The sequence below is a fragment of the uncultured Nostoc sp. genome (assembly GCF_964247315.1).
Taxonomy (GTDB): Bacteria; Cyanobacteriota; Cyanobacteriia; order Cyanobacteriales; family Nostocaceae; genus Nostoc.
On sequence record NZ_CAXTTT010000004.1, the window covers coordinates 47140 to 104810 of the forward strand.

A 57671-nucleotide genomic window follows, 5' to 3' on the forward strand; every position below is an offset into this window, starting at 1 on the left:
TCCGCTTGTGGGATATTCAGGGCAACTTGATCGCTCAACCTTGGCGCGGGCATGAGTATTGGGTAAATTCCGCAGCTTTTAGCCCTGATGGTAAACTGATTGCCAGTGGTAGTCTTGATGGAACAGTGCGCTTGTGGAACTGTGGGTGGCAAGAATGGTTGCAAGTTTGCTGCAACAGGTTACATTATCATCCCGTCTTTCAAAATCTTGAAAATGGCAGTGATGTAGAAATTGCCCACCAAACTTGTCAAAAATATGTATGGAATCCACAATGCCCTAAACAGTTGAACAATCAAGGTGCAGCAAAGCTAAAAGAGAAACCTTTTTCAGCAGCTTTGGAGGACTTTAACCAAGCAGTTCAACTTAATTTCACATCACACTGGAAACATCCCCTTGCTTGGCAATCAGTACCCACAGAGAACCCACGGTAAACGCATCCGTGACAGAGGTAATAAACTGCGATCGCTCTGTTGATTTCTATACGCAAGCACTTGCTTTTGAACTCGTTTCTAACATCATTGTTGAAGGACAGGATTACAGCGACCTAGAAGGTGTAACTGGGGCAAAAATTCGCATTGTCACCTTGCGATTAAGAGATGAACTCATCGAGTTAATGGAGTATCTCAATGTTGAGAGAAAACCCATCCCCAGCGATTCGCAAAGCAATGACCTGTGGTTTCAACATCTGGCAATTGTGGTGAGCGACATGGATCGCGCTTATGCACAAGTGCGTTCATTTCCCATTGAACCCATTTCAGTTGCGCCGCAGACAATACCACCTGATAATGAAGCATCTGGTGGTGTCCGTGCCTTCAAGTTTAAAGACCCTGATGGACATGATTTAGAGTTAATCTCGCTTTTGTCACTCTCCGACAACAAAAATCAAAAACAATGTTTAAAACTCTGACCGAAGAACACTCATGATACAAGCCCACGCCACTTGCTCTACTTGGGGAAACCCTAAGACCGCAGTGGCTCCTAAATTTATTTATGAGGATTAAAAATGTTTGAATGCGTGAATGCGTGAATTTTAAATTCCCCCTTCGCGTAGCGTCTCGCAGAGAAGGGGTTGACTACCGATATGGTTGGATTTGTTTAGCGTTTATAGCGATCGCTAATTAATAAAATCATCACTATCCAATGACAACACTAAATAACCAAAAAACCAATTCCCAAAACAGATTATCACTGGTTTCTTCAGTTTACGAAAAAAGCCAAGTTACTCAGATTCGTCTGCGGATACATATTCCCAAATGCTATCTGCAAGCACCCGTGATTTCGCAGTTAGTTTCTACTTATGGCTTAGTAGTTAATATTACCAACGCTATGCTACAACCAAATGCAGATGCAGAAGGATGCTTTGACATTGACCTGCGGGGAACAGTGCCACAAATTTCTAGCGGTTTAGCTTACCTAGAATCCTTGAATATTAGAATTGTGGGCAAGCCGAATGCTGACGGCGATAGTTGGTTTTACTGAAATAATTTAAATTTCATAATACCAAATTTCTTCTTCTCGCAACACAATTCGATGTAGAGAAAGACGATCAATCAAGCCCTCTTGCTCAAACTGCCCAAGAATACGAGTGATAGTCACACGAGTTGAACCGAGCATCTCCGCCAGGTCTTCATGAGTCAGACGCATATCTATTAAACGTCCCTTCTCAACTTCCAAACCAAACTTTTTGGATAACCATGCCAATAGCTTGATAAGCATAGTATCGACTTTTTTATGGCTACGAATGATCGTCAATTCTTGAGCCTGTTGGATATGGGCAAGTAGAGTTTCTGTTAGTTCAGTCCACTCCTTTAGAGGTAAAACTGTTGCCTCCACTTTAGTTAGGCATTCCATCTGATAAGGTTCTAATTTTGACAAACTCTTACCAACGACATCTCCAGGGCCCCACAATCCTAAAGCAACAGTTGTACCATCTTCCAGATAGCTAAAAGTTCTCACAAAACCCGTTTCAATCTTCCAAAGGTCGTTATAATGCTCTGGTAGAAATGACCTACGGGCAAAAAGTTGCTTAGTATTGTTACTGTTTGAACTAGAGAAGCTTGTGTACAAAGACACCATATTATATAAAACTATTCTCCGATAAATGAACCGTAGTATTATATTTATATCAGGTTCTAAGAACCTATGGCTATTTTAAAGAGCGGAGCAGGGGAGACAAGGGAGACAAGGGGGACAAGGGTGAATTATTGAACAAGTCTCTCCCTTATCTCCTCCTTTTCCTTGTCTACCTTGTCTCTTCTCAATGCCCAATGCCCCATTCGCTAAATTAAATTCCCGCACCATCAAGAAAATCTTCAATTATCCCATCAGAGTTTTTGCTCTTAGGGTTGTCGGTTAATTCGTCGCCAAGCTCAGTTGGAGACGAACTTGATTGATCTGACAACTGCTCGAACTGTTTCTCTAGAGACTTGACGCGTTCAAATAAAGCGCGGATTACTTCAGCTTCTACGTCACGGAATTTATCATGATCCAGAACATTGGTAGGTAAGTTGTTCTGACGAGTCACACGCCCTGGAATCCCAACTACAGTAGTGTTACTGGGCACATCTCTTAGCACCACAGAACCGGCTCCAATACGGACGCGATCGCCAATTTGAATATTTCCCAAAACCTTCGCACCCGTTCCCACAACTACATGAGAGCCTAAAGTTGGATGGCGTTTGCCACTTTCTTTCCCTGTCCCGCCAAGGGTGACGCCTTGATAAATTAGGGCATAGTCGCCCACGATCGCAGTCTCACCAATTACAACTCCCATTCCGTGGTCAATAAACACTCCCTGGCCAATTAATGCCCCAGGATGGATTTCAATTCCGGTTAAAAACCTACTAAGATGAGAAATAAATCTTGGTATGAAAGGAATTCCAATTTTATACAGCCAGTGTGCCAATCGATGAAACACTAGGGCATGAAGTCCAGGGTAACAAAATAATACTTCTAGCCAGTTACGGGCTGCTGGGTCACGCTCAAAAATGGTTTGCAAATCAGTTAGTAGCATACTCTGTTGAGATTTTTGTTGGTAAGTGAGGCTCTGAAAACAGAAACTCAGGATAATTCCCAGAAAAAGATCGAGTCCTTTATAGGAATTGTGTCATTTTACAATCTACGGTAAGTCGATAGATTATAGTGGTTTTGTGGATAATAAGTGGGATGCTATCACATTCCACAGTTGAAAAAAATTAATTTCGCATAAACTGCGATAAGTCCGTCAATTCACCGTAGTATATTGAGTACAGTCTTGAATAGCCAAAACTACGCTCTCTTGGATCTGTCTTCCAAAGTGGAATACGCGCTGCTAGCACTCTTAGAACTGGCAAGCCACCACGGGAAAAAACTTCCTTTAACCATGAGCGAGATCGTTGCCAAGCAACCCATACCTGAACGCTATCTGGAACAAATTTTGACCAACCTCCGGCGTGCTGGTGTGGTGCAGAGTCAACGCGGCTCTAAAGGAGGTTTCGTTTTAGCTCGTGAACCTTGGCAGATTACAATACTTGAAATTGTCACTTTGGTCGAAGGCGAACGGAAAGAGAAAGATACCTCTAACTCTCCGACTCTAGAAAAGACTCTGGTTTATGAAGTTTGGGAGCAAGCTAACGCTGCCTCAATTGAAGTTTTGGGTCGTTATACACTCCAAGACTTGTGCGAGGAAAGAGAAACTCGCGCTCAACAGAGTCCAATGTATTATATTTAGACACGACGGAGTACCCACATGCGGATAGCAAAAGATATCACAGAGTTAATCGGCCGAACTCCTTTAGTTCAATTAAACAAGATTCCCCAAGCTTCAGGAGCGGTTGCTCGGATTGTGGTGAAGCTAGAAAGCATGAATCCAGCATCTTCTGTGAAAGACCGGATTGGCGCGAGTATGGTGGAAGCGGCAGAAGAAGCAGGCTTGATTCACCCTGGAAAAACTGTTTTAGTAGAGCCAACTTCTGGAAATACAGGAATTGCGCTAGCGATGGTGGCAGCTGCCAAGGGCTACCATCTCATTCTAACGATGCCTGACACAATGAGCCACGAAAGACGATCCATGCTCAAAGCTTATGGCGCTCAACTAGAGTTAACGCCAGGGGTAGAAGGGATGCGAGGAGCGATCGCTCATGCAGAGCAGCTTGTAACTCAAACCCCCAATGCTTATATGTTGCAGCAGTTTCGCAACCCTGCTAACCCGAAAGTTCACGCCGAAACCACAGCCGAAGAAATTTGGAATGATACCGATGGAGAGGTAGATATTCTTGTGGCGGGAGTGGGTACTGGTGGGACGATTACGGGAGTTGCAGAAGTTATTAAAAAACGGAAGCCGAGTTTTCAAGCGATCGCAGTTGAACCAAGCAACAGTCCGGTATTAACAGGTGGTAAATCAGGGCCTCATAAAATTCAGGGTATCGGCGCGGGATTTGTTCCAGCAATTTACCGTTCAGAACTGGTAGATGAAGTGATTCAGGTAGCGGATGAACAAGCGATCGCTTACAGCCGTCGCCTCGCAAAAGAAGAAGGATTGCTATCAGGGATTTCTACTGGTGCTGCTTTATACGTTGCTATTCAAGTTGCACAACGTCCAGAAAATGCAGGTCGCCTCATCGTTATGATACAGCCTAGCTTCGGCGAACGCTACCTCAGCACCTCACTATTCAAAGACCCAGAAGAAAATGAGTGGTTAAGTAAAGTTTGATTCTTCATGGTAAGAATTCTCAGGATAAGACTCTTAATGAGGCAATTTAGAATCGTGAATTAAATAAGTTCCAGGATTAGATAGGGGCGGGTTTCCTCGATATAGTCGCGCAACTGTTAATTAGATAGTCAAATCCGCCCTTCTTTACAGTTTGGGGAGTTATTTAATCCTGATTCCTTAATACAAGAAGGCAACTATACTGGACTGGAGGCACAAAGAAGTTCGAGCCGTTCAAAACCAATAACAGTATGATAATACAGAATACACCAGAACTGGGTAGGTTAAATGGATACATGGAAGCTATGAGTTGTTGCCTACAAGGTGGCAACTATGTTATCTGGTTCAGTGCGAAGGGAATAAAGCTTGAGGATGGTGATTTAGAACCTCAAACATTGGACAAACTAGCCATTCAAAAAACTTCTCAAGAAGCAACGCCAGATTTAGAAATGCAAAGATTAATCCAATTGGCTTATCCAGGAGCAAAGCCAGAACTGGCTACCATGTGTGAGTGTTATCATGCTTCCACAGTAGTGACTACCAGAATTAATACTTTTATTGCACGCATCAACCCATCTGACGGATTCAAAAACGTTGAAAAATCCAAAAAGCGCAATCTGATTACAAGTTTTTGGCGGAATGTCAATGAGTGTATTGATTACCAGAATGCGAGAGTTTTTCAATATAATCCAGCCTTTGATATCGATGACGAACTGTGGGATTTTATTATCTGGGGATTTACATTTTTGATAGTTAATCAAGAACAAAGACAATGTTTATTAATACACGCTGGAGCATCTGATTAACAATAGCGATCGCCTAATCTTCTATTCTTTTGGAATATTGCGATTGCTTCGGCACACTCTCCTGCTATTCTACTGTGTACGCACAGCCGTTAGCTGATACAGAAACAGAAGTTTTTTCAAACATCAATACTTTCGGAAATTTCCGCCACGTCCGTCGTACTAGTTACATTCATTTACTAGAGTTTTCGCCAATTTCATCGCCACTTTCATTGTTTTTCACCAAAATAATTAAACAGACACCACTAGCAGCTAGCTTGATTGGACTTAAAGCTTCACTTTTTAATACAATAAAAGCGCCTAATCCGATAAGAACAAAAGGCACAAGATTATTAACGTAGTGAGTAAATACTTCAGCTATGACTCTGTTGCTAATTAATTTATATGCAACGTAGCACCAAACTCCTAATAATAGAAAAAATAATCCGATAATTACCAAAAAAGTCTCTAAGTTGCAGCTAGCAAATAAAGGTATATAAACACTAATATTATCACTCCCATTGGCAATGGTAACAGCAGCTACACTATAAGTTTGGGTAGAAAAAAAGCTAGGAATTGTTGATACTTCAGCTTCTTCTGTTCCAGCTATAATTTCTTTTGATGAATCTTCTTCCCGATTCACTAAGCTACTGATACCTATGGACATTGGGAGTAAACCAAGTAATCCAATCCAGCTTTTTGATAAAACTAATCCCCCAAACAAACCAGGAAGACTAAGAATTAACAGAACTGTAAAACCGAGAAACTGACCAGCAACTATATGCCGAGGGCGAAAGTTAGTATTTATTTGAGAAAAAAATAATAATAAAATGACAATATCATCAATGTTAGTGGCAATGAATGCAATTGCCCCTGTAGTAATTGCAGTAACTAACTCGTTCATATTTGACAGCAGTTTTCAGGTATTTAGACTACGACTGAGATGGGAAATGCGGAGTGGGGAGTGATGTAGTTCAATTACTTGAAAGGTTAATTTGGTATGGTTGTAAATCGTAAGTTCTAAAAATCCAGCATGAGTAAGCTAGGGACAGCCTTCAGTGAAGGGATAATTGCCTTCATCGCCACTAACATAGATGACATCATTATCTTGTTAATCTTTTTTTCACAGGTAGATGTTAACTTTCGGCGGCGGCATATCTTACTTGGTCAATATCTGGGTTTTACAGCCATTATCATCGCTAGCTTACCAGGATTTTTTGGGGGATTGGTTGTACAGCGAGAATGGATAGGATTGCTAGGATTGTTACCAATTGCTATTGGTATTCAGCAATTAGTATCTAGAAAAGAAGAAACTATAACAGTTCAGACAGTCAGTAGTGATTTTAGACAGTCTACACCTACTAACCCAGTATTGTCTTTTATTTTGAGTGTTTTGCATCCCCAAACCTATAAAGTGGCAGCAGTAACGATCGCTAATGGTGGTGACAATATTAGTATATATATCCCTTTGTTCGCAGGTCACAATCTTGCCAGTTTGGGGGTAATTCTAGGTATATTTTTTATCATGGTAGGGGTTTGGTGTGCGATCGCTTATTTTTTAAGCCGTCAACCTACTATTGCTGATATTTTAAGTCGCTACGGTAACGCTGTTGTACCTTTTGTGTTAATTGGCTTGGGTCTGTTGATTATGTACGAACGAGGTACATTTACTCTACTACCTTGGGTAAGAAGTTAATCAATATTGGATGTTGGATGTTGAATGCTGGATTTGCAATTGTAAATCTCAAATTGGTTACACCTGATGAACTAATTTCCAACTTACCATCATCAAAATGGTATAAATAATAAACCGTAGTGGACGCTGGGGAGCTACCTGGCAGATTTTAGCACCTAGTAACACCCCAGGCACAGAGCCTAGCCATATAGGGAGTACCAAACTCCAATCAACTGTTCCCAAGCTCAGATGACCAAGGGCTGTAAATAGCAATAAAATCGCTGCATGTGAAATATCTGTACCCACTAACTTCCGAGCATCAAGGCGGAAAAAACCAATCAGCACTAGGGCAAACATTGAACCTGATGACACGCTAGTTAGACCAACCAAACAGCCTAAAATTGCTCCCAAAGTAATTGTCATAAATCGACCAGAGTTAGTTTCTAAGTCTAACTTTGGCAGCTCGGGTAAATTAAATTTGGGGAAAAAAGTCAATAACAACAATTGCGCTAGTGCTAACACTGTGACTAGCAAAATCATCCCGCCAAGCAAACGGAGCAAGATATTATCCAGGCTATACTCACCTGTATGTTTAATGAAGTGCAAAATCCCCACTCCGAATAATGAGCCTGGAATACTCCCAAATGCCAGCCATTTGACAACTTCTGTGTCAAGGGTTTTCTGTTCCCAATGTTTGACGCTACCAACAATTTTCATCAAGGTGGCGGCCACAACATCAGAACTCACAGCGATAGAAGGCGGAACCTGAAAAATAAAAATCAACATTGGGGTGATGAGAGAGGCTCCACCAATTCCCGTCAAACCAACGATGATACCAACAAAAAAGCTTAAGAACGGTAGTAATAAATAGTGCATACTTTTCGGGGGTTTCAACAATTAGTTATCAGTTATCAGAGTCCTGTTGAGTCTCTCACTTCTATAAGTGAGCGGCGTCAGTGGGGGTTGATTAAATCCCAAACGAAGCCTTGATAACTTTTCACTGACTTAACTACGAGCAGCTAGAGAGCAGCAACTCAGCCAAACTATAGCCCAGTGCTAGACAGGGCTAGTTATGACAAGTTATTGTCTTTTTTAAGGATTCCTGGACAACTTAAAACCTGTGTGGAAGTTTTTGTAAGCATGACAACTGGCATTTAGCTCAACACAGACTTTGATAACTGCTTATTGGTCAGTTGCTCTGCTAAACTCAACTTCTAACTAGGTTTTTCTGCGGTTTTACATATAAAATCTCGTAAGACGATGCACTTACCGTATTTTACTCGTAAACACGATCAAACGTCCAGCGTATTCGCGTTGTATATCGCTCAATTATCTGGATAATACACCGCAGTCCGTCAAACTCACTACAGACTGGTTGCTCAAAAATTTACCTACAAGTTAATAAGCATAAGGATAATTCCAAATTTTGTTTTTGCAATCCAGTCAAAATCCTGTTTGACAAAGGTCAAATCGCCAACATTGCTGTTGAAATTCCTAATTACTTATAGTAGGGGTAGCATCAAACGGCGTTTATGACCAGGTGAAGTCTGCATTGGCTGGACGGAATTGACACCACTGCATGGTTTGGATCGTGCTCAAACTATGGCTATTGTGCTATCTAGCACCCTGACAATTAGGCGCGATCGCAAATGGCAAAGAGTTTAAGGAATAGCCAATGCCTAGTTTTTTACTCAGTATTGAAAAAAGCTTGACTTGCAAGAACTATCATGATAAATTCATCAAACCATTCGGTCGGTAATATTTTATTTACAACAATTTTCAATTCAATAAACTTCCTACTATCAAAATCGCTGTAATGTCCAAAGGCGAAGAAACAAAAACCAGAATTCTTCAGCAAGCAGCCGAACTGTTTAATCAACAGGGGTATGCAGGTTCATCGATGTCAGACATTATGCGTGTAACTGGATTGCAGAAAGGAGGAATTTACAATCACTTCCAAAGCAAAGACGATCTCGCACTACAGGCTTTTGATTTTGCGATCGCTCGCATTAAGCAGCATACTAGATTTGCATTACGAAGCAAACACCATGCAGTAGAACGTTTGCAAACAATCATTGGGGTGTTTAGTAGCTTCGTAGAAAATCCACCGATTAAGGGAGGGTGTCCACTGCTCAATACTGCTGTGGAAAGTGATGATGCTCATCCGGCGTTGCGAGAACGTGCTCAACAAGCAATGAACTCTTGGCTGCATCTAATTTGTCGAATTATTGAAAAAGGAATTGAAAAGGGTGAAATTCGCCCGGAAGTGAGTGCTGATGAAATCGCTACTATCATCATCGCAACACTGGAAGGAGGCATAATGATCAGCAAGCTTTATGGAGATTCAATTCATATACATAGGGTAATTAATCACCTGATTCAATACTTGGAAACTTCTCTTTAATTGAACAGACCGAGCAGTATTAAAAAATATTAAGAGAAATAATGCTAGTAAATAACAACTTACACAGACCATTAGAAGTAGTATTAGCAATTCCTGTAAAAACATACGACATTGATTTTATGGGAATTGTGAGTAATATCGTGTATATCAGATGGCTAGAGGATTTACGTCTAAAGTTTTTAGATGAACATTGGCAACTCAATCAACAAATTGAGCTAGGATATACACCGATTCTAGCTGGAACTGAAATTGAATATAAACGTCCGATAAAGATTATCGATCGGGTAATTGGACGTTTATGGCTGAGTAGTTTAGGACGCTTAAAGTTGACTGTGCAAGCTGAAATTTTATCTAACAATGAGTTAGCAGCAGTGGCTAGCCAGAAGGGTGGTTTTGTCAGTCTGCAAAATAATCGTCTTATTCCCATTCCAGAGGAATTACAGAAAAAATATTTACAGTATCAACAAGGGATTCGGAAAATTTAATAATTAGGAATACTTCAATGTTTTTTTGAGTTTTTACAGGCTGTTCGGTTTGTTTGTCAATATAATCTGGACTATAATACCGATTCTTCATGAATACGCGAAAGAACTCCACTACCTGCGGCACCTCCCCTTGGTAAAAGCAGATTGGGAGAGGTTTCTAAAAACTTACTAATTTCTTGATGGTTCTCCTTAAATCCCCTCTCTGTAAGCGGGGCTAGCATGTACACAAGTCGAAAAAAGCTCGATTTACTATTCCTCTCATTCCCATGTAGAGTATGGAAACGAGCAAAACCTCATCAAGTTTAGGTTTATCTCAGGCAACGTTGGGACAGCATCAGCAGGATTGTATGGAAACGAGCAAAACCTCATCAAGTTTAGGTTTTTAAGACTTGTGTGTGTAGCCTAGACAAGCAAGGAGGGGAGACGAAGTGTAGCTTAAGCTCTTTGGGGTTATTCGGGTTTAATAAGCAATCAAGCGGACATGATATAAGAGGTCAAATATTCACAAATATAGTGTTGAGTGGGCAAACAGCCAACTTTTTTATTGTCAATCTCGTAAATATACGGGAACTTCTTGTTTTGAGTTTTGGTCACTTTATCTCACTTTAAATAGCAAGGCGGTTCTGACTCCAATCAATTAGGTATAGTCCAACTCAGGCATTGCAGCCTTATATGTCGTCCAATTTAACTGAACCCTAACTCTTCGGTAAACCACTGTACCCATCCAAAGGTATGTACAACTGCTATTATCCATTGTCAGCTTTTCCTGAATTGTCTTTATATATACAATAATTACACTTTGTTAGTCAGATTAACGCAGACTTCAAGCTCTTTCAAATCTCTAAAATGGATGTTTGCTTATGGAAAAATTTCGTCATATCCAACCAAATATTACCATAATTCTTTATATATATACTAAAATTCTATGAAAGCTATATCAAACGACACTTCAAACACTTTTGCACCCAAAAACCTCTATACTAGACTAAACTTTGATAAATTTGAGAGTTTTGTTAATTGCAACACCAAAAACTATCAATTTTTAGATGAAATACTAGCGTATCTTATAGTCTATAGTTTTTAAGGTTTAGTCAAAACTATATCCAGTATCATCAAAAAACTGCAAACTTCATGTGGTGCCAAAATCAAGTGGGGAGTGAAAACATGAATTTACGTAGAGATGCATTGCAAATCCTCAAAGAAACTAGCCGAACTTTTTATATCCCAATTAGTGTTTTACCGCCAGGATTACAAGAAGCAGTAGCATCAGCATATTTGTGTATGCGTGCCATTGATGAAATAGAAGATCATCCCGAACTAGATAACGCTACTAAAGCAAAGCTGCTAAGAACGATTAGCCTGACATTACAGGCAGGAGTTGATGGCTTTGCGGTAGATGCTTTCTTTGCAGGATTTAGTGGGTATGAGAATTCATTAGAAGAAGTCACTTTGAGGATTAGAGAATGGTCACTGCTAGCACCAGACACCATTGCACCTCGAATTTGGGATGCCACTGCTGCAATGGCAGACCGAATGGCTTACTGGGCAGAAAAAAACTGGAAAATTTACACAGAATCTGATTTGGATCGTTATACCTTTGGAGTTGCAGGTGCAGTGGGACTGTTACTTTCTGACTTGTGGACTTGGTATGATGGAACACAAACGAACCGTACCCAGGCAATTGGTTTTGGTCGAGGTTTACAAGCAGTTAATATCCTGCGTAACCATACTGAAGATTTGGGGCGTGGGGTAGAATTCTTCCCAGAAGGTTGGAGTGCAGAAAATATGCAAGAGTATGCCCGGCGCAATCTAGCCCTGGCAGAAGCTTATATCAAAGACCTTCCTACCGGGCCAGCCTTAGATTTTTGTCAAATCCCCTTCACCTTAGCAAACGGCACTCTTGACGCCCTTGCTAATGGTAAAGAGAAACTCAGCCGCAGTGATGTTTTTGCACTTATCGAACAGCTGATTAGTGTGAACATGAAAGCCAGCTAATACTCTGTTAACAACTAATGGAGATGATTCTAAATTGCCTCCAAATTTGGGCATCCAAAATCCTACAGCGATTTTCTGTAGGGGAGCCAGTGCGGTCTTGGGAGTCTCCCCAAGTATAGTAACTGGCGTTGGGCACTGCCCTCCAATACCTTTAAATACTAATTCTCTCATGCAAAAACCCAGATTAAAACTGACTTTTTCAATGGGATAGCAGCACGATGCACGTCACAAGCCTTAAGAGAGCGTCATTAGGAATTACAAATTGGTATAAAGTAGGATAAACACTATTTGCCAATTTAAGTATAATAAATAATCTTGTTTAGCGATCGCTTTACGTAATTTCAGTTAAACTTTAGGAACTCTTCAAAGGATTTCCAGCAAAAATTACCTGGCAAGAGTTGATTAATGTCTAAATAATTGAAAGGGAGTATAACACTCCCCGTGATTATTCGTGCAGCGAGTTGAGAGTGCATGAGCTACTGCTTAAATCCTACCTGTTCCAATCCAGAAAATTTGGTATATAGCCAAAGGTGTCAGTCTTGTGGCTCGCAACTACTGTTGCGCGATCGCTATCAGGCGATCAAACCATTAGGTCAGGGTGGCTTTGGAGCGACCTTCCTAGCCAACGATCAAGGCTTACCAGGAGAACCGAGTTGCGTAATCAAACAATTACGCCCATCAGGAAGCGCCCCACACGTTTTGCAGATGGCCAGAGAACTTTTTGAACGAGAAGCCAAAACTCTAGGTAAGATTGGCAATCATCCCCAAGTACCAAGATTGTTAGACTATTTTGAAGATTGCGAACAATTCTACTTAGTTCAAGAATATATCAGTGGTGATACCTTGCAAGAGGAGGTTAAACTTAACGGCATCTTGAGCGAAACTGGAGTCAAGCAATTTTTGAGCGAGATTTTGCCACTGTTGCAATACATCCATGAGCAAAAGGTGATTCACCGTGATATCAAGCCAGCCAACTTAATCCGCCGCACCCAAGATGCCAGAATGGTACTCATCGACTTTGGTGCTGTCAAAAACCAAATTAGCCAAAGTGCGACAAGTCCATCAGGACAGACAGCATTAACTGCGTATGCTATTGGTACTCCTGGTTTTGCACCTCCAGAGCAAATGGCTATGCGTCCAGTCTACGCCAGTGATATTTATGCATTAGGGGTAACATGCATTTATTTACTGACTAGCAAAACTCCTAAAGATTTAGATTACAATCCCAACACTGGCGAAATGATGTGGGAGCAGCTTGTGCAAGTGAGCGATCACTTGGGCAATGTGTTGCGAAAAATGTTAGAGGTGTCTGTACGTAATCGTTATCAGTCAGCAGCAGAAGTTCTTAGAGCATTGGAAATAGAACCATATTTAGATAGTTTATCAAAGGGTTTGCTGATTAAATCTGATAATGGATCTAAAGAGCGAACACATAATTACCTGGAAAATTCTGCTGTTTTATGTAATAATCCTGCTGCTACCAGCACTGGAGTGGCACAGGTAGCGGCAGCGATTCGTGCTAGACGAGCCAAGGTAGCGGAAGCCGCGGGATCACACCAGGGTTCTGGGATGGCCAAATCGACGACTTTCACTAGCAACAGCAATGGTTCACAAGTTCAAAATTCTAAAGTTGGGCGGAAGTTAGATACCCAAGGTTTATTAACAGCTTATCTGAAGGGAAGACGAGATTTTGCCTTACACGATTTAAATTTGCTGAATCTGCAAGGTGCTGATTTATCTCAAACAAATTTCCATTCTGCTCAATTGCAAAAAACCAATCTTCAGGGAGCTAATCTTCACAATAGTGACTTTGGCAGAGCCAGTCTCACTCGAGCAAATCTTAAGGATGCTAATTTGAGCAAAGCATATTTTAACCACGCTGATTTAGAAGGAGCAGACCTGCGAGGTGCAGACCTTAGCAATGCTTATCTCAGTAATGCTAACCTCCGAGGAGCCAATCTGTGTGGTGCTAATCTCACCAGTGCCAAAATTTCTGATGAGCAGCTAGCACTAGCAAAAACAAATTGGATGACCGTGCGTCCCAATGGGAAACGAGGCTTGTTGTGATTTTAAAGTGTGAACTACCCCAGCCTATATATAGAGAGATGGGGTTTCCCAATTCGTCGGGAATAGCCTCTCTTGTCGCTGTACTTCTATCCGAATATTCTCCTAATATTAGATTCTAGATTATCCTGACGGATGAACCCTTTTTATTGAAATCAATTATTTTAGATTAGCAGAATAGCCTCAACTCCCTGCTTTTAAGCTCTCCATTTTTATTAACAATTTTAAAACGCTTATTTTATCAGAATCACAAGGCTGAACTTTTCTCACATCTGGGAAATTATCCCTGATTCTTTTCGATAAAAACTTAGATATATTCAGAATTGACCAAATATATATAATGTTTAGGTTGAGCGATAGCTATCACTATCATGAATATTAATAAATCTCCAACTATCTAGTAAAAATACGTAGATATTTGTCAATTCTTCATGAAATCTTTATAATTTCTATCTGTTACAAATAACAAATGATTATTTACAATAAACAATAAAGCATAATAATTTTCTAAAAATATTTTCATGCTTTTTTATGGTTATAAACAAAAAGGAATCTCACACCTAAAATTTTTAAAATAGAATGATTCTAAACCACTAAATTTTTCAGATGGCAGCAAAAAGCAAAAAATCAATTATCCCTGATTGTAGGCTGGAGAAATATATCACAACCGAAATCAGGTAGTATAAGGTTTACGTATAATGACTGACTTTGCACAAACGGAAATAGAACGCCGATTAACTTTATATCAAGTATTCCTCAAGTTGTATGAACATCACAGCAGCCTTCTAGATGAAATTCTTCAGCTAGAAAACCTATCTCAACCGTCGTTGAGGAGAGTCAAGGCGGGTTACGTACATGGTGTAGTGGATGATACTGCTGTTTATCTGATGACTAACTTGAGCGACAATCAGACTCAGAGTTTACGACAGCCACAACAAATCTGGACGATAGGTCGTAATCGCAACAGTGGTATTTACATTGCTGACAGTCATTTGTCTCGTCGCCATGCTGCTATTCAGCATATTGACGAGCAAGGGTTTTACTTAATTGATTTTAACAGTACCAATGGCTCGTTTGTGAATGGTAATCGCGCTCTTAGGCCGATCAAGCTTAAAGATGGCGATCGCATCCGTCTAGGAAATATGACTTTTGATTTTTTTGTGAATTCTGCCTACCGTGTTCTGCCAACTGTTGCAATGGATTTATTGATGCAGCTTGTGCATCGAAGGAATAATACAGTAGATATGCTTACTTATTCCCAGAATAGACAAAAATCTCTAACTGAAAAATCAGATTCTAATTTAGAGGCTTTCAGAAATTTCGGAATAGTTGAGAAGGTTGAAAATTTTTATGACAACTTCAGTTCAGAGCAGAAATCAGAAATTTTAGACCGCCTGTTTACCACACAAATAGCGTCTAATACCAGCCAGCTAAAAAATTGGAATTTCTAGAAGTTTTCAATTGCTTCAGCAGTGCTGTTAACAATAGCTTGACATTTAGTCTGTGAGTCTGTGCTGAGTAAGAAAGTAATACCAATTCAAAATTCACGCATTCAAAAGTCAAAATGAATAAAGCCAGACAGAGCAAAGGTTTGGGAGTATGTATCTGTCGCATTCTTTTTTCAAATTGGTATAAGGTTTGCTGAGACAGACAAGCAGACAAATAGTGAAAGTTAAAAAGGAACAAGGAATAGGGAACTCGTCAAAATATATAAAAAAAATTAAGAATTTGATTAAATATCATAGCAATCATTTTGGAGTGGCATCTCTAGCTCAAAATAAAAAGAAAGCGATTCAGCGATTGAGTGAGCAAGTTATGCTCTATCCTGGCAACAGGAGGATACTCAAGGTCTACCAGTAGTAGTAATAAAGGTAGTGATGTACTCCAGTTATGTGGCTCACCGCTACGCGTCTACGCCAAAAAAACCCCCAGCGAGCGTTAGCCAACCAGGGGAGTTAGTTATCAGGGTGCATCTACCAATTAAATGTTCTCAGGTTGAAGACCGTACTCCGGATAAATTTGGACAAAGGTCAGTTATTTTTTAAATAAAAAAACCCCCAGTGGGTGTTAACCTACTAGGAGAGTGAGTTATCAGGGTGCATCTACCAATAATCTTTTCTAGGGGCAGCCAGCATCTTCCGGGAAAAATGAACTAAATCAGAGGCGATATCTACAATGGGCTGTGACGTTCGTACCTCTATGGAGAAGCAAGCTACGCGTATCATCTCTAAGAGGAAAAAGTCGCTAAGATTTTTCTGCAAAACGCATTTGCGATCGCTATTGGTAATGCAACTAGTAGAAAAAACTCCCAGTGGGTGTTAACCTATCAGGGGAGTGAGTTATCAGGGTCAGTTATTTTTCTTAAATAAAAAAACCCCCAGTGGGTGTTAACCTACTAGGAGAGTGAGTTATCAGGGTGCATCTACCAATAATCTTTTCTAGGGGCAACTAGTATCTTCCGGGAAAAAAGAACTAAATCAGAGGCAATGTCTAGGATGGGCTGTGAAGCTCGTACCCCGATAAAGAAGCAAGCCACGCATAGCGTCTTAGACAGTGAAAGACTCGCCAACATTTCTATACCAGACGCATTCGTTATCGGTGACGCAAGTAGAAAAAACCCCCAGTGGGTGTTAACCAACCAGGGGAGTGAGTTATCAGGGTGCATCTACCAATAATCTTTTCTAAAATAAATGGGTCGCTACCGGATAAATTAGCAGAGGTTGAAGTTGTTACTGTTTGTCGAGCGAAGAAAAACCTCAGAGGGGTTAGTTATCAGGACAAACCTACCAATTAAACGCTCGGTGCGCTGCTTGACATAATGGGTGTGTCAGAGTTAATCAATAGCACTCAATTTTCATAAAAAAACCCCCCAGTGGGCGTTAGCCAACCAGGGGAGCTAGTTATCAGGGTGCATCTACCACTTAAATGTTCTAGGTTTAACCACCATGCTCCGGATAAATTTATTAAAAAATTGATTGTTGTCGTGTGTCAAAAAAAACAAAAGTGGATATTAACTGAATTAAGGGAGTTAAAGATCGAGGGACATCCATCTATTAATCAAGTATTCTAGGATTAAGCACTATTTTCTGGTAGAGAATATCTGCGTCAGAAGTTGCTGTTGTTTGCCAAAAATAAAAAAACCCCCAGTGGGTGTTAGCCAACTAGGGGAGTTGAAGATCAAGGTGCATCTACCAATTAAGTGTTCTAGACCCAAGTAATCCGATCCGGATAAAGTTGTAAAGGCAGAAAAACCAAAACGACACCGAATCAGAAACATTTAGGGGCGCGATGCATCTAAATTATCAGAGGAAGCGAAAAATCGACTTGAAACTTTCGCGTTTCAAACCAGATTTAGGAGGCGGACAGGAGAAGTTGTGACCCAGGAATTCCATATTTCCGTAACCCCAGTAGGGCAAAATGACTACTTGGTGCGGACGGAACAAGTCGCGCCTGGGGTACCATTGGCAGAAGAATTGGTGACTTGGCCTATAGCTGATTGGTTGATGGCTGCTGGACATTTGATGAATGACCCGTTGAATTCGGTGTTGCAAGGAGATCCATTTACCTCTGGCGGGCATGAAAGCGATATCGCCAGAAACTCTGTGAATTTAGTGGCATTGGGTCAACAATTTTATAATGCCCTATTTCAAGGCACTCTCAGAGATAGTTGGATTACTGCCCAAGGTATTGCCCAGAACCATCAACAAGTACTACGGTTACGCTTAGGGTTAAAAGACACTAGATTAGCTCGTTTGCCTTGGGAAGTAATGCACGCAGGCGATCGCCCTCTGGCTACTGGGCCTTATGTGGCTTTTTCTCGCTTCCAAAGTGGGATTTCGGGGGCTTCTCCTTTGCGATCCCTGCGGGGGGCTACGCCTACGCAAAATATGCCCACACCACTAGAACAAGGTGGTGTCAAAGTCTTGATGGTAATTGCTTCTCCCTCAGATCAAGTCCGTCTTGACTTACAGAAACAAGAAGCAATTAAACTGCAAGCGGAACTTCACCGTCAAACGTCACGATCTGGTGAAAGTCGCAATCGTTTCCCCGAAATTGAACTCACTGTATTAGACCAACCAGGACGGGAAGAACTGACGCAAGCCTTAGAACAAGGTAGATACCACGTTCTCCACTACTCTGGTCACAGTAATTTAGGCGCAAATGGCGGAGAAATTTATCTTGTTAGTCGCAGAACTGGCTTAACAGAAATCTTGACTGGGGACGATTTGGCAGGTTTGCTCGTCAACAATAATATCCAAATGGCAGTGTTTAATTCCTGCTTGGGCGCGTACATAGCAGCGTCCAATCCCTCTGGAGATACTGGCGAACGAAACTTAGCAGAAAGTCTGGTGAAGCGCGGAATTAGAAGCGTTTTGGCGATGTCAGAACGGATTCCTGATGAAGTGGCGTTGACGCTCACACAATTGTTTTACCGCAACTTAAGTCAGGGATATCCAGTAGATTTGTGTGTAAGTCGGGTGCGCCAAGGATTAATTTCTGCTTATGGTTCTCATCAGATGTACTGGGCATTACCGATTTTATATCTCCAGCCAGAATTTGACGGTTTTTTAAATCAGGAAACTGAGGCATTTGCAAATACGGAGTCGCTGAATCAGTATAGTTCGCCTTTAGGAGTAACTTCCACGATGTACCCTGGTATACCTGATGATAGCGAGATACCTTTAGGAATGGAAGACATGATTCCTTCTGGTTTGACGCGTGATTCTGGGTTAGACTGGCTGGGAGAAGATACTTGGGGCGATCTGGTTGATGAAATTGAGTATGATGACCCCAGCTATGAAGAAGATTCTGCGATAGTTTCGGATTTGTTTCGTCAGCTAGATAACCAAAAAGCTGCAACTGAACCGGATCGACAAATTAGCGAAAGTAGTCTTCACCAAAGCCAGATTTCAGAGGAAATGACTTCCTCAGAAGAGTCAGCAGATTTGTGGGGAGAAGTTCCACCACCGCCACCTGCAACTCCTGGGAACCTTGAAGAAAATTGGCAAAATTCTAATTTTTCGCGTAGGCATAGCCCCCCGCAGGCATCGCAACCACCCCCACCAAGAAATCGTACCCGTCGCCGTAAGCTGTGGCCGATTGTGGGTGTTGTGGGGATCAGTGCATTAGCGGCTGCGATCGGTTTAAATTGGTGGTGGCAAAATCGACCCCAAGCACTGCCTAAAATACCAGAAATTCCTACTCAGTCTCTACCTGATTCTCGACCAATTCAAAAGCAGCCGAATATCGATTTAGAAATAGAAGCGACTGGAATTGTCACTACGACTGCTACAGAAAAATTGAGCCAGGGTGACTTGCAAGGTGGGTTATTGGCTGTAGAAGAACTACTCAATCGGGGCGCACTGGCTGCGGCTGAAACTTCCTTAAAACTAATTCCCAGTAAACAAGCTGACGATCCATCTGTGAATTTTTATAAGGGACGATTGGCGTGGCAGTCTATCCAAACTGGAGACAATAACTATAGCGTCGATGATGCCCGTCGTTATTGGGAAACTGCTGCCAAAGCTAAACCCGAATCGCTTTTGTATAATAACGCTTTGGGATTTGCCTACTACACAGAAGGCAATCTGAATCGAGCCAATGATTCTTGGTTCAAGGCTTTGAATTTAGCTCTCAAAGAACAGAACACAAATTCAACATCCAGAAATACAGCAGTTCCTCCAGATGCTTTAACTTCTTATGCTGGTTTAGCTCTGGGATTGTATAAATCTGCACTTAGTCAATCTAGTGGTAAGCAAACACAGTATCTGAATGAAGCGATGAAGTTGCGGCAAACGGTTCTCAAGTCCGATCCAGAAAATTTTCAGGTAGATAAATTAGCTAAAAATTGGCTGTGGACGGAGAAGGCGATCGCAGATTGGCGATCGCTCCTTCAAGAAAAAGGTGAAGAACAGTAATATATTGTGGTGGAGCGATCGCTTTTAATTAGTAAATGTTAAGTGCGATCGCTCTGTTGATTCAAGCAAGAAGTCTATTGAAGACTAATGACTAATGATAGCCAACTCCAAAAATATTTCACAAATGATTTAGGACTGATATAGAAAAAGTTGTTGCTAAAAAGCTAGGGTTTTTGCTCTATAATGAGAACCAAGTTCTTAATTTTAGATAAAGTCGAGCTTAGAACTGTCACGCTGATTAATCCAACGCTACCAAGTTCAGCTAATTGTTTTTGACCTAGAAAAGGAGGCAATATAAAATGGCAAAAGTAGATTAGTTAAAGTAATTTTAATTGCTAAATTTTTCGTGATTTAGGATATAGCCAAAAGCTAAACAAACGGCTAACTCTAGGCATGACAATATAGGTTAACAGCAAAACCATAGTAATCGTTATAATCAACGAAATAAACAAGGGTGGTAAACCACGAATTAAGGGTACTAAGAACGTATTCAACAAATTAATCAATACATATACAGCTCCCCAAGTTAGCAAGGCTGTTTTATAGCGCGGTGGAGTTTTTAATGGTTGACCGGGAAGAGAAAACCAAGCTTCTAATCCACTAATTTTTTGAACATAAGGATCGGATTCAACTAAATGCTTACCTTGATTGAGCAAATATTCGCGATCGCGCGATGTCATCCACACCTCTAAATTTTCATAACTGTCAAATCGGAAGATAATCACATATTCATTTCGCACCCCAAGTTGGGGACAAATCACATTTGTTCCCATGTGACCCACGTAAGTTCTGGAAACCCTGGTAATCTCTTTCAACCAAGCTTCGTAAGCAGTTTCGCATCCTGGTTTGACAAGTTGTGTAATGACCACGGTTACAAATTGATCGTTTTGTTCTATCTCCATTATTTATGCCAATCAATTTTAGATTTTTTCACGTAGTTTATCAATTGCAGAGCAAGTGGAAATTTGCTTGTTGTGAAACCTTTTTAAATTTGGGATTTTCAATTAAAAATCCCAAATTTAAAATCTAAAATTCAGTCACGCTCAAGCCAAGGGATACCCAGTTTTTCCAACTTCAAGCTGAACAACATTAGCAGGAACGACACCAGTGGGTGGAGGTAAAAACATTCCACCATTAGTCACAACATAAATTGCAGTGCAATCGCTCTGAGTTTGACCAAAAGCCACGGCTGTGCTACCAATTACACCTGACTCGGCTTGAGCAATAATAGTACTACTGCGATCGCTTGCAATTCGCACCACACTGTTGTATATGTGCGTTGCTCCATAAAGATTGCCTTCCACGTCGAAGGCAAAGTCATCAATATTAGTTTGCTCTACAAAAATTTCCGGCTCACCTGGTCGAGCTGCGGTATCAACGGGAATCCGCAACAGCAACATTTTTTCCGTATTTGAAACGTAAAGGAAATCACCAAAACGCTTCAAACCATTTGCAGCCGGAATGATATTTTCCGAATTGCTACGAGCAAGCATTGGATGTTCAAGCCAAATTGAGGCACGAGGTTGAGCGATATCAATCAGCCAAATTGCACCCCGATAAGAATCTGCTGTTAAATACTGAGTGTCAGAAAGAGGAGTGATGCCATTGAGAAATATTGCATCTGGCAGTTTCAGCAAGGTTTCCACTGTCCCATCATTGGCAACTAAAGAAATCACTGGTATAGAATCAGCATTCCAGCCTGTTGCCACTAAATCCCCGTTGGCAGCAAAAGCAAGACCACTCACTTTACCTTCAACAGTCGCATGAACTTGCTGATTGCCATCTGGATTAATGCGAACAATCTTGCCAACTTCGTGATTAGTTACAAATATTGTGCCATCTGGTGCGTAGGCGTAGCCCGCCGCAGGCATCGCTAGATTTTCCAAAAAGGTATTGACTGGGAAAGAGGCAATCACTTTAGCAGGTGCTAATTCAATGGTCGTATCTAAATAAATAGGCGGTAAACCCGCGGAATTTCCCATCTTAACCTACCACTGTAATTGAATGGGGCCACCAAACTTTCGCATCTCTGCAAAAAATAGTCCTTGCGCTCCTCCATCAGGAAGTGTTGCTAAATAAACAGCTGTTTGCGCTCCTTCTTCTGCCGTGAACGGAGCATCATCTCCTCCCATATCGGTCTTCATCCAACCTGGAGAATAGGCATTTACCAGAATATTAGTATCTTGAAGTTCTTTCCCCAGAATTGCTGTTAGTCCATTTACTCCCACCTTTGAAAGTCGGTAGGAAGGTGCTAAAGGGTAGTAGTCACCCGGAACTGACACTAAAGATGCCATTTCCGTTGAGATATTGACAATGCGACCGTAGTTTTGCACCTTCATTAACGGAATTAATGCTTGAGATATTCTGAGTACGGCTAAAACATTAGTTTCAAAGGTAGATCGCATCGTTTCCAGTTGGACGGTCAGTAAGCTGGACTCTTCAGGCTTTGTTGTGGGATTTACACCTGCATTATTGACCAGAATATCTGCTTTGCCGTAAGTTTCACGCAACCACTCGGTAAACTGCTGCACGCTTCCATCATTGGTAACATCCAGCTTGTGATAGTCAACATCAAGCCCTTCACTAGACAACTGCTGCTTGGCAGCAAGACCATCTGTTTCATTACGACTCGTCAGAATTACGCGGTTGCCAATTTGAGATAATTGACGGGAAATTGCATATCCTAGCCCTCGGTTACTTCCTGTAACTACAGCAATCCTTTTTTGAGTCGTCATTTTTATGACCTTCAAACCGCTTTTAAGCTTACTGTACTGAGATGTTGTAAATTAAGCAAATTTATTTTAGGAATATATTTTACGTTTTATGTATTGACAATAAATACTAAGTATGAAGTAGTTTGAAAACTCCGAGAATATCAGTTTCAATACCTAATACATACAGATTTTGAAAAATTGCAATATGAAGATAATGAAAAGGTTAAAGCGAGGTTAATTAAATTTCAATCCCTAATAGGGATTTTAATGAATTGCAATCAGCATTCTTTAGGAATGGGTCTAGGAATTGGGCTGTTTCAATCCCTAATAGGGATTTTAATGAATTGCAATTGGTGTGTATGGCGTTTCTTCGCGTGATTTGGGTGGTTTCAATCCCTAATAGGGATTTTAATGAATTGCAATGATGTTACTGCGGGTAATGGGTCAATAATTCCACGTTTCAATCCCTAATAGGGATTTTAATGAATTGCAATCTGGCAGGCTGCTATCTCTGCCTGGTTTGCATTGCGTTTCAATCCCTAATAGGGATTTTAATGAATTGCAATTTGGAGATTATTGATTCTGAAGGCAAAAGAACTGGTTTCAATCCCTAATAGGGATTTTAATGAATTGCAATAGCCTTCCTGGTGTTACTACTTGTCGGAAGTTTGGTTTCAATCCCTAATAGGGATTTTAATGAATTGCAATTTGAGGAGGCTCCCACCATAGAAGAGTGGAAGAAAGAATTAGTTTCAATCCCTAATAGGGATTTTAATGAATTGCAATCCTCTACTATATTTACTTTTGCCCCGATTTTGAGGGTAGTTTCAATCCCTAATAGGGATTTTAATGAATTGCAATATAAGGGAACATAACGCAGTAGCTCAGTAGTGGTTTCAATCCCTAATAGGGATTTTAATGAATTGCAATTTCGGGTTCCGCGAACGGCAACAACTGTCGTTGCGGCGTTTCAATCCCTAATAGGGATTTTAATGAATTGCAATGGGAGTCTCGGATGATCCTTCGGGTATATTATTTGTTTCAATCCCTAATAGGGATTTTAATGAATTGCAATTACCGAGCACTGAAAACGTTGCGCTGTAAGGGTTTGTTTCAATCCCTAATAGGGATTTTAATGAATTGCAATACCGTTAATTGACTGTCCAGCGTCATTGGTTAAAGTTTCAATCCCTAATAGGGATTTTAATGAATTGCAATGATTCAGGACTGCGATCGCACTCTCCCACGCTGCTGTTTCAATCCCTAATAGGGATTTTAATGAATTGCAATTTTTACCGGCCACACCGTAAACGATGGTTCCTTGCTGTTTCAATCCCTAATAGGGATTTTAATGAATTGCAATATGGTATCAAAAACCTTAGAAATGCTCAATTGTGGTTTCAATCCCTAATAGGGATTTTAATGAATTGCAATCCCCAGGTTAAGCACAGTCACCAGCGTTACCCGATGTTTCAATCCCTAATAGGGATTTTAATGAATTGCAATGCAGAAGCCACAAAGCCAAGCTATATTTAGTTTTCAAGGTGCGGTTGCGCGATTCTGGAGCAATCATAGCATTAGAGAATTCCTTTGGGAAGAGTGCCGCGAAAGATTAAAGGCTGACACCCTAGTTTTTGTAAACATTTCAGAGATTGCGCGGATGATAATTAGGTGATAAGTAGGGTGAAATGCTTGCTGGTATTGAGATAGAAGCACTTTTTTGTGGCTGTGGAATTTGTACACCTACCCATTCGCGCATTTGACTTACAGGAACTCTGTGAGAGATGCGATCACTAATAATAACCTAATGGTGATGGGGGGCGCGATCGCTGCCTTTGGAGCCAGAAATCCAGTCTTTATATGCTTATAGCCTCCCACATCACACACAACAACACTTATAATGTTACTCTTGAGACTCCTCAGAGATAGATTCTGATTCTGTTTCAAGTTCTTCTGTTTTAACTTTGGGGGCTGGAGGTTTAACGGGTTTTGGGCCACGCGCTAGTGCCGGATTCACAGGTGGTCTGCTTTCATCCCTATATGATGATCCTTTTTTACCTTTGTCAGACGAGCGATCGCGGCTCGGTTTTGAGCTTTTGGGGTTGGATTCAATAGGGGTTACAGAATCCGAATTTTCGGAATTGCTGTCAGTGTTTGCTTGAGACTGACGTTCCGATTTCTTGATTGGACGTTCTACCATTGTTGATTTTTGTAAATTTATCTGTATGGTACATCAGTTTGGTGACTATCAAACTGTTGAGTAGCATTTTTAAAGATTTTATTGTTGGAATTCCTAAGTAGCTGTGGAGAGTTGTTTTGACAAAAAAGCAGCTAAAAAACTTTATTAATTAACTTACTAAATTAAAAAATGGGTACGTTATCCATAGCTAAACGCACCCGAAAACTATTAAACAAAATCAGGTCGTGCTTGTTGCCTTGATTTGAACTTTTCTTCTAAAACTGGCCAATTTTCTTGCTCGATTAAGTTAGTCAACTCATCGAGGTTTTGACGATATTGTTGTAGCGATCGCAGCAATGCTTGACGATTATACCGCGCCATCATCACGCCCAACTCTGGATTCCCACCACCCACACGACTAGTATCCCGAAAACCAGAACTAGCTAACTTTTGGGCTAATTGCAAAACATCGGGGTCAGTTTCGCTCAAACAAGCAGCAATCAACGAGGAACTGACCATCACCGGTAAATGAGAAATCCAACTCACAGCGCGGTCGTGTTGCTCTGGTTGACAATAGTAGATATTAGCTCCTAGCGATCGTACAATTTCTTCTACAACTGTAATTGCATTAGTTGGTGTTGTCGTTATCGGTGTTAATACATAAGGTTTATCAACAAATAAATCGCGCTGTGCAGCTTCTATCCCACTATCTGTTCTTCCCGCCATTGGATGACCGCCGATAAAATTATCCCAAAGGGGAGTAATATCCTTGACTATCTGTGCTTTTGCCGAACCCACATCAGTCACGACTGTCGCGGTAGGCAAATGAGCGACTAACTGTTCAAATTGGGGCACAATAAGGGCTAGAGGTGTACAAATAAATACAACTTCTGCGGCTGCTAACAAGCTCAGATCGACTGATGCTTTATCAACACTACCGAGGGTAACTGCCTTTTGACAGGTTGCTTCACGGCGACTAGCTCCTAAGATATGATGTCCTTGCGATCGCAAATCAAAACCCAAAGATCCACCTATCAGTCCCAATCCTAAAATTCCAATATTCATTTTTGATTTTGACATTCCGTTTTTTATGACTTTACCAACTATTAAAGTTGGCATCCAAGGGGTAGCATCAATGACTGTAGAGGAATTACTGGAACAATACGCAGCAGGAGTCTTAAACTTTAGTGGTGTTGACCTCCCAGAAGCCAACCTGAGTGGGGTAAAACTCAGTGGTGTAAATCTGAGCGATGCTAATTTGAGTATAGTCAACCTGAGTGGCGCGAATCTGAGTGAAGCTAACTTGAGCAATGCCAAGCTGAATGTAGCTAGACTAAGTGGCGCAAATCTATGCAGCGCCATCCTCAACAACGCCAGTCTCAACGTCGCTAATTTGATTCGAGCCGATCTAAGTCGCGCTCAACTTAGAGGAGCCTCATTAATCCGCGCCGAGTTAATTCGCGCTGACCTCAGTCGCGCTGATTTGTTGGAGGCCGATCTCACCAGTGCTGATTTGCGAGAGGCGACACTCCGCCAAGCGAATCTCCGTCACGCTAACTTGAGTGAGACGATCTTGAAAGGTGCTTCCTTAACAGGAGCCAACTTGGAGATGGCTAACTTAAACGCCAGTGACCTGAGTCGTTCTGACTTGAGCGGTGCAAATTTGCGAGATGCCGAATTCAGACAAGCCAATCTCAGCCATACTAATTTGAGCGGGGCTGATTTGAGTGGTGCAAATCTCCGGTGGGCAGATTTGAGCGGCGCAAATCTCCGGTGGGCAGATTTGAGCGGTGCAAAATTGAGCGGGGCTGATTTAATTGGCGCAGATTTAAGCAATGCCAATTTAACAAATACAAGTTTAGTCCACGCTAATTTAACTCAGGCAAAATTAATTAGAGCAGAATGGATCGGTGCTGACTTAACAGGAGCAACTTTAACAGGAGCAAAGCTTTATGCCACTTCCAGGTTTGGTTTAAAAACCGAAGGCATGGTTTGTGAATGGGTCGATCTTAGCCCAGCTGGCGATCGCTCCATTGTGCAAAACTTCCATTCTCAAGAGTCACGAGATTTTTTTAACGAAACACCGCCAACAATTCGGATTATTGTTGATGCAGCCCTAGAACACGAAGCTAATTTTGCGATCGCTGGCGCTTACTACCAAATCGCTCAAGAATATCGCGGGCTGAAACAACCTCCAAGCATCGAAAGTGGCCGTCGTCGGACTGTTTTCACCTTTCATGTAGATAGCGACGAAGCATTATTTCCTACAGCTTACATTGTCATTCTTCCCTTTCTAGATGCGGCATCTACTCAAAAAAATATTTCCAGTATAGTGGAAATGATTAACAGTGAAGTTGTGGCAAACCAAAACTTTAAATCGCCTCATATAGTCAAACAATTAAATACTCTTTTTGAACAAGCTATGAATCAGGCTACAACAATTAAACAGATGAAAAAAAATATCGAAGTAGCCGCAAAATTAAATTTTTGTAAAGCTCCAGCCCAAATAGTTTTAACGAATTCCAGTGCCCACACTTTGATTGTTTATGACCATCCCAACTTTGGAAAAAGATTTATTAATCGCTCTCCTCTTAATGCTTCAGCTTATGATATGTCCAGTGATTCAACAAAAAATATATTACCTTCATTAGATATTATTATAGATTTTGTTAAAGGATTTCATTATATTAGTCATTAGTTATGCGGGATGGGGCATTTAACTAATGACAAATGACAAATGACAAATGACAAAAAACAAAATTTTGGAGGAAAAAATGAGCAATATTTTTAATAAAATGATTGGTCGAACCCGCTATGTAGTGTTTCGCCTATTTCTGCATTTAGGGGGAGGTGAGGTTGCGCCAATTTTGGGAGTATTAAATAGTGCTGGACGGGATGCGATCGATGCCGATGGCGATTTAGAAGTTTTAGGAGAAGGATTAGTAGAAATTAGCCAAACCCTGCTGCAATATGATGAATACTGGCTTTCTGCTGCCAACGAAGGTGACGTATTTTGGAATGAAGGTGAGGCAGGAGATTACGTGAATGAATTATTTACTGACTCTGCCGAAAGATATCTCAGCGAACCAGATTACGCTTCCAATGGATTGAATGAACCTTTATCTATACCTGTAACTCGTAACGTGATTGTGATGATTACAGTAGCTTATGAAGGAGAAGTACCAGATTTGGAAACTGACCTTTCTAACGTTCAGGCGCTCAAGGAAGGATTGAAAGCATTGATAAATTTGCATTATAAACATAGATTAAAGGCAATCCAAGTACATTTCTCGCCGGCCCAGTTAGGCGATGAACTCACTAGCGATCAACTGTTGCAATATTACCCAGAATTGATTCCTTTGTAATCTGTTGGGTAGTCCGTACTTACTACTCGTATCGATAAATTGTTAAGCTCAGAGATAGGACAATAATCCAATGATCATGACCATAGTACGTAAATTTACAGCCGTTTTTTTAGCTCTGAGTTTGTGTATCACAACTGTTGCTTGTGGTGGCGAGAACCAAAGTACTCCTCCAGCTAAGAACGTTAGCCAATCCTCTACTAACACCAAGCTGAGTGATGGCGAGTATCAAATACAACAAGCTACTTATGATGATGCAACTGGTGAATACAGCTTGTTTTTACTTAACAATAATCCTCCAACTTTTGCAACCGAAAATTTGCAAATGGCACGGTTAACTGATGATGAAATCAAGCAGGGTAAGAAAACCTATCTGAAGGTAGATAAAGGACAACCGATTTTATATCTGACGGAAGATTTTAAAATTGAGTATGTCCACAACGTTACAGAGAATAAAACCAATCCCCAAACAGGACAACAAGAGACGGTTGTAGTCCGTCGAGAAAATAACTTCTGGGCACCATTTGCTGGGTCTGTGGCTGGTAGCTTGGCGGGACAGGCAATTGGTAGTATGTTGTTTAGACCCCAGTATTACGTACCCCCTGCCTATTATCCAGGACAAGGATTAAGTGGCTTCGGTGGATATGGCACAAGCTATGGCCAAGCAGTTCAACACTATCAAACTCGCTACAATGCGCCACCAGCAGCCGTAACAAATCGCACTGCGTTCCGCAATACAGGGACAATTAGAAGGTCATATCCTGGAAATTCAAATATACGCAATACACCGCGTAGTACTACAGGTAATAGCCGTCCTTCTGGTTCTGGTTTTGGTGGTAGTACATTGCGACCCTCTGGTAGAGCCACTTCACCCCGACGCAATTCTGGCAGTGGTTTTGGTAGTGGGCGTAGTTCAGCACCCCGCCGTTCAACTGGTTTTGGCAGCAGACGCCGTTAAGAAATTTCAAGTTTAATAAAAGACTGCCTAACAAGTAAAGGTAGTTGTACATAAAGAAGCCGGAGGGTTACAAGTCAAACTTCCGGCTTCTTTTTAACGTGAATTCGACAGACCTCACCCACCCAGCCTCCCTCTCCTGCGTTCGCGCAGCGTCTCGTTGGCGCAGCCTCTCGTAGAGAAGAGAGGAGAGGGAGGAGCAACGAAAAATTAGGCTTTTTGCTCCCCTCTCCTAACAGGAGAGGGGCTGGGGGTGAGGTCAAAATCCTGTGCATCGAACTCACGTCTCTTTAATATCTATGCAATTTGCGAGGAGGAATTATTAATTATTCAGTTAAATAATATGAAACACTAAATACAAATATTGCTAACAGAACAGGAATCATTTTACTAAAGTCTATTCGCTTTTGTTGAACCATTTCTAAACAAGACATCGGAATCATCAGAGGCCAGAAGATAGTTGTCACCACAAACATCACAAATGATAAAAATTTATCTTCTGGATTGGAAGCAGAATGACGTAGGGAAAATATTAACCAATTAGTTAAAAAATAGCATGTCATTAATAAGTAACCAATAGTTAAAGTCAGTTGAATCTGATTCACCGTGAGTACTCCTGAAGTTATGTAAGCTTCACTAATCATCATTCGTACAAAGTTATAACATATACAGTCGCAACCTCACCCCGTATTTGAGTAAAGCAAACACTTCCCTCTCCTTACTAAGGAGAGGGATTGGGGGTGAAGTTGAAAGATGAGATGTACTTCATGTAAACGATAACTGCTACAGCTATAGCTATTAAAGCAATAATTAAGTGGTCTTAAAAAATCGAATAATTTCGCGGACATGATCGAGAAATTGCCCGTCAGTGGAAAGTTGCGCGATCGCATTTCTGGCTTCTCTCCCCAAACGCTCATGTTCCGTTTGATTTGTCGCCCGTAATTCTTCCAAGTTAGCCGCAATTCGAGCTAAATCTCTGCGAGTTTCTTCGGCAAAACGTTGTTGAGTTGCTGGTAATGAATAAGGTTGTTCTGGGTTGAGTTGATCTTCTAATGACTGGATTTTTTGTTCCAATATAGAGAAGCGATCGCGCAGTTCAAAAATATCTTCGCGCGGATACTTCCATTCTTGGCGAATCATCGCTAACCGCGCATATAAATACTCATAAGCGCGAATTGCGGGACGCAGAATTGTTAATAATAAAGCTGCACCAGAACTTATATATCCCACTGTACTAATACCAGTGGCAGCAAGAGTATAAAGACCAACAGTTGAGAACAAGTGTAAAGCAATGGCAACCCAGAGCGATCGCTTTGCCAACACTGTGACATACTTCACTTGTTTCTCATCAACTGGAATGCCTTTCTCAGTTGATTGTGCTGCTTCTGCTAAGACTTCTTTGGCTTGAAAATGCACATTCCACGGGACGGTGACAATTACCAACAGCCACCAAAAACTAGCACCACCAATCACCCAATCAAGAAAGTTACCTGTAGGTATGTGCAACCATTGCAGTAAGCCAAAAGCCACCAGCACCGGAACCACAATTCCAATAATCGAACCGATGAAAAAGTTGATATACATCTTACCCTGTCTCCGATGAAACTATCACCTCGATTATGGCTAGTAGTTCTCGATTTTGTAATTCTTGCAGAAGATGACGGTACAGGATACACAAAATTTAACCTGTAGTTTGGGAAAACAGTAAGGCAATTCAAACCTTTTTCCGTCACTATTGGATCAGATAGCTACGCCAAATTGATTGATTATCTTTACTACCTTTTTCTGGAAGCAGCAATCGCCAAGTTTTACCTTCTTGCTGAATTTGTAGATAAACATCAAAGGGTTTTTTTGGTTGTGTCAAGCGCCGTTTTGGCAGCTTAACAATCAAGTCGTAGGTTCCCCGAACGCGAAAAGCTGGTAAATTGTCAATGGTCAGGGGTTGTTCCTGGGTAATTGATAACCGCTTAATTTCAAATCCTTGAAAATCTAAATCTAACTGGTGGCTAAGTTTTTGTTGAGTTTGTTCTAGCCCAAATGCGATCGCTTTTTGCACTAAATCACTAGTCGGTAGCAGTCCAATACTGCCACAAGCTGTCACTAGCACCAGCAATATTGTTGTTAAAACTAACCGCACCAAGTTATGCCTAAGATTCCACTTATCAGCGATAGTATAACTGTAGTTTCTCTCAATTTTCTCATCTATCATGCCAAAACAGTCTATAGGTCTTGATAAACAACTCTACAATTATCTTTTATCTGTTTCGCTGCGAGAACCAGAGATTCTTGGGAAGTTGCGCCAAGAAACCGCCAACCATCCTCGGAGTGGAATGCAGATTTCACCAGAACAAGGGCAATTTATGAGCCTTCTAGTGCAGTTGATTGCAGCGAAGAAAACCCTAGAAGTTGGAGTGTTTACGGGTTATAGCTCACTTTCTGTAGCTTTGGTACTACCGGCTGATGGCCAGATTATCGCTTGTGATGTGAGTGAAGAATTTACTGCGATCGCTCGGCGGTATTGGCAAGAAGCTGGAGTTGCTGATAAAATCGATCTCCGATTAGCACCAGCTTTGCAAACTTTAGATGAGTTATTGGCAACTGGACAAGCCGAAACTTTTGATTTTGCCTTTATTGATGCTGATAAAGAAAATTCTGATGGATATTATGAGCGATCGCTGCAATTAGTTCGTCCAGGTGGATTGATTGCGATTGATAATGTTTTATGGTCTGGACAAGTAGCTGACGAGCAAAATCAAGATAAAAGCACTCAAGCAATCCGGGCGCTCAACGAGAAGTTACATCATGACGAACGCATTAGCCTCTCCCTTGTCCCCATCGCCGATGGACTTACTTTAGCAATCAAGCGACCTTAATATAGCAAGAGCGCACAACAAGCTGTGCGCCCTTATTACAAGTTCTACTTCTATTTACTTAGAAATTATAGCCAATTCCTAACTGTAGTCCTACATCAGTATCATCCACAAAAGCAGCATTTACACCACCTGTTAGCGTAAGTTTAGAACCGATCGGAAGGTCTACACCACCTGTTAACAGTAATCCGATATCAGTATCAGCATTAGCTTCAATTGCTATACCAGCACCGATGTAAGGAGATATAGCAAAGCTTCTTTCACCCACTGAACCTGCTCTACGGGGAGAAAAATCTAAAGTCACAGGAACTAAAAATACTGTATCGTCCCCAAAGATTACCGATGGTCGCACCGATATATTGTTTGTCAGACCAAGTTTGCTGATTACTGTAAAATTAGTGTCGCTTAGAGCTGTATCATCGCCGCTCAAACCAATGTTACCACCAACTCCGATATAGCTTCTGCCACCACGAGTACTTCTACCTACGTTAACATCAGGTGTTGTACTTCCTGTTGGTGGCTGATTTAACTTACTGATGTTAACATCAGGCGGAATTAGGACTTGGTTAATTGCATGGATAATACCATTGCTAGCTTTCACGTCCGCCTGGAGAACTCTGGCATCATTCACCGAAACTTGACTACTAGCGGAATCGATTTTAATATTTACAGGTTTTCCTTCATCGGTTGTCAATTTTCCAGCCGAGAGTTGACTAGCAGTTACCGCACCGGGAACCACATGATATCTCAAAATCTTAACTAACGCTTCTTTATTCTCTGGTTGCTCTAACTGTTGTAAGGTAGCAGCAGGCAAAGCAGCAAATGCGTCATTGGTTGGAGCGAAGACTGTATAAGGGCCTGGCTGTTGAAGAATATCTGCTAGACCGGCTGTCTTTAATAAAGAAGTCAGAGTTGTAAAAGAACTACTGGATGCAGCCAGAGAAACAATATCAGTACTCACAGGAGTTCCAGCTACAACATACTGACTAGCTGGAAGATTGCTAGCAATAGGTTGTGCCCGTCCTGTTTTAACTAAAGCTTGATATAAAAGTGCTGCTGCTTCAGCACGAGTCAAAGACTGTTGGGGATTGAGTTGTTTTACATCCGGGTAGTTGACAACAAGATTACCCACTGTCGCTGCTGCCACACTGCCAACAGCATACTCTGGGATAGCTGAGGCATCGTTGTAGTAAGTAGTGAGAGTACTTGTATCGCCACCAGTTAAACCTAAGCCACTACTTAAAGCAACGATCCCTTGCACTCTAGGAATTTCTTGATTTGGTCTAAAGACGTTCCCAGGATAGCCTGCCAAAAATCCAGTTTCGTAGGCGCTTTGAATTGCAGCAGCTGCCCAGTAGTTAGCAGGAACATCACTAAATCCACCTGCACTTAATTGCCGAACTCGGTTTTGGTTACTGAAAGCTTTTTGAATCAAGGCAGCAAATTCAGCACGAGTTACAGGCTGATTTGGTCTATAAGTGCCATCAGGAAAGCCACTAATCACGTTATTCTCAGCTAGGGCTTGAATGAAGGGACGCGCCCAATAATCTGAGGAAACATCAGACAGGTTAACTGTTGAAGTAGGCGATGGTGTCGCAGGTGATGGTGTTACAGGCGATGGTGTCTCAGGTGATGGTGTTGCAGGTGATGATGTGTCAGGTGATGGTGTTGTAGATGGAACAGGAGTTTGAGATGAAGCTGGGGCAGAAATTACGATGGGAGTTATTGTAGCAGCTGTCATTCCCAGAACTAGCAAAGTAACCTTTGCTGATGACCAACGAAACAAACTAGACATGGAAATATCCTCTTTTCAATTTCTTGAGTTGACGATTGGAAAATACTGGATGCAAGGCTAAGTGAATACAAACATCTAGATGATTATTTGGTTCGCCTCGACATGAAAACCAGAAATGAAACCTGTTAGCTCTGGAAAATTAAAACGTTGAACATTATGAGTAGCTGCTTTGATATCTCATAACGTTTATCCTCATGTGCACCACACATAGTATCGAATTCCTATTTTTTTTAAAGAACCCCAGAGCACACTAAAAATAAGCATGGCTCCTGTGGTAATATAATATTTTGCAACAATAAAGAGAATTAATGCAAGTAGGCGATTTTATTCAGTTCTAAAATTGCAGTCAAGCAGTAAATTAATTGGCTTTAATAGCCGTCTCTTTATAATTGCCGACGAGGGTTAATGCCGTCAAACTCAATGTATCATAATCTTTAGCAATATTTAAGAAATAAAATCAATCTTGGCGATATGGTGTATTGTTAATCTTTTGTTGAGCTTATACAACTAACTCAGGGCTGGATTTTGAAGAAAAACTTTCACTCTTTAGATAGTTGTCCTTGATGGTAAATTTTTAAATACTAAACTGGAAATTAGCGATCGCAATCAAAAATTTCGAGCCTGATTGCGCCAAGATTTTCGCCTAAGAATTATTTTTTTCCAAAAGACAATTTTATGGAAATGAACCCAAAGATAAACTAGGGTTTTTAGAAGATGTTTAATCAGTATCAACCTTGCTCACAACTCTTCTGGAAGTAAGGCAACGAATCCGGTTTTTAGTCAACGCTTAAACCCTGCTTTTTCATAGAACTGCAACGTCTTCTCGCGTTTTGAGCCACTCAGAAGCATCACTTTATAGCAATGTTGCTACCATGCTAAAGCTAAGACATAATGTAGAGCCTGTGTACCCAATCCCTGTTGTCGATAATCGGGATAGGTGACAACATTTTCAATAATGCCGTATGGACTTGCGCCACGTGTCAAGTTGGAAACAATGGTTAAACTACATATTGCTACTAACTGGTTATCAACATCAGGTACAATGTAATACAAACGAGGATCGCGTAAAATCCCATTCCAGATAGATTGTAAAACATCATCAGTCGGTAAAGGTGCATCGACGGGATTTAGGTGGTTATATAAAGCCAAAAGTTGGGGAAGTTCGTCGCCTGTAATTAGGCGAACGGTAATTATCGGTTTCGACAAACCTGTATTAGGGTAATTTTTGACAATTTCAAACATCAAAATTATGGAAATGTCAATTCAGTGCGAACAACTCCAGCGCGTTCATGACTGGCTAGCAGTTTAACTGTACTCTCTTGAGGCACACGCACCACCCATTCCACCTTTGCCCGATCCTTGGTAGGATCGCTGTGCCGCCTAATGGGAGTTGAAGGCTTATAGGCTCGTCCCTCTAATTGACCTAACTCTTCACGGAGCTTACCCGTTACTAAAGTTCCCCCAGGAGGTAGTTCAATTTCACAGATACAGCCTCGCACCAGCTTTTTTTCTATAGCTTTTTGGGTGACGTTGGTGGGCAACCAGCCTGTATTATGCACGACCAATCGCACTCGATAAGTATCATCACCCAAGTTGTGAACACTGGCTTCATAAATCTCTAAACGAGGAGATATTAATAGATGCCAGACCAGCCATTCTGGGAAGAGGGCTATTTCTTTCTCCAGAAACTCAGGGGGTGGATTTGTCCAAGCGTACATGGTATCCCAGCCACCTAATTCAATCTGTCCGAGTTGGGGATGCTCGAAGGGATACCAATCTACGTAGCCCTTACCTACAAGTTTTTCATCGCTCCAGCGCAGCAACTTCAGGTCATCTTCTACAGGGTGTTCTCGCTGCCAATCGATGTATTTGTAATCATTAATTCCAGCTTGGCGCTGCGGACTCCAGACTTCTACTGTCCAGGCAAATAGACCTTGGTATTCATAAGCCCAATCGTCAAATGTACCTGTAATTGCGTCTTTGGGGTCATAGCGAAAATCATGAAAGGCGGAGATGGCTGGGTATTGGGTGAGTTCAGTACCTTTAGCACCAATGCGTTGATAAGTGCGAAGGTCATTGACGGGGAATTCGTCATCATTGAGGTGGGTGTAGGGACGGATGAGAACACCGCTAAAGGTATGAAAGGCGATCGCTCCTGTAATATTAGAATGTGTAGTGATAAATTGAACTAGCGATCGCACTTCTGTTTCAGATGTAGGATAGGGGCCAGCCCCCGATTGCTCAGATTCTTGCCGCCACAAAAATGGAAAATTTCGGTTTAAATCTAGCCCTTCCTTAGAACGCTGAATTTTAATCTCAACTCCGTCATAATTTTCTATCTTTCCTTCTGGTAGTACGCGATAATACTGACCACCGATTTCTGTTGGTTCGCGCCGCACCAGCAGGCGAGGTTCAGTAGGACAGACTTTCCAAGCCCCATTAGCATCGGGGATTCGCATCAGTAAAATCCGACCATCGCCATCGATATCTTCCATCACTAACCCATTGTTGCCTTCGTCATCATGGGGATAAGGACGAGTACCGGAGCGAATAAATTTTGGTTTGTCAGCCAATGCCAACTCAGCACCATCAGGATTGACACGGGGGCAAATGTAAAAGGTGCGGGTATCTAAACAACGGGTAATTTCTGAGTGAGTACCGTAAGCTGTAACTAATGTTTGCAAGAGATATAGACAAACACTTGATGGTGCTAGTTCAGTGGCGTGAATGTTGCCATCAACCCAGAGGGCAGGTTTTTCTTGATGTGCGCCAGTGGCAAAGTTGGTTACTGTCAATAGCCAGATATCACGTTTTTCGTAACTCTTGCCAATACTTTCTATGCGTACTAGTTGGGAAAATTCCTTTGCATAACTGTGTAGAATGCGTGTTAAATCTTCATAACGATAGTATTTATCAAACCGAACATCTGGCATAATCAACCTTCCCATTAGGAATTACTTTAATGCAGCGGTAGCGAGTTTGCAAGCTTCATTACGAATTACAAATTACGAATTACGAATTATTTTAATTCGGCTTACCCATAATCGTGAATGCTGCCCAGTAATAAGGATGATTATAAAGATTTTTATCTGATGCCATTTTACTATTTCTATATAGTTGTGTCGCTAAATAAGTTTGAATTCTTACTTCTTGAGGATGCAGATTATTCAAGATATCTTCATACCATTTTGTTATTTCTCCAGCAGTTAGTTCTTTCAACCATCGTGTTGCTTCAGCTAAAGCAGTAATTGCTGATTTATTTGGCTGTAATCGTCGATAAAACTCGATCATCACCAAGGCACTAGCTGAAGATTCTACACTCCAAAGTGTACTCACTACATGAGGAACGCCCTGACTCACAAAACCAGTAACTAAACTCACATATTCGCTGCTGATAGTATAGTTACTAGCACTTAAATTTTCACACGCAGAGAGGGTAATAAGGTTGTAACTATCTAGATTTTGTTGGCAGATTTCATCTAGAGTAAGTCTGTCTTCACCCGCTAATGCTAATTCTGATTTTTTCGGTTCAGCTAGATTATTAGTGACATGACCCGTAAAATGCAAGATATTATAATTATTAGATAAGGCATTTTCAACAATACTTTTCGTAGCTTCTGCTCCCTCAATTTGTTGGATATTATTGAACATCTGACCAACAATTTCAGACTCCAGTTTGGCAAATCTCAGTGGGGGATAACCTGTACTTTCAGGATGTTCTACACTGAGCAATAACTTATTTTGCCACTGCAAAATATCCTCAGTTCTGATTGATAAACCTATTTTGGCACTAGGTAGATAGGTAAAGCTGAAATTTGATTCCACATTCGGTAACTCTTCTGGTGATGGCGAAGAAAGATGGAAAAGTGTATGAATGGGCAATCTGTACAAGTCACGGTGAGGAATTAAGACCAGTTGGGTGATGCCTTCGAGTTCCTGTGCAATTGTGGAAATATTCAGGATTTCATACAGCTGCAACAGTTTCTCTTCCATATCAACTCGCCAAGAATGCTGACTTTTACTTTCTTTGTCGTGGGCTGTGCTGCGATATTCTTGGTATTGTTGATGCCAATCTTCTAGCCAAATTTCAAATTCAATTAGGCGTTGCACTGCTTCGGGTAGAGGCAATTCATTTAGACGGATAGCGTCTTCTCCTAAAGGTATTACCCTAGTATCTTGTATAGGTGTAAATAGGAGAATTGGTGATGGCGCTTGATCTTTGAGAATAAAAGTATGTAGGGCAACTGGACTAATATGCCAGTAAATAATTGCTGTTGTGGGATTGAATAGTTGTTGAATTGCGCCATAATAAGGCGAGTAAATATTATCATTCCAACCAGAAAGCAGCCAGTTTAAACAAGCATTTTTACCTTGTTCGGCAATTTCCCAAGCTTCTACTACATCACCCGACTCCACAGCTAAATCAACTGCTAATTGATTGAAACCTGCAAATTTTAGAGCTAGCTGTTTTTTACTTTCGTCTGAGCGAGTTTCTTCACTCAGTAATTGTCGCAATAAATCTGTCCCACGTTGCAGCAATTCTTGAACTTGTGTGGTTTGTCCCAAACCCATCAACACTTTGCTTAAAGATTGCAAAACCTCTAAGTGCAACTGGGGAAAATATTCTAGTGTCAAGGTTAACAGCGCTTGATGGTACTCAGATGCAGCTTTGCGCCAAGAATCGCGGGGATTGGTATGTTTTTTGCCTTGCTCGTAGTAAGTATTAGCGATCGCAAAATGCAATCTACCCCAACCTTCTGGATGGGTATCTGTCCGCAGATGCTTTAACCCTTCCTCGTAGCTGGCTAATTTTCCTTCGTAGCCGCCCTGTTGTAAGGTGGGATTTGTCGCTATGATACTACTCGACAAATTCAATAATACGTCAGAATCAACTAAATGACCGATCGCAGTTCCCCGACCAATCCAAGCTTCCCAATAATCTTGTTTAATTTGCAAAGCGTTATCATAACAGGCGATCGCTTCGGCAAATTGTTCTAAATAAAACAGTGCTAATGCCTGATTATACCAAGCTAAATGGAAGTCGGGTTTAATGGCGATCGCTTGCCGATAGGAGGCGATCGCTTCTTGTCTACGTCCTAAGTTGTCTAATGCTATACCACGGTTGTACCAAGCTAAGTAGAAGTCGGCTTGAACTGACAGGGCTTTATCCCAGGAGGCGATCGCTTCTGACCACCTGCCTAAATTAAACAGCACTACACCTCGATCTATCCAAACTTCGTGGTACTCTGGGTCAATTTCTATAGCTCTGTCGTAAGATATAATCGCCTCGGCAAATTGTTCGCTGACAGCTAGGGCTATGCCTCGGTGATACCAGTTTTCCTGGTCTTCTGGTTCGAGTTGCAGTGCTTGGTCATAACTAGCAATAGCTTCTGGTAGCCAACCTAATTTCAGCAGTGCCAAACCCTTGCTAGACCACGCTTCTTGATAGTCTGGCTTGATTTCTATAGCTTTGTCAAAAGAAGCGATCGCTTCTTCAAAGTATCCTAATTCTCCGAGAGTTCCACCCCGGTTATACCAAGCTTTGTAGTAGTCGGGTTTCAGTTCTGTGGCGGTTTGGTAAGAGGCGATCGCTTCATCAAAACGTTCTAAATGGAACAGCGTCAAGCCTCGATTAAACCAATATTCTGAGAATTCGGGTTGCATTTCAATGGCTTGATCATAAGATGCGATCGCGCCTAACAAATCGCCTGTTTTCGCTTGGCTTAGACCTTGGTAAAACCACCCTTGAGCGTGGGTAATCGGATTCTCGCTATTTCGCTCAATAATATCAGGGGAATTACTGCTTTGAACTGCCAAATCCGAAGCAAGTTGCTGGACTAAATTGGTACTTTGATCCAATTTTACCCACAACTCATCTAAGGTATTAGCCACATTCGGCTCTAAATTCGTCAAAGTGTTATCCCAGGTTTCCACCGAAGAAGACGTTGCTAATTCAGTCTTTTGTCTAGTGGAAAGGAGATTTGCTGGTGTTGTAATTTGAACAACTTCTTCATCGTCAAACCTCAATTGGGCTAACGAGGTAATTGAATCTTCCGGTGCCGGAAGAGGAATATTTTCTGGTATTGTGGTTTGGGCGTTTTCCCTTTGATACTCCCATACTATTTCCTCTAAGTTTTCGGGCGATCTCTCCTCAAAAGAGGCATTTTGGGGTGCTGACGTTATTGGTTCAACATCTGGCTCATCGTACTCCCATAATTGTTCGCCTAAGTTACGGATTAGCTCTTGTCCGGGGGAAGTTGGGAGAATTTCTTCATCGGTTGTATTTTCTACCACATTTTGCTCATCGTACTCCCATAACTGCTCGCCTAAATCGCGGATCAGTTCTTGCCCAGGAGTAGTTTCTATTACATTTTGCTCATCGTACTCCCATAACTGTTCGCCAAAATCGCGGATCAGTTCTTGCCCAGGAGTACTTTCTACATCATCTTGTGCCTGATTGTCCTGATGTTCTATTTCTGTAGGTAAGTTTTGCATTAGCCGAATGCCAATGTCATAAGCAACTTCTCCAATTCTGCCAACACCAAGTTCCCCCAATTGCACCATCTGTGTTGCTAAAAGAGGATTTGGTGTACGTGAAGCTAGCAAGCTTTCACCAAACGTCACCAACCAGTCTATCCAGCGTTCAGCTGGAATGCGATTTTCGATTCGTTGCAGATACCTCAATGCCCACTGTCGTCCTCGTGCTTGATGCACGCCTTCTAACAATTGGATAAACAATTGTTCCAGATCCGCATTGGTTAGTTCTGGTGGTATCTCCACCAGATTGCGTCCTCTCGCACCCTTGAGAGAACTATTCTGTTTACTTGCAATGAGGCGCTTTAGAAACCTTTTAAGCGACTGCGATATCCGCCTGAGCATCTGCCACACTCTTGGATTTTGTTTTTCTAGATTGTAGCCATCGTTGTGTTAAAAAAATCATCAATTACGTAAAAATCCATTCGATTCGGACAGCGCTTCCGTAGCAGGTTAGCAAAAAATATACAAATCTTCAAGAGCATAGCATTACAACGTTACAATTCCCAGGTTTTACTCTTGAATTTGACTCTGGCAAGCAGTTAATTTTCAGTTTGCTCTGTAGTCGGTTGACCAGCAGGATATAACTGACTAATTAATGCCTGGACAAGCACTTCTGGATCGTCTGTTTCAACAGCAAGCTGTTGAGCAATCTGCTGGCGTAAGTTTTCATCCTCCTGCAACATCACAAACAACTGTTCTAGGGTGACAGTTTGGTATTCTCCCTCTGGGGGGTCTGGTGCATCTGCTGACTCTGATACTGGGGTGGCTACTTCAGAAGTCAAAGGAGTGCTAAAAGCATCTGGCCCTTCGTATTCCCAAATTGGTTCGCCTTCATTGCGTGTCAACAACTGCATCCCGATATTATAAGCAACATCTCCAATTTCTCCGACGCCCAATTCACCCAATTGCACTAATCGCGCCGCCATTTCATTATTTGGTGTCGGAGATGCGAGCAATCTGTCGCCAAAGCGCCCTAACCACTCAACCCAGTCTTGAGTTGTGATCCGATGTTCGATATTATGCAGCCACTTTTGTGCCCATGCTTCCCCTCTTGCTTGATGTACTCCCTGCAACAGTTCGTTGAAGAGAAATTCCAGATCCGTATCGTTTAAGGGTGGTGCTGGTTCTTTTACCACATTTCCCTTAGATTTTGAGGTAGTCTGTTTTCCACCAAACAAGCTCTGAAAAAGCTTTTTGAGCCATTGAAATAGCCGCTTGAGCATCTGCTGCACCATCGAGTTTTACTTTATCTATAAAATTGTAGCGATCGCACTGGACTATGGCGTTAGTTCAGTCAATAAAACGTATAGTCATTTGTCATTTGTCAAGAATTTTTTCCCTGCTCTCCACTTCTTAATCAGAACAAATGTACTAAATGATATGCTATAATTCCCATACATTGATGTTGAAATCATATCTGGTTGCAAGTTTCCTGAGTGCCAAAATTTACGGCATTAGTTAAGTCTGGCGCTATGGCAACATCGATAAACAAAGCAGGTATGAGAGTTTAAAATAGTTGAATCCCAAACTCGACTCGGTGCTAGTAATTAACTTTGAAAGGCATTGAAGTCTATATTTCCATGTCTTACGAACCCCTGCACCACAAATATCGTCCTAAAAGTTTTGCTGAACTGGTGGGTCAAGAGGCGATCGCTACTACCCTCACGAATGCGATCGGCACATCCAAAATCGCCCCTGCCTATTTGTTCACTGGGCCTAGAGGTACGGGGAAAACTTCTAGTGCCCGGATTCTGGCTAAATCCCTCAATTGTCTCAAAAGTGACAAGCCTACTGCCGAACCTTGTGGTGTGTGTGAGGTTTGTCAGGGGATTGCCAAGGGCTACGCCTTAGATGTAATTGAAATCGACGCTGCCAGTAATACTGGTGTCGATAATATCCGCGAATTGATTGAAAAAGCCCAGTTTGCTCCTGTGCAGTGTCGCTACAAAGTTTATGTAATCGATGAATGCCACATGCTCAGTACTCAGGCATTCAATGCGCTACTTAAGACACTAGAAGAACCACCTAAGTACGTAGTTTTTGTGTTAGCGACAACAGACCCACAACGGGTGTTACCAACGATTATTTCGCGCTGTCAAAGGTTTGATTTTAGACGCATTCAATTAGAGGCGATGGTGAAGCATTTAAGTGCGATCGCATCTTATGAAAACATTCATATTTCACCCGATGCTGTCACCCTGGTAGCCCAACTTTCTCAGGGAGGGTTGCGGGATGCCGAAAGTTTGCTCGACCAATTGGGTTTGTTAGCGGGTAAAGTGACACCAGAGCGAGTTTGGGATTTGGTGGGGACGGTAAGCGAACAGGACTTGCTAGCACTTTTAAATGCGATCGCTCAAGATAAACCGGAAGCCGTTTTAGACTGTACTCACCACATTCTAGATCGTGGTCGAGAACCCCTAACTATTCTGCAAAATCTCGCCGCTTTTTACCGCGATTTACTCATAGCCAAAACAGCACCCAACCGCCATGATTTGGTTGCTTGTACTCAGCAAACCTGGACAGTGCTGATTGAATTTGCTCAATACTTCGATATGAGCGTGATTTTGGCAGGACAAAAACACTTACGAGAAGCTGAAGTACAAATTAAAAATACCACCCAGCCGCGTTTGTGGTTGGAGGTAACATTACTAGGATTGTTACCGAGTGCGACGAATATTCAGCCACAAGCCGCAAGTGTCACGCCGCGAGTTAATATACCTGTTGTATCTCCAAGCTATCCTCCAGCAGTTGCCCAAAATCACCCAGTCTCTTCTGTACCTTTAGCTGAACCGAAAACAAATCATAATTCTGCATCTGCCAATCATCAAGCAGCTGCCCAAAATCAACCCGTCACTTCATCTTCCCCAGTTGAACAGCAAACAAATCACAATTCTGTTACTGACTCAGTTTCACCACCAACCCTAGAACCTGTTGCTGTTCCTGTGCCATCAGTGAATATTGAATCAGTTACTTCAGAAGTTGTTGGCGAAGCTGAATATGACTTAATTCAGATTTGGCAAAAAGTGCTTGCCAACCTCCAGCCAAAATCAAGGCAAGAAATGCTGCGTCAAATGAGCCAACTCATAGAGTTCGACGGTGTTGTGGCTCGAATTGCTATTAAACAGGCATGGTTTGACAAGGGGAAATCTTATCTACCAATGATTACGGCAGCTTTCCAGCAGACTTTCCAGCGTGAAATCCAGATAAATTTAGAAAAAGGAACTTCTTCAAACTCTACCTCAGCCAAAAAAAATCCTCCGCCAAAAGACTCTACTCGCGTTCAGCAGCCACCCACACCCAGTTACAACCAGCAAATTTCGTCTCCAGCGCCAGTACCACAGCCAACTACGCCACCACCAGCACCGACAGCAGCAAAAAATGGAAATGGCGTAGATGGAAATGGGGCAAATGGAAATGGGGCAAATGGAAATAGGACACAAACTTTGTCTCCACAGCCACAGCGAACACCTGTACCTGATTGGGAACCTGACGAAGTAGCGATCGCAGCTCAACGTGTAGCAGAATTTTTCAACGGACAAATTATCCGCTTTGCAGATGATTTCCCAGAATTCTCCGATTCCATAACTACACCAGAATGGGTAGAAGAATCAGAAGTAGATGATGAATAAAAAATTGGGCATTGGGCATTGGGCATTGGGAAAAGATCCTAAGAAAGTCTGCCCTACTCCTCTACTCCATCATCCCCTTATTTCCCATCCCCCGCTCCATTTCCTATTCCCCATGCCCCATGCCCTATTCTCTATTCTTCATTTCCGGTATGCAATGTTTTCACCCATTTCAGGCGCTTTGGTCTTACCGACATCCGGGCGGTAGTACTGCTCATGACGACTAACCAGTGCAACATATATAAATTGCCACGCAGGGTTTGCACCAGCATCATCAAATATGTAGAAAGTGGGAATTTTTGATCTTGACGTATCCGTTTTAGACCTGTAAACATCCCTACCATCGACATAGTAACGGATAACCCTGTGATGGGACTTAACATGGGTGGGCGATGACGAGCGATCGCCATTAATAAATCTGGGACTGTTGCTGTCGGCAAGATGTACATAATTAGCATAAAAATCAGCAAATCCCAGCTTTTGCGCCCTCCCATGCGGTTTTTGAGAATTAAATCCCAATAATCCAAATAACGTTGATATCCGCCTTCTGCCCAACGGTTGCGCTGATGCCAGAGTGAAATTGCACTTGTCACTCCTTCTTCTTGCACTGCTGGCTGAAAAACACACTCAATATCCCATTTGTCCAAATGTAAACGGATTGTCAAATCCAAATCATCGGTAATGGTTTCTTCATTCCAGCCACCGCAGCTTTCCAAGGCTGAACGTCGGACAAATTGACCATTGCCCCGCAATTCGCCAATGCCACCAAGGGCAGTCCGCTGTTGCTGAAACCAGGTATCAAGTGCCATTTCGGCCATTTGACCCTTAGTCCAAAAGTTTTCTTTAGCGTTGGCGATCGCTTTTCGCACCTGTACCGCCCCCACGTTTTCTCTTTGAAATAAAGGTATTACTTGTTGCAGCAAGTCTGGTGTCACTTGGGCATCAGCATCAAATACTGCTATAATGTCGCCCTTTGTCAGCGGCAGTACCTGATTCAACGCCCCCGATTTGCCACCAGTAGCTTCTGCTGAACGCCTTAGTACTTTCAGATGGTCGTGTTTCTGTTGGAGTTCTGCTAATAAACGTGGCGTGCTATCACTGCTGCGATCGTCAATTATCCAAATTTCGTACTGCCCACCTGGATACTCCAGATTACAAAGATTTTTGACTAATTTAGCAATTACCGCTTCCTCATTTTTCGCAGCCACTAGCACAGAAACAGAAGGTAAATCTCCCTGTATTTCTTTTGGATAGCGACGGGATTTAGTAAACACTACCACCAAAGCATGAAATCCTAGAATGGTGGTCAGTCCTAGAATAATAATGGAAGCCCAAGAAACTAAATGTAGAGCGATCGTGCCACTCCAGACGATAGTCAAGACTAGAGCTGCTTTGCCTCTACGACCTTGAAACCGGGGTATTAGAGATACAGAATCTGTCTCTAACACTAACTCCTCATCTGCTGATAGGTCAGACAACAAGGAGTTGAGCGGATCAAGCTCTTGATAAGAATCTTCTTCGGGCCAGGAATTCGCTGGCATAGATTAGGTTGCTTGATTCAAAAACCAGTATTTGTCTACAGTTAGTAATTTTACGGACAAATATCCCTAAGCTACTTTTCCCGATATTAATCGGAATGGGCAAACTGCAATACCCGCTATCCCTAAGCTAAAAGCCGCTGGGACTACCTTTGTTGTCACCGCCATCTACGTAATTACCTCGCATTAACCACGTTTGCTACTCTTAGACAGAGGCTTGATTCCTTTGATAGCCACTTGGGCAGGAAGCTTGTAGAGTCGGACTTTCTCCAATGAGAACTGCGGTTCGGGTAAAGTAATAGTAAGGTAGCAGCAGTTTTTTGTTGGGAAAAACTGCAACAACGGTATCCACCACTTTACAGTAGACACTTTTAGTGTTATCTTTCCCAAATTCGATAACAGTTAATGCAGCATTATTGTAACCGAAATTTTAATATTTCTTAGTAGTAACTTCATTTATTGGGCATGGGGCATAAGGGATAAGTCTTTGATACTTACTGACAAGTTTTTGAACTTCACTCCTCTGCTCTCCAGTCCCCCAGTTTCTATTCCCTATGCCCCATCCCCACTATGTGCTTTAGACACATCTTTGGGGAATACTACTAATATCCACTAATATCCCCAGTTGCTAACTAACTTGAGGAATATTTAACTATGTCTATTGAGCAACTCCAGCCTGCAACTCAACAACAAGCCAGTGTTTACTTACCTTATGTTCAGGGTGCTAGGCGCAATTTCTTACCCTATGCCATCAGTCTTTATCAAAAAGGGGTCTTGGAAGGACATCGGAAGATCGAAGCCAGCGAACATGTCCCCTTTGTCGCCTCCTGGAATGTTGCTACTTTACCCTCAGACTTAACCCGTTGCCGAATTCAGTTTGATGGCAATGCTGACCTGAGTTATGAACTAATGATGGCTAGTTTCGAGTTTATTAATTTTTTAATTGAACTTATGGACAACTATAAACGTTATCGCGTGACCGATTTTTCACAACCGTTTTACCGCAAGCTACTGCGTATAGATGATTGATTAAACTCAGCCGGACTTTTGCAAATCCGGCTTGTATTTAAAATTACACTAATGGTCTATCCCAAAAGTTTTGATAGGTGAATCAGTTTTAAATTTCTCTTTTTTATCTCTTATACGTTGCGTTCTTCTCTAACGAGACGCTACGCGAATGGGCCCTTCTCCCTTGGCGCTAGCCTCTCCCTTTGGGAGAAGGGGAGACGCTAACGCGTAGCTTGCTTTTCCGTATGAGTATGCGGTTCGTTCTCTTATCGCTCAAAATTAATAGGTAAGCAAGTTCGTAGTAAACACTTTAGTCCTTATTTTTTAAAGAAATTTGCTCACAAGGTGCTGATGTTTACAATTCAGCTTAAGCCTTGTGAGCTTTCTTACAACAGCCTTTCAGTTTTAAAACGTCTTCCTAAGTCCGATATCTTTTCTTCTTTTCAGAACGATACCAAAACTAGCTACCATCAAAGTTCCGAGAAGACTAGCAGGTTCTGGAATAGAAGTTTCATTTATAGGTACTTTGATTCTTAAATTTGCCAAGGTAGCGTTAGTTATAGTCAAAGATGTTACGCTTGGCAAACCTGGGATGTCAGACTGAAAATTAAAGACCGTGGGAGTTAAACTACCATTGGGATTACTATATCGCTTTCCATATCCACTCACTTCAAAAGTACCTTGATACTTCTTGCCGGTGTCTGGGTCGATAACAGTACCAGTGTAGAAAGCTTTTGTGAGATTAAATTCATCTTGAACTACTCCTTGAAATGTGGTTCCTGCCAATTGTCCTTGGTAGAGGAAGGGTGTCAGCTGACCACTAGAAAGAACTGGCGATGTCAGAACACCATCAAACGAGACAATCGGAATACCTTTAAAGTCAACAAAGTAATGCAGACTCCAATCTGGGCGTGTTTCTACCTTTAAATAGTCTGACTGGTATACAGGAACATAATTAGGATTATTACTAGTACCTAAGTTCCGGTAATAAGTTCCAGTGTTATCCGTATCAATACGAGTAATACTGTTATTGAAATTAGGATTATTTCTGGGAAGTTCGATAGTTCCTGATAATGTGCCAGTGCTTTCAATTGTGATGAATTGAGCAGCAATTGCACTTGCTCCACTGATAGCGATCGCTACTGCTGCAAGACAACTGCTGCTAACAACTGCAATACCTAGCTTAATTCCTGATGAACTCACTTTCATTAACAAATTGTTCCTTTAATTGTCGATGGTAAACACACCTAATCTGCTGAGATTCATTACAAATATTTCTCCAGCATGATTTATTATTCCCAAGCTGGTGATGGAAGTTTCATCGATAAGAAAAAGTATTGTCAATTGCTATTTTTATTCTTGCGCTTGCAAAGGATGTTAGAGACAATCGCCTTATTAATCAATTTCAATTTCGTGATTTGATTATAAGTTTTATGTTAAACTACAACGCGAGCGCGTCTTTTAGCTTTGGTTTGATAGAGTGCTTCTTCAACAGCATTAACTAAAGTAACAGGTAGATTTAAAAGTAGCGGCTATTTACTAATTAAGTCAGTTCATCTAAGTTAGGGAGGACGAGCAAGTGTTGATTTTCTTGTTTCAACAGTTCAACATGAGTATTGTTGAAATGCTCGCTTTTTTTGAGATATTGTTGGAAATATAAAGTATTGGTTCTTTGCAAAAATTACTCAGTACTTGCCATAAATGAGCAGCGATTTTCTTGACACGTTCCTCGCCGGAGTGCGCTTCATCGGCTATATTGGTGTAGGTTTTTCCTTCCCAGGAAGAACGCAATATCAACTCTTGAAGCGTCGTTAAACCGTTTGCTTGACTGGCTTTTAGTAGCAATACTAGTTCATCTATAGTCATTACTCATTGACTCTAATTCAGTATGATATTTTCTCACACCATTAAGCTTTGCAAGTTAATGTAGTCTGCCTTGTATGCATAGCAGCCAGCCCTGACTAAAAAAGCTACAAAAAAGCCTTGACAATTTTTTGCATCCTTAAATTATTTGGCGTGATTCAATCATAGAATTTTTTTTACAAATTTTTTGGGGTTTTTAAATAATTAACCTTGAGGAGGAGGTGTTAATTTTTGCAAGCTAATGCATTAACAAAGCGGCCGCTGCATTCGCAATGCAAGCCGATGCATTAACAAGGCGGCCTTCGCATTCACAATACCTGAGTTCGATAGATTTAATCTTATCTTTTTTATACCTAAATTACAGCAAAAGCCATTAGTACACTTCCTACAATAATCACTGCGATCGCACTAATTATTGGCGTATACTGCTGCAATGGTTGAACCCATGAAAAACCCTTTAGCCATTGGTGAGCATAAATAATCACTAAACCAATGGTTACTAGTACGATTGCTAATCCTACACTGAATGCACACACTAAGATTAAACCGTATGCAGTTTGGTGAAGTGCGATCGCACTCAACAATAATACCAGCGCTGACGGACAAGGAACTAGACCACCAGCGATTCCCAAAGTTAAAAGAGACTGTAACGTAATTTGAGAATTGGCAAAATGATGGCGATCGTTGTGAGTGTGGTGATGACGATCGGAATCATCGTGAGTATGATGATGATGCTCTGGTGTAGGGTTGAGATAGCGATCGAGTAACCAAAAACCAACATTACAGACCATCAATCCGCTCAGTAAACTGAGAAATGGATACAATTGCTCTGGTAAAATATATTGAGATAATAATAACGCTAAAATACCCAGTGCAAAAACGCTGATTGTGTGAGTGAGCGTTGTCACCAACCCCAGCACAACTGCTTGCTGAGGAGTACCCTGTGAACCAACGAGATATGCTGCTACCATCGTTTTTCCGTGTCCAGGTGAAAGAGCGTGTCCGGCTCCAGCCACCAAGGCGATGCCGATACCACTGAACATTAAAGATGGAGAGAGGGTCATCTGAGCCAGATTTTGCATCAAAAAGTTACCATGTCCAATGTGAGCCACGGCTGATTGACTCGGCAGGAAACTAACTAGCAATGCCAAACCTAAAATCAGGATCGGTCTGTTCATAAACTACTCGCTTCCAACTTTGAAGCACGGTACAAACCATAGCCAATCAACGCCAAAATAACGCTGACTGTCGCAACGACGACATTAGGATAAATGGGAATACCGCCTATGATTGGTGGAGGTTCTTTCAGATCGGCTTGCAAACTAGTTCCAGGAATCACTAGCGTCACAAAGAAAAAGGGCGACCAGAAGATGACAGGCACTAACATTGCCACGGTGTAACCGATATCGGGTTCGGTTGTTCGTCGCCATAGTAACCACAGCGCCACAATACTCATACCACTGAGTAACCACAGCATCACTGCATCATGAAATTTAGCATGGGGATGCCATTCGGAGTTAAAGAGATGAGTCGCGTTCCAATCGACTGCTACGGAAACTACAGCAGTGCTGACGAGAACAATCGAAAGCAAAATTCGACTAATTCTTCTCATAAATTGTTTTTGCTATACCCTTAGTTGATAAGTTTCGTTGGTTTGTGGGTTCATCAGCCGTAGATCCCACAAATCAAGGTACAGCGTGCTAAGGGATAAACGATAGACTTTTCTTGCTATATCGTAATCATGATTTAGATCATTCTTGTGATGCCTACGGTTTTTGCTAGCCTATGCAGTTAGTATTGCAGAATTCTACTAAGCTTAAAGTTAGGGGTAGAAGAGTATAAGGGCAGTACAAACAGCACAGTCAGTAATGTTCGCATTTCACCTAATCGACGAGACTAACGCACGCGCTATCCTAAGTTGGCGGTATGAGCCACCCTATGATTTATACAACTACTTAGAGGAAGAAGCTAATCTACTACAAGATATTCTTAACCCCCAGAATAACTTCTACAGCATTATGGATGAAAATCGCGAGTTGGTAGCTTACTGTTCTTTTGGACAAGATGGACAGGTTACTGGTGGTAATTACCGCGATTGGGCATTGGATATTGGCATGGGAATTCGCCCTGACTTGACCGGACGAAGAAAGGGTACTGAGTATGCCAATGCCGTATTGGAATTTGCCGACAGTTTATTTAAACCAAAAGCTTTTCGGGTGACGATCGCAGCATTCAATAAGCGTGCGATACGGGTATGGCAGAAATTGGGATTCGATCATCAGCAATGCTTTGAGCGACGGAGTGATGGAATGCAATTTATAGTTTTATTGCGAGCAAACTGCTGTTACAGCAATCAGTAAAGAATTACTGCCTGATTATTTAGAACTTCTCAAATTTCTAGATGTACCTATTTTACTTTTCCCTTAAAAACATCCTGGGTGTGACTCCGACATATTTTTTAAAATGTCTTGTAAAACGACTTTGATCTGTACAACCAACAAGCAAAGCAATTTCTGCGATCGCATATTTTCTTTGTTGCAATAGTTCTTTAGCTTTTTCCATTCGTTGCCCAAGCACATATTGATAGGGCGCAACACCTATTGATTGCTTAAATAATCGGCAAAAATAATATTGACTCGTGCCCAAAATTTCTGCCAGTTCAGCTAGATGCAGCGGTTGATCCAAATAGCTGTGGATGTAGTCCAACACTGGCTGAAGTCGATTATTAGGCATACCTCCCACATCGGGCTGCATTTTTGGTGAAAATGCACAATATTGTCGCAGCAAGTGAATTATCAACACCTGTATCAGTGATTCGGCATAAAGATGTTCACCGATTCCACCCGTGTCAAATTCTGCTTGAAACAAACGAGCGATCGCTTCAATCTGTGGATCGTGGGCACTTACTGTACTGAGCAATTCAACTTTGTTTTCATTCAGCCCCCCAACTTCTTCTGCCATTCGAGACAAAAACAGTGGATCGATTAGAAACGTCAACGATTCATCAGTACTCTCCCACGCCCAAACCCCCGACATCTTCGCAGGACAAATCCAGAAATCTCCTTTGACTTGAGGTTTTTCCAATTTTTGTTCGCCGATGTGAGTGATTTTTTGTTGATTATGGTCGCTTAACAAAAGACAAAGCAGATGATGGTTGCATCCAGTGAATTCAAGTTCCTTCGGTGCTGAGATATGGCGATCAATAGTTAATCCGGGCAATTGAATTATCCGGCGCTCAGAAATCCATGTTTCCTTCATAATCAGTCCAATTAGCGATCGCTCTTTGCACCAATGCCATTCCAGAGAGTGCGTAGGCGTAGCCCGCCGCAGGCATCGCTCACATTTTATTTGGTGTTGTTCCAAGGAATCTAAAAGGAAAAAGTCAGCACCTACACCACTGATGAGAATAGCATGTGACGCGGTGTAGTTGCGCCACGTGCTTGTGACAGTTGCATAAGTCCTGATTAAGAGGATGTTTTAAAAGGGTCGAACGGCAAAATTATACCTTCTGGGACTTTTAAAACATCCTCTAAGCAGATTACTGCAATCCATAAACAGCTGAATCGAGAGTCCCTGCTGAATTTGGAGAATAACCGATATCTAGAGAAACACTAGCTTTTATCGTCTGAGGACCACCAATGATAGGAGTTGTAGTACCTATCGCAAACGCCCTATCTGCCGTTAGATTAGACACCAGAGGAGATGGTCTAGGATTGTCATCTGAGTTAATATCAATCTTAATAATTTTTCCAGGGGTTAACTGCAAGGTACTAAAAACAGACTGAGCCTGAGCTTGGGCATCTTTAACAGCTTCGTTGAGAACTTGCAGACGTGCCTGCTGCAATGCTTGGTCTGAGGCAGTAAAGCTGATATTCTCTATTACATTTGCGCCTGCTTGGATCGCTTTGTCAATTGCTGCCCCAGCTCGATTTGTTGGTAACTCAAACTGAAGTGTGTTGAGACCTTCAAAGCCGGTTAGGGTTTGAGTACTATTTTCATAGCTATAGACAGGATTTAGTTGAATAGATGTAGTTTGAAGTTCTTGCGCCCCAAGGTTTCGCAGCACATCAACTACTGCTGTTGAACGTTGAGCAGCTGCTTGTTGAACTTCATTTGCAGTTTTTCCCTGTACTTTAATCCCCAATTGCACCTCAGTTAAAGTAGTGGCAACGCTGACCTCTCCTTGACCAGTAACTTCCAATATCTGAGCAGTGTTTCCAGTAGTGCTACCAATCAGGGGATCGGCGATCGCCAGACCCAAATTTCTCACACCTGTAAGATTATCAGTAGCCGAACCGAGAGTCCCTACTGAATTTGGAGAATAACCGATATCTAGAGAAACACTAGCTTCTATCGTCTGAGGACCACCAATGATAGGAGTTGTAGCAGCTGTTGCCAAAACCCTATCTGCTGCTAGATTAGACACCAAGGGAGATGGTCTAGGATTGTCATCTGAGTTAATATCAATTTTAATAATCTCTCCAGGGGTTAACTGTAAGGTACTAAAAACAGCCTGAGCCTGAGCTTGGGCATCTTTAACAGCTTCGCTGAGAACTTGCAGACGTGCCTGCTGCAATGCTTGGTCTGAGGCAGTGAAGCTGATATTCTCTATTACATTTGCGCCTGCTTGGATCGCTTTGTCAATTGCTGCCCCAGCTCGATTTGTTGGTAACTCAAACTGAAGTGTGTTGAGACCTTCAAAGCCGGTTAGGGTTTGAGTACTATTTTCATAGCTATAGACAGGATTTAGTTGAATAGATGTAGTTTGAAGTTCTTGCGCCCCAAGGTTTCGCAGCACATCAACTACTGCTGTTGAACGTTGAGCAGCTGCTTGTTGAACTTCATTTGCAGTTTTTCCCTGTACTTTAATCCCCAATTGCACCTCAGTTAAAGTAGTGGCAACGCTGACCTCTCCTTGACCAGTAACTTCCAATATCTGAGTAGTTTTTGGAGTAGTGCTACCAATCAGGGGATCGGCGATCGCAACACCCAAGTTTCTCACACCTGTGAGATTAGCTGTGTTAGCCATCTTATTCTCCTTGTTTAAATGATGTTTGATATCTATTGATGTTTTAATCTTAAAGGATGTCTGAAAAGTAAACCGTGTTTATCACCAATACATACTGGATAAAAAACGCTCTCATATTCGCCAGCCAAAATCTGATAATTTGACAACTCTAGGTTTGTCAGAAAACCCCATTCCACCAAGAAAGAGCAATCCTGTACTGTTTGCCGTGGGTTACAAAGCGATATACCCCTCGGATAAAAAACAGCAATTGCAACAACAACGGGATAAACTAGCTTTATTAAACAACAAGTATAGAAAAATACTTTACTACGACAACAACGAACCCAGCTAGAAACAGATACGGTAATCGCTGAAAGCACAAGTTTAAAACAACGGTTACAAGATACTCAAAATCTGGTAGGCAATAAGCATTTCGATTCAACAATATCGCATCTATTAATTCAAAGGTAGCATCTTTGGTTCTAGCTAAATGTTGATAAGCTACTTAACGTAATTCTTCTAGTCTGGCAAGTTTCATACTGGCAGGTAAGAGTCGGTGATTCTTCCTTAGCTTGTGCCAATTGGGAGACTGTATTCAATTTGACCCCTTTTTTCCCTCATTTATATTTAGTCTAAACTCCAGTTATAACAACCCTAGCCATACCTAAACTGACAATTAAAACAGTAGATGGAGACCATCAATGTCAAAATACTGAATCTAATGATGAGAAAATAAAGATAAGCAATGCCCACCTCCAAACTTGCTGGGCTATTTACCCAAGACAGATAAACAGCAAATTTTATCAGTCAAAATTTATGACTTCTAACGTTCCCTCTTTAACTCGAAAGCGACCCACTCAAGCAATAGGAGCCAAAATTTTCCACTCTTGTAACATCATTAGTCTATTTATCATGCTCACCAGTGGACTACAAATTTACAACGCTAACCCTGTTTTTGGTGGACGTGCAGGTTTGCACATTCCTTTGGTATTTACTTTAGGAGGTTGGCTTGCAGGAGGTAGACACTGGCATTTTGCAGCAATGTGGCTATTTTCGCTGAATCTGTTGTGGTATGGAATTTACATTTTAATTACCCGACGCTGGCGATATCGCTTTGTAGGTGCTAATGACTTCAAAGCATTACAAAAAACTCAAAATTCCCAACGCCTAATTTATGCTTGGCATCGGATTGCTTATACAGCAATTATTCCCATTTTGCTGCTGGCATTATTTACAGGGATAGGAATGTATAAACCTGCTCAATTTCCCTGGATTGTGGATTTATTCGGCGATTGGCAAGCATTGCGAATTGTTCACTTTGCCTCAGTGCCAATGATTATCTTATTTGTAGTAATTCACTCAGGGTTAGGGCGTCAGGCTGGTGGTACTGAATTAACAGAATCAATGTTTTGGTAAACAATATTTTTTTAAACTAAAAAAATGAACTTTTTTGATAAATTGAATCGTAATATCTTGGAAAATCAAAGCTTACTATTTGTCGGACTCGATCCAAATCCAGAGATGATGCCTGAGCGTTACGAATCTGAAGAACTGATCGCTGGTTTGGAAAAGTGGTTACAATTCATTATTGCAGAAACTTCTGATTTCATTTGTGCTTATAAACCGACATTTGGCTTTTACGAAGCGTTAGGTATTCCTGGTTTAGAACTGCTGTACAAAACTTTAGCAGCTATTCCAGTCCATATCCCAGTGATTTTAGATGCCAAACACAGTGACTTAAATACTAGTACCATCTTTGCCCAGACTGTGTTTACAAAATGGCAAGTGGATGCAATTACTCTCAGTCCCTATACAGGACAAGATCACGTAGCACCTTTTTTAGTCTATCCTGATAAAGCGGCGTTTATTTTATGCTGTACTTCTAATCCAGGTGCAGAAACTTTACAGCAGTATCCTACAAACGAATCACCCCTTTATTTACAGGTAGTAAAAGAATCAAAAACCTGGGGAACTCCAGAACAATTGGGTTTGGAAGTGGGAACTACAAATCCTGAAGTTTTAGCACTTATTCGAGCAGTTGCACCTGAACGAATTATTATGGCGCGTAGTATCTGGGCGGAGGGTCAAAATCTGAAGCAAATTTTAGAAGCTGGCTTGAATAGTAATGGTGATGGTTTATTGATTCCTGTTCCTCAAGATATGTTGGGAAATACACAATTATCAGAGGAAGTCCAGTCTTTACGTGCAGAAATTAATCAAATCAAAATTGAAATTATTCACGAAAACTCTACTTGTTCTGTGTGGTTTCCTGATGTTTGTTTTCTAAATCAGCACCCCCATCAAGATTTGATTTTACAACTTTATGATATTGACTGCATTATGTTTGGCAGTTTTGTCCAAGCATCAGGAGCGATATTTCCTTATTACATCGATTTACGCAAAATTATTTCCAATCCCCAAGTTTTTAATCAAGTTCTCACAGCTTATGAGGATATTTTGAAGAACCTGAATTTTGATAGATTAGCAGGTATTCCTTATGGTTCATTACCTACTGCGACTGGTTTAGCTTTGCGCCTTCATTGTCCGATGATTTTCCCGCGTAAAGAGGTGAAAGCACACGGAACTAGAAGAGTAATTGAGGGTAACTTTCATACTGGTGAAACAGTTGTAGTGGTTGACGATATTCTCATTAGCGGCAAAAGTGTCATGGAAGGAGCAGGAAAGTTGGAATCAGCTGGATTAAAGGTTAATGATATTGTGGTATTTATCGATCATGAACAGGGGGTGAAAGATAGGTTACAGCAAAATGGTTATCGCAGTCATGCAGTTTTAACTATTTCGGAAATTACTAATACTCTCTATCAAGCAGGGCGAATAAATGAGGAGCAATTTTTAGCTTTCACTGAAAGTTAGTAATTAGAATAATGGGGAGTAGGAAATAGAAAATTGGGAAAGACGCGATGAGTTGTGTCTGTACTGAGGGAAAATTTTTATTGTCTACTTCCTGTTGAGCAGATTTGATGATTCGGTTAAATCTAATGAAGAGTGCTGAGTAGTGTAAATAGAATAATTTTAGCTTTGAAATTAATTATGAATTTTTCACTGAATCAATTACTTAGATGGTTAATTTTTACGCTGTTATTTCCGCTAGTATTTCTCAATGGTTGGCTAGCATTTTTGCTGGTTAAAAACTTTCAACCTGTGGTAACAATTCTTGTATTGGCTACCTTGCTTGCATTCGTTTTAAACTATCCTGTTTCGATTCTCCAACAGCGGAGAGTTAAACGCAGCTATGCAGTAGCATTAGTTTTTATATTAGCATTGGTAATTGTTGTGGCTCTAGGTATCACTTTAGTGCCCATTGTTTTAGAGCAATTTAATGAAATGGTTAAAGTCTTTCCCCAATGGATTGATTCTAGCGAAGAAAAACTTCAGATTGTCAATGATTGGTTTTTTAAACATCAATTAAATGTGAATTTAAGTCAGGTATTAGCACAAATTAATCACCAACTACCTAATGAAATAGAGTTTATTTCAGATAAGCTGTTAAGTATTATCATAGATACAATTGATAGTATTTCTGAAGCATTAATCACAGTAGTTATAACTTTTTACTTGTTGTTAGATGGCCCAAGAATTTGGGAGTTAATATTTAAGAAGTTACCTGGAAATATTGCCCAGCAGATAAGCCGGTCTATTCAGCAAAACTTCCAAAATTACTTAATAGGTCAGGGAAGTTTGGCTTTGCTGATGGGTGTTTCAATAACATTATTGTTTTTAGGTTTTCAAGTCCAGTTTGGTTTACTCTTTGGTTTAGGAGTTGGGCTTTTGAGCTTAATTCCCTTTGGTGATGTTGTCAGTCTAGTTTTAATAACTTTAATAATAGCGTCACATGACTTTTGGCTAGCAGCTAAGGTTTTTGCGGTAGCTGTTGTCATCGATCAGGTAATCGATCAGGCGATCGCACCGCGTTTATTAGGTAAATTTACTGGCATTAGACCAATATGGGTATTAGTTGCTTTGCTTGTAGGAACCAATGTTGGCGGAGTCTTGGGTTTACTAGTTGCGGTACCTGTAGCTGGTTTTATCAAAGATGTAGCAGATGGTTTTTCCAAATCTGATAACGTGGGTGAGAGTGAAGCAGCATCAGAATTGTTAGTAGAAGAATCAATATCGCAATGAAAAGTGTAACATTACTAATATTTTAGGTTTTATGGCAAGCGATCGCTATCTTTATTGTTGCTT

General features: G+C 41.4%; 46 protein-coding genes, 2 pseudogenes and 1 CRISPR repeat array. Of the genes and pseudogenes, 24 read left to right on the top strand and 24 right to left on the bottom strand.

The window, feature by feature from the left end; all coding sequences use genetic code 11:
* The 3 genes and pseudogenes from ACFE93_RS02355 to ACFE93_RS02365 all read left to right on the top strand — a co-directional run.
* Positions 1-431 (top strand): annotated as a pseudogene (locus ACFE93_RS02355) (hypothetical protein); the annotation flags it as partial.
* A gap of 8 nt (positions 432-439) precedes the next feature.
* Positions 440-907, top strand: a complete 468-nt coding sequence (locus ACFE93_RS02360) for a VOC family protein (protein ID WP_375471844.1) — start codon at positions 440-442, stop codon at positions 905-907.
* Positions 908-1140: 233 nt separating this feature from the next.
* A complete protein-coding gene (locus ACFE93_RS02365; RefSeq protein WP_375471845.1) occupies positions 1141-1479 on the top strand; it encodes an NIL domain-containing protein in 339 nt (112 codons plus the stop codon).
* Between the two features lie 6 nt (positions 1480-1485).
* Here ACFE93_RS02365 and ACFE93_RS02370 read toward each other — a convergent pair whose 3' ends face one another.
* Both ACFE93_RS02370 and cysE read right to left on the bottom strand, forming a co-directional pair.
* Positions 1486-2076: a Crp/Fnr family transcriptional regulator gene (locus tag ACFE93_RS02370; protein WP_375471846.1), complete on the bottom strand. Its 591-nt coding sequence runs from the start codon at positions 2074-2076 to the stop codon at positions 1486-1488.
* Positions 2077-2284: 208 nt separating this feature from the next.
* Positions 2285-3013: a serine O-acetyltransferase gene (gene cysE, locus ACFE93_RS02375; RefSeq protein WP_375471847.1), complete on the bottom strand. Its 729-nt coding sequence runs from the start codon at positions 3011-3013 to the stop codon at positions 2285-2287.
* A 213-nt stretch (positions 3014-3226) separates the two neighbouring features.
* On the opposite strand from cysE, the gene ACFE93_RS02380 reads away from it, so the two are divergent.
* The 3 genes from ACFE93_RS02380 to ACFE93_RS02390 all read left to right on the top strand — a co-directional run bounded on the left by ACFE93_RS02380 (position 3227) and on the right by ACFE93_RS02390 (position 5493).
* Positions 3227-3709, top strand: a complete 483-nt coding sequence (locus ACFE93_RS02380) for an RrF2 family transcriptional regulator (RefSeq protein ID WP_375471895.1) — start codon at positions 3227-3229, stop codon at positions 3707-3709.
* Positions 3710-3727: 18 nt separating this feature from the next.
* A complete protein-coding gene (cysK, locus tag ACFE93_RS02385) occupies positions 3728-4690 on the top strand; it encodes a cysteine synthase A (RefSeq protein WP_375471848.1) in 963 nt (320 codons plus the stop codon).
* 248 nt (positions 4691-4938) lie between these two features.
* Entirely contained in the window at positions 4939-5493 is a 555-nt protein-coding gene (locus ACFE93_RS02390) for a hypothetical protein (RefSeq protein WP_375471849.1), read from the top strand.
* Positions 5494-5662: 169 nt separating this feature from the next.
* On the opposite strand, the gene ACFE93_RS02395 is transcribed toward ACFE93_RS02390, so the two are convergent.
* Positions 5663-6373, bottom strand: coding sequence for a cadmium resistance transporter (locus tag ACFE93_RS02395; RefSeq protein ID WP_375471850.1), 711 nt, complete (start codon positions 6371-6373; stop codon positions 5663-5665).
* Between the two features lie 129 nt (positions 6374-6502).
* On the opposite strand from ACFE93_RS02395, the gene ACFE93_RS02400 reads away from it, so the two are divergent.
* Complete coding sequence (locus tag ACFE93_RS02400) at positions 6503-7165, top strand: cadmium resistance transporter (protein WP_375471851.1); 663 nt, start codon at positions 6503-6505, stop codon at positions 7163-7165.
* Between the two features lie 57 nt (positions 7166-7222).
* On the opposite strand, the gene ACFE93_RS02405 is transcribed toward ACFE93_RS02400, so the two are convergent.
* Positions 7223-8020 carry a sulfite exporter TauE/SafE family protein gene (locus ACFE93_RS02405; RefSeq protein WP_375471852.1) on the bottom strand — a complete coding sequence of 266 codons (798 nt, stop codon included), beginning with the start codon at positions 8018-8020 and terminating at the stop codon, positions 7223-7225.
* Positions 8021-8960: 940 nt separating this feature from the next.
* Between ACFE93_RS02405 and ACFE93_RS02410 the strand changes: the two genes are divergently transcribed.
* The 6 genes from ACFE93_RS02410 to hetF all read left to right on the top strand — a co-directional run bounded on the left by ACFE93_RS02410 (position 8961) and on the right by hetF (position 20010).
* Positions 8961-9548: a TetR family transcriptional regulator C-terminal domain-containing protein gene (locus ACFE93_RS02410; protein WP_375471853.1), complete on the top strand. Its 588-nt coding sequence runs from the start codon at positions 8961-8963 to the stop codon at positions 9546-9548.
* 41 nt (positions 9549-9589) lie between these two features.
* Positions 9590-10033, top strand: a complete 444-nt coding sequence (locus tag ACFE93_RS02415; protein ID WP_375471854.1) for an acyl-CoA thioesterase — start codon at positions 9590-9592, stop codon at positions 10031-10033.
* 1164 nt (positions 10034-11197) lie between these two features.
* Positions 11198-12028 (top strand): phytoene/squalene synthase family protein, encoded by an 831-nt coding sequence (locus ACFE93_RS02420; protein WP_292748868.1) that lies wholly within the window; start codon positions 11198-11200, stop codon positions 12026-12028.
* A gap of 471 nt (positions 12029-12499) precedes the next feature.
* A complete protein-coding gene (locus tag ACFE93_RS02425) occupies positions 12500-14095 on the top strand; it encodes a pentapeptide repeat-containing protein (protein ID WP_375471855.1) in 1596 nt (531 codons plus the stop codon).
* Positions 14096-14790: 695 nt separating this feature from the next.
* Positions 14791-15543 (top strand): FHA domain-containing protein, encoded by a 753-nt coding sequence (locus ACFE93_RS02430; RefSeq protein WP_375471856.1) that lies wholly within the window; start codon positions 14791-14793, stop codon positions 15541-15543.
* Between the two features lie 1923 nt (positions 15544-17466).
* Positions 17467-20010: a cell division protein HetF gene (hetF, locus tag ACFE93_RS02435; RefSeq protein WP_375471857.1), complete on the top strand. Its 2544-nt coding sequence runs from the start codon at positions 17467-17469 to the stop codon at positions 20008-20010.
* A gap of 335 nt (positions 20011-20345) precedes the next feature.
* Here hetF and ACFE93_RS02440 read toward each other — a convergent pair whose 3' ends face one another.
* The 5 genes from ACFE93_RS02440 to ACFE93_RS02460 all read right to left on the bottom strand — a co-directional run bounded on the left by ACFE93_RS02440 (position 20346) and on the right by ACFE93_RS02460 (position 25968).
* A complete protein-coding gene (locus tag ACFE93_RS02440) occupies positions 20346-20912 on the bottom strand; it encodes an antibiotic biosynthesis monooxygenase (RefSeq protein ID WP_375471858.1) in 567 nt (188 codons plus the stop codon).
* 141 nt (positions 20913-21053) lie between these two features.
* Complete coding sequence (locus ACFE93_RS02445) at positions 21054-21992, bottom strand: SMP-30/gluconolactonase/LRE family protein (protein ID WP_375471859.1); 939 nt, start codon at positions 21990-21992, stop codon at positions 21054-21056.
* 6 nt (positions 21993-21998) lie between these two features.
* Positions 21999-22745, bottom strand: a complete 747-nt coding sequence (locus ACFE93_RS02450; RefSeq protein ID WP_375471860.1) for an SDR family oxidoreductase — start codon at positions 22743-22745, stop codon at positions 21999-22001.
* Between the two features lie 147 nt (positions 22746-22892).
* Positions 22893-24230: direct repeats of the CRISPR family, unit length 36 nt; unit sequence TTTCAATCCCTAATAGGGATTTTAATGAATTGCAAT.
* A 397-nt stretch (positions 24231-24627) separates the two neighbouring features.
* Complete coding sequence (locus ACFE93_RS02455) at positions 24628-24924, bottom strand: hypothetical protein (RefSeq protein ID WP_375471861.1); 297 nt, start codon at positions 24922-24924, stop codon at positions 24628-24630.
* 207 nt (positions 24925-25131) lie between these two features.
* Positions 25132-25968, bottom strand: coding sequence for a prephenate/arogenate dehydrogenase (locus tag ACFE93_RS02460; RefSeq protein ID WP_375471896.1), 837 nt, complete (start codon positions 25966-25968; stop codon positions 25132-25134).
* Positions 25969-26038: 70 nt separating this feature from the next.
* Here ACFE93_RS02460 and ACFE93_RS02465 point away from each other — a divergent pair, with 70 nt between their 5' ends.
* From ACFE93_RS02465 to ACFE93_RS02475, 3 genes are all read left to right on the top strand, one after another.
* Entirely contained in the window at positions 26039-27601 is a 1563-nt protein-coding gene (locus ACFE93_RS02465) for a pentapeptide repeat-containing protein (protein WP_375471897.1), read from the top strand.
* Between the two features lie 76 nt (positions 27602-27677).
* Complete coding sequence (locus ACFE93_RS02470; protein WP_375471898.1) at positions 27678-28268, top strand: DUF1517 domain-containing protein; 591 nt, start codon at positions 27678-27680, stop codon at positions 28266-28268.
* A 70-nt stretch (positions 28269-28338) separates the two neighbouring features.
* A complete protein-coding gene (locus tag ACFE93_RS02475; RefSeq protein WP_375471862.1) occupies positions 28339-29223 on the top strand; it encodes a hypothetical protein in 885 nt (294 codons plus the stop codon).
* 323 nt (positions 29224-29546) lie between these two features.
* Here ACFE93_RS02475 and ACFE93_RS02480 read toward each other — a convergent pair whose 3' ends face one another.
* From ACFE93_RS02480 to ACFE93_RS02490, 3 genes are all read right to left on the bottom strand, one after another.
* Complete coding sequence (locus ACFE93_RS02480; RefSeq protein ID WP_375471863.1) at positions 29547-29867, bottom strand: hypothetical protein; 321 nt, start codon at positions 29865-29867, stop codon at positions 29547-29549.
* Positions 29868-30030: 163 nt separating this feature from the next.
* Positions 30031-30804, bottom strand: a complete 774-nt coding sequence (locus tag ACFE93_RS02485; protein ID WP_375471864.1) for a hypothetical protein — start codon at positions 30802-30804, stop codon at positions 30031-30033.
* A gap of 148 nt (positions 30805-30952) precedes the next feature.
* Positions 30953-31360: a hypothetical protein gene (locus tag ACFE93_RS02490; protein WP_375471899.1), complete on the bottom strand. Its 408-nt coding sequence runs from the start codon at positions 31358-31360 to the stop codon at positions 30953-30955.
* 67 nt (positions 31361-31427) lie between these two features.
* On the opposite strand from ACFE93_RS02490, the gene ACFE93_RS02495 reads away from it, so the two are divergent.
* Positions 31428-32093, top strand: coding sequence for a class I SAM-dependent methyltransferase (locus ACFE93_RS02495; protein ID WP_375471865.1), 666 nt, complete (start codon positions 31428-31430; stop codon positions 32091-32093).
* Between the two features lie 58 nt (positions 32094-32151).
* Here the strand turns inward: ACFE93_RS02495 and ACFE93_RS02500 are convergent, their stop codons facing one another.
* From ACFE93_RS02500 to ACFE93_RS02520, 5 genes are all read right to left on the bottom strand, one after another.
* On the bottom strand, positions 32152-33885 hold the full coding sequence (locus ACFE93_RS02500) for a fasciclin domain-containing protein (protein ID WP_375471866.1): 1734 nt from the start codon (positions 33883-33885) through the stop codon (positions 32152-32154).
* An 867-nt stretch (positions 33886-34752) separates the two neighbouring features.
* Complete coding sequence (locus tag ACFE93_RS02505) at positions 34753-35127, bottom strand: GNAT family N-acetyltransferase (RefSeq protein ID WP_375471867.1); 375 nt, start codon at positions 35125-35127, stop codon at positions 34753-34755.
* 5 nt (positions 35128-35132) lie between these two features.
* On the bottom strand, positions 35133-36818 hold the full coding sequence (locus ACFE93_RS02510) for a M14 family metallopeptidase (protein WP_375471868.1): 1686 nt from the start codon (positions 36816-36818) through the stop codon (positions 35133-35135).
* Positions 36819-36909: 91 nt separating this feature from the next.
* Complete coding sequence (locus ACFE93_RS02515) at positions 36910-40764, bottom strand: tetratricopeptide repeat protein (protein ID WP_375471869.1); 3855 nt, start codon at positions 40762-40764, stop codon at positions 36910-36912.
* A 197-nt stretch (positions 40765-40961) separates the two neighbouring features.
* A complete protein-coding gene (locus ACFE93_RS02520) occupies positions 40962-41657 on the bottom strand; it encodes a hypothetical protein (RefSeq protein WP_375471870.1) in 696 nt (231 codons plus the stop codon).
* A 345-nt stretch (positions 41658-42002) separates the two neighbouring features.
* Between ACFE93_RS02520 and ACFE93_RS02525 the strand changes: the two genes are divergently transcribed.
* Complete coding sequence (locus ACFE93_RS02525) at positions 42003-44051, top strand: DNA polymerase III subunit gamma/tau (RefSeq protein ID WP_375471871.1); 2049 nt, start codon at positions 42003-42005, stop codon at positions 44049-44051.
* Positions 44052-44182: 131 nt separating this feature from the next.
* Here ACFE93_RS02525 and ACFE93_RS02530 read toward each other — a convergent pair whose 3' ends face one another.
* Positions 44183-45589 carry a glycosyltransferase gene (locus ACFE93_RS02530; RefSeq protein WP_375471872.1) on the bottom strand — a complete coding sequence of 469 codons (1407 nt, stop codon included), beginning with the start codon at positions 45587-45589 and terminating at the stop codon, positions 44183-44185.
* 651 nt (positions 45590-46240) lie between these two features.
* Between ACFE93_RS02530 and ebsA the strand changes: the two genes are divergently transcribed.
* On the top strand, positions 46241-46615 hold the full coding sequence (ebsA, locus tag ACFE93_RS02535; RefSeq protein WP_104905290.1) for a type IV pilus biogenesis protein EbsA: 375 nt from the start codon (positions 46241-46243) through the stop codon (positions 46613-46615).
* 384 nt (positions 46616-46999) lie between these two features.
* Here ebsA and ACFE93_RS02540 read toward each other — a convergent pair whose 3' ends face one another.
* From ACFE93_RS02540 to ACFE93_RS02555, 4 genes and pseudogenes are all read right to left on the bottom strand, one after another.
* Positions 47000-47803: a PEP-CTERM sorting domain-containing protein gene (locus ACFE93_RS02540; RefSeq protein ID WP_375471873.1), complete on the bottom strand. Its 804-nt coding sequence runs from the start codon at positions 47801-47803 to the stop codon at positions 47000-47002.
* A gap of 453 nt (positions 47804-48256) precedes the next feature.
* Positions 48257-48460 (bottom strand): annotated as a pseudogene (locus ACFE93_RS02545) (hypothetical protein); the annotation flags it as partial.
* 350 nt (positions 48461-48810) lie between these two features.
* Entirely contained in the window at positions 48811-49635 is an 825-nt protein-coding gene (locus tag ACFE93_RS02550; protein ID WP_375471874.1) for a nickel/cobalt transporter, read from the bottom strand.
* A complete protein-coding gene (locus tag ACFE93_RS02555) occupies positions 49632-50069 on the bottom strand; it encodes a DUF6640 family protein (protein WP_375471875.1) in 438 nt (145 codons plus the stop codon). The genes ACFE93_RS02550 and ACFE93_RS02555 overlap by 4 nt, the downstream gene beginning before the upstream one ends.
* Before the next feature lie 256 nt (positions 50070-50325).
* Here ACFE93_RS02555 and ACFE93_RS02560 point away from each other — a divergent pair, with 256 nt between their 5' ends.
* Positions 50326-50817, top strand: coding sequence for a GNAT family N-acetyltransferase (locus ACFE93_RS02560; protein WP_375471876.1), 492 nt, complete (start codon positions 50326-50328; stop codon positions 50815-50817).
* A 52-nt stretch (positions 50818-50869) separates the two neighbouring features.
* Here ACFE93_RS02560 and ACFE93_RS02565 read toward each other — a convergent pair whose 3' ends face one another.
* Positions 50870-51715, bottom strand: coding sequence for a helix-turn-helix transcriptional regulator (locus ACFE93_RS02565; RefSeq protein WP_375471877.1), 846 nt, complete (start codon positions 51713-51715; stop codon positions 50870-50872).
* Between the two features lie 280 nt (positions 51716-51995).
* Positions 51996-53486 carry an SIMPL domain-containing protein gene (locus ACFE93_RS02570; RefSeq protein ID WP_375471878.1) on the bottom strand — a complete coding sequence of 497 codons (1491 nt, stop codon included), beginning with the start codon at positions 53484-53486 and terminating at the stop codon, positions 51996-51998.
* 139 nt (positions 53487-53625) lie between these two features.
* Between ACFE93_RS02570 and ACFE93_RS02575 the strand changes: the two genes are divergently transcribed.
* The 4 genes from ACFE93_RS02575 (at position 53626) to ACFE93_RS02590 (ending at position 57608) form a co-directional block, all read left to right on the top strand.
* Entirely contained in the window at positions 53626-53817 is a 192-nt protein-coding gene (locus ACFE93_RS02575) for a hypothetical protein (protein WP_375471879.1), read from the top strand.
* Between the two features lie 464 nt (positions 53818-54281).
* Positions 54282-54881 carry a cytochrome b/b6 domain-containing protein gene (locus tag ACFE93_RS02580; protein ID WP_375471880.1) on the top strand — a complete coding sequence of 200 codons (600 nt, stop codon included), beginning with the start codon at positions 54282-54284 and terminating at the stop codon, positions 54879-54881.
* 24 nt (positions 54882-54905) lie between these two features.
* Complete coding sequence (locus ACFE93_RS02585; RefSeq protein WP_375471881.1) at positions 54906-56339, top strand: bifunctional orotidine-5'-phosphate decarboxylase/orotate phosphoribosyltransferase; 1434 nt, start codon at positions 54906-54908, stop codon at positions 56337-56339.
* Positions 56340-56516: 177 nt separating this feature from the next.
* Positions 56517-57608: an AI-2E family transporter gene (locus ACFE93_RS02590; RefSeq protein WP_375471882.1), complete on the top strand. Its 1092-nt coding sequence runs from the start codon at positions 56517-56519 to the stop codon at positions 57606-57608.
* The last annotated feature ends 63 nt before the right edge of the window (positions 57609-57671 follow it).

Coding starts and splice junctions, on each gene's coding strand:
- ACFE93_RS02365 (WP_375471845.1), top strand. CDS start 1,141: ATGACAACACTAAATAACCAAAAAACCAATTCCCAAAACAGATTATCA.
- ACFE93_RS02370 (WP_375471846.1), bottom strand. CDS start 2,076: ATGGTGTCTTTGTACACAAGCTTCTCTAGTTCAAACAGTAACAATACT.
- cysE (WP_375471847.1), bottom strand. CDS start 3,013: ATGCTACTAACTGATTTGCAAACCATTTTTGAGCGTGACCCAGCAGCC.
- cysK (WP_375471848.1), top strand. CDS start 3,728: ATGCGGATAGCAAAAGATATCACAGAGTTAATCGGCCGAACTCCTTTA.
- ACFE93_RS02390 (WP_375471849.1), top strand. CDS start 4,939: ATGATAATACAGAATACACCAGAACTGGGTAGGTTAAATGGATACATG.
- ACFE93_RS02395 (WP_375471850.1), bottom strand. CDS start 6,373: ATGAACGAGTTAGTTACTGCAATTACTACAGGGGCAATTGCATTCATT.
- ACFE93_RS02400 (WP_375471851.1), top strand. CDS start 6,503: ATGAGTAAGCTAGGGACAGCCTTCAGTGAAGGGATAATTGCCTTCATC.
- ACFE93_RS02405 (WP_375471852.1), bottom strand. CDS start 8,020: ATGCACTATTTATTACTACCGTTCTTAAGCTTTTTTGTTGGTATCATC.
- ACFE93_RS02410 (WP_375471853.1), top strand. CDS start 8,961: ATGTCCAAAGGCGAAGAAACAAAAACCAGAATTCTTCAGCAAGCAGCC.
- ACFE93_RS02415 (WP_375471854.1), top strand. CDS start 9,590: ATGCTAGTAAATAACAACTTACACAGACCATTAGAAGTAGTATTAGCA.
- ACFE93_RS02420 (WP_292748868.1), top strand. CDS start 11,198: ATGAATTTACGTAGAGATGCATTGCAAATCCTCAAAGAAACTAGCCGA.
- ACFE93_RS02425 (WP_375471855.1), top strand. CDS start 12,500: ATGAGCTACTGCTTAAATCCTACCTGTTCCAATCCAGAAAATTTGGTA.
- ACFE93_RS02430 (WP_375471856.1), top strand. CDS start 14,791: ATGACTGACTTTGCACAAACGGAAATAGAACGCCGATTAACTTTATAT.
- ACFE93_RS02440 (WP_375471858.1), bottom strand. CDS start 20,912: ATGGAGATAGAACAAAACGATCAATTTGTAACCGTGGTCATTACACAA.
- ACFE93_RS02445 (WP_375471859.1), bottom strand. CDS start 21,992: ATGGGAAATTCCGCGGGTTTACCGCCTATTTATTTAGATACGACCATT.
- ACFE93_RS02450 (WP_375471860.1), bottom strand. CDS start 22,745: ATGACGACTCAAAAAAGGATTGCTGTAGTTACAGGAAGTAACCGAGGG.
- ACFE93_RS02455 (WP_375471861.1), bottom strand. CDS start 24,924: ATGGTAGAACGTCCAATCAAGAAATCGGAACGTCAGTCTCAAGCAAAC.
- ACFE93_RS02460 (WP_375471896.1), bottom strand. CDS start 25,968: ATGAATATTGGAATTTTAGGATTGGGACTGATAGGTGGATCTTTGGGT.
- ACFE93_RS02465 (WP_375471897.1), top strand. CDS start 26,039: ATGACTGTAGAGGAATTACTGGAACAATACGCAGCAGGAGTCTTAAAC.
- ACFE93_RS02470 (WP_375471898.1), top strand. CDS start 27,678: ATGAGCAATATTTTTAATAAAATGATTGGTCGAACCCGCTATGTAGTG.
- ACFE93_RS02475 (WP_375471862.1), top strand. CDS start 28,339: ATGATCATGACCATAGTACGTAAATTTACAGCCGTTTTTTTAGCTCTG.
- ACFE93_RS02480 (WP_375471863.1), bottom strand. CDS start 29,867: ATGATGATTAGTGAAGCTTACATAACTTCAGGAGTACTCACGGTGAAT.
- ACFE93_RS02485 (WP_375471864.1), bottom strand. CDS start 30,804: ATGTATATCAACTTTTTCATCGGTTCGATTATTGGAATTGTGGTTCCG.
- ACFE93_RS02495 (WP_375471865.1), top strand. CDS start 31,428: ATGCCAAAACAGTCTATAGGTCTTGATAAACAACTCTACAATTATCTT.
- ACFE93_RS02500 (WP_375471866.1), bottom strand. CDS start 33,885: ATGTCTAGTTTGTTTCGTTGGTCATCAGCAAAGGTTACTTTGCTAGTT.
- ACFE93_RS02505 (WP_375471867.1), bottom strand. CDS start 35,127: ATGTTTGAAATTGTCAAAAATTACCCTAATACAGGTTTGTCGAAACCG.
- ACFE93_RS02510 (WP_375471868.1), bottom strand. CDS start 36,818: ATGCCAGATGTTCGGTTTGATAAATACTATCGTTATGAAGATTTAACA.
- ACFE93_RS02515 (WP_375471869.1), bottom strand. CDS start 40,764: ATGCTCAGGCGGATATCGCAGTCGCTTAAAAGGTTTCTAAAGCGCCTC.
- ACFE93_RS02520 (WP_375471870.1), bottom strand. CDS start 41,657: ATGGTGCAGCAGATGCTCAAGCGGCTATTTCAATGGCTCAAAAAGCTT.
- ACFE93_RS02525 (WP_375471871.1), top strand. CDS start 42,003: ATGTCTTACGAACCCCTGCACCACAAATATCGTCCTAAAAGTTTTGCT.
- ACFE93_RS02530 (WP_375471872.1), bottom strand. CDS start 45,589: ATGCCAGCGAATTCCTGGCCCGAAGAAGATTCTTATCAAGAGCTTGAT.
- ebsA (WP_104905290.1), top strand. CDS start 46,241: ATGTCTATTGAGCAACTCCAGCCTGCAACTCAACAACAAGCCAGTGTT.
- ACFE93_RS02540 (WP_375471873.1), bottom strand. CDS start 47,803: ATGAAAGTGAGTTCATCAGGAATTAAGCTAGGTATTGCAGTTGTTAGC.
- ACFE93_RS02550 (WP_375471874.1), bottom strand. CDS start 49,635: ATGAACAGACCGATCCTGATTTTAGGTTTGGCATTGCTAGTTAGTTTC.
- ACFE93_RS02555 (WP_375471875.1), bottom strand. CDS start 50,069: ATGAGAAGAATTAGTCGAATTTTGCTTTCGATTGTTCTCGTCAGCACT.
- ACFE93_RS02560 (WP_375471876.1), top strand. CDS start 50,326: ATGTTCGCATTTCACCTAATCGACGAGACTAACGCACGCGCTATCCTA.
- ACFE93_RS02565 (WP_375471877.1), bottom strand. CDS start 51,715: ATGAAGGAAACATGGATTTCTGAGCGCCGGATAATTCAATTGCCCGGA.
- ACFE93_RS02570 (WP_375471878.1), bottom strand. CDS start 53,486: ATGGCTAACACAGCTAATCTCACAGGTGTGAGAAACTTGGGTGTTGCG.
- ACFE93_RS02580 (WP_375471880.1), top strand. CDS start 54,282: ATGACTTCTAACGTTCCCTCTTTAACTCGAAAGCGACCCACTCAAGCA.
- ACFE93_RS02585 (WP_375471881.1), top strand. CDS start 54,906: ATGAACTTTTTTGATAAATTGAATCGTAATATCTTGGAAAATCAAAGC.
- ACFE93_RS02590 (WP_375471882.1), top strand. CDS start 56,517: ATGAATTTTTCACTGAATCAATTACTTAGATGGTTAATTTTTACGCTG.